The sequence below is a fragment of the Limnohabitans sp. genome (genome assembly GCF_023910625.1).
Taxonomy (GTDB): Bacteria; Pseudomonadota; Gammaproteobacteria; order Burkholderiales; family Burkholderiaceae_C; genus Limnohabitans_A.
The window spans coordinates 446,476-503,536 of the sequence record NZ_JAAVVW010000003.1 but is presented as its reverse complement, the minus strand read 5'-3'; the positions used below and the strand labels follow the sequence as shown (position 1 = coordinate 503,536).

The 57,061-nt window shown below is 58.9% G+C and carries 50 protein-coding genes, 1 tRNA gene and 3 pseudogenes (2 of these 54 running past the window's edge); 23 read left to right on the top strand and 31 right to left on the bottom strand.

The window, feature by feature from the left end:
- Positions 1 to 468, bottom strand: partial view of an IS481 family transposase gene (locus HEQ17_RS05485; RefSeq protein WP_296291804.1) — the start only. The gene continues 519 nt to the left of window position 1, outside the view; only the first 468 of its 987 coding nucleotides appear in the window; it begins with the start codon at positions 466 to 468; its stop codon lies beyond the left edge, outside the window.
- 186 nt (positions 469 to 654) lie between these two features.
- Here HEQ17_RS05485 and HEQ17_RS05480 point away from each other — a divergent pair, with 186 nt between their 5' ends.
- From HEQ17_RS05480 to HEQ17_RS05465, 4 genes are all read left to right on the top strand, one after another.
- Positions 655 to 5,007, top strand: a complete 4,353-nt coding sequence (locus HEQ17_RS05480; RefSeq protein ID WP_296291803.1) for a filamentous hemagglutinin N-terminal domain-containing protein — start codon at positions 655 to 657, stop codon at positions 5,005 to 5,007.
- Entirely contained in the window at positions 4,997 to 6,673 is a 1,677-nt protein-coding gene (locus HEQ17_RS05475) for a ShlB/FhaC/HecB family hemolysin secretion/activation protein (protein WP_296291802.1), read from the top strand. Before HEQ17_RS05480 ends, HEQ17_RS05475 begins: the two co-directional genes overlap by 11 nt.
- 130 nt (positions 6,674 to 6,803) lie before the next feature.
- Entirely contained in the window at positions 6,804 to 7,319 is a 516-nt protein-coding gene (locus HEQ17_RS05470; protein WP_296291801.1) for an antitoxin Xre/MbcA/ParS toxin-binding domain-containing protein, read from the top strand.
- Positions 7,316 to 7,792, top strand: coding sequence for an RES family NAD+ phosphorylase (locus HEQ17_RS05465; protein WP_296291800.1), 477 nt, complete (start codon positions 7,316 to 7,318; stop codon positions 7,790 to 7,792). Before HEQ17_RS05470 ends, HEQ17_RS05465 begins: the two co-directional genes overlap by 4 nt.
- Positions 7,793 to 7,878: 86 nt before the next feature.
- Here HEQ17_RS05465 and HEQ17_RS05460 read toward each other — a convergent pair whose 3' ends face one another.
- Both HEQ17_RS05460 and HEQ17_RS05455 read right to left on the bottom strand, forming a co-directional pair.
- The gene (locus HEQ17_RS05460; protein WP_296293778.1) at positions 7,879 to 8,046 is read right to left on the bottom strand and encodes a hypothetical protein; all 168 of its coding nucleotides are present in this window, start codon (positions 8,044 to 8,046) and stop codon (positions 7,879 to 7,881) included.
- A 104-nt stretch (positions 8,047 to 8,150) separates the two neighbouring features.
- Positions 8,151 to 8,939, bottom strand: a pseudogene (locus HEQ17_RS05455) (IS256 family transposase); the annotation flags it as partial.
- Positions 8,940 to 9,037: 98 nt separating this feature from the next.
- Here HEQ17_RS05455 and HEQ17_RS05450 point away from each other — a divergent pair.
- Entirely contained in the window at positions 9,038 to 9,946 is a 909-nt protein-coding gene (locus tag HEQ17_RS05450; protein ID WP_296291799.1) for an IS481 family transposase, read from the top strand.
- On the opposite strand, the pseudogene HEQ17_RS05445 reads toward HEQ17_RS05450, so the two are convergent.
- Positions 9,941 to 10,366 (bottom strand): annotated as a pseudogene (locus tag HEQ17_RS05445) (transposase); the annotation flags it as partial. The gene HEQ17_RS05450 and the pseudogene HEQ17_RS05445 overlap by 6 nt on opposite strands.
- A 70-nt stretch (positions 10,367 to 10,436) precedes the next feature.
- On the opposite strand from HEQ17_RS05445, the pseudogene HEQ17_RS05440 reads away from it, so the two are divergent.
- Positions 10,437 to 11,093 (top strand): annotated as a pseudogene (locus HEQ17_RS05440) (IS256 family transposase); the annotation flags it as partial.
- Between the two features lie 2 nt (positions 11,094 to 11,095).
- Here HEQ17_RS05440 and HEQ17_RS05435 read toward each other — a convergent pair.
- The 14 genes from HEQ17_RS05435 to HEQ17_RS05370 all read right to left on the bottom strand — a co-directional run bounded on the left by HEQ17_RS05435 (position 11,096) and on the right by HEQ17_RS05370 (position 26,100).
- Positions 11,096 to 11,278 carry a KTSC domain-containing protein gene (locus HEQ17_RS05435; protein ID WP_296293681.1) on the bottom strand — a complete coding sequence of 61 codons (183 nt, stop codon included), beginning with the start codon at positions 11,276 to 11,278 and terminating at the stop codon, positions 11,096 to 11,098.
- Between the two features lie 147 nt (positions 11,279 to 11,425).
- On the bottom strand, positions 11,426 to 11,581 hold the full coding sequence (locus tag HEQ17_RS05430; RefSeq protein WP_296291798.1) for a hypothetical protein: 156 nt from the start codon (positions 11,579 to 11,581) through the stop codon (positions 11,426 to 11,428).
- A 118-nt stretch (positions 11,582 to 11,699) separates the two neighbouring features.
- Positions 11,700 to 14,975, bottom strand: a complete 3,276-nt coding sequence (locus HEQ17_RS05425; protein WP_296291797.1) for a DEAD/DEAH box helicase family protein — start codon at positions 14,973 to 14,975, stop codon at positions 11,700 to 11,702.
- A gap of 2 nt (positions 14,976 to 14,977) precedes the next feature.
- Complete coding sequence (locus HEQ17_RS05420; RefSeq protein ID WP_296291796.1) at positions 14,978 to 16,120, bottom strand: AAA family ATPase; 1,143 nt, start codon at positions 16,118 to 16,120, stop codon at positions 14,978 to 14,980.
- Positions 16,121 to 16,196: 76 nt separating this feature from the next.
- Positions 16,197 to 17,564 (bottom strand): restriction endonuclease subunit S, encoded by a 1,368-nt coding sequence (locus tag HEQ17_RS05415; RefSeq protein ID WP_296291795.1) that lies wholly within the window; start codon positions 17,562 to 17,564, stop codon positions 16,197 to 16,199.
- Entirely contained in the window at positions 17,561 to 17,791 is a 231-nt protein-coding gene (locus HEQ17_RS05410; RefSeq protein WP_296291794.1) for a hypothetical protein, read from the bottom strand. Before HEQ17_RS05410 ends, HEQ17_RS05415 begins: the two co-directional genes overlap by 4 nt.
- Positions 17,788 to 20,136 carry a class I SAM-dependent DNA methyltransferase gene (locus HEQ17_RS05405; protein ID WP_296291793.1) on the bottom strand — a complete coding sequence of 783 codons (2,349 nt, stop codon included), beginning with the start codon at positions 20,134 to 20,136 and terminating at the stop codon, positions 17,788 to 17,790. The genes HEQ17_RS05410 and HEQ17_RS05405 overlap by 4 nt, the downstream gene beginning before the upstream one ends.
- Positions 20,137 to 20,366: 230 nt before the next feature.
- Positions 20,367 to 20,582, bottom strand: a complete 216-nt coding sequence (locus HEQ17_RS05400; RefSeq protein ID WP_296291792.1) for a hypothetical protein — start codon at positions 20,580 to 20,582, stop codon at positions 20,367 to 20,369.
- A 39-nt stretch (positions 20,583 to 20,621) separates the two neighbouring features.
- A protein-coding gene (locus HEQ17_RS05395; protein ID WP_296290864.1) for an IS3 family transposase occupies positions 20,622 to 21,817 on the bottom strand; the annotation gives its coding sequence in 2 pieces (ribosomal slippage) (positions 20,622 to 21,562 and positions 21,562 to 21,817; 1,197 coding nt in all).
- A gap of 61 nt (positions 21,818 to 21,878) precedes the next feature.
- Positions 21,879 to 22,493 carry a hypothetical protein gene (locus tag HEQ17_RS05390; protein WP_296291791.1) on the bottom strand — a complete coding sequence of 205 codons (615 nt, stop codon included), beginning with the start codon at positions 22,491 to 22,493 and terminating at the stop codon, positions 21,879 to 21,881.
- Between the two features lie 246 nt (positions 22,494 to 22,739).
- Entirely contained in the window at positions 22,740 to 23,738 is a 999-nt protein-coding gene (locus tag HEQ17_RS05385) for a cytochrome d ubiquinol oxidase subunit II (RefSeq protein ID WP_296291790.1), read from the bottom strand.
- A gap of 50 nt (positions 23,739 to 23,788) precedes the next feature.
- Positions 23,789 to 25,147 carry a cytochrome ubiquinol oxidase subunit I gene (locus HEQ17_RS05380; protein WP_296293680.1) on the bottom strand — a complete coding sequence of 453 codons (1,359 nt, stop codon included), beginning with the start codon at positions 25,145 to 25,147 and terminating at the stop codon, positions 23,789 to 23,791.
- 24 nt (positions 25,148 to 25,171) lie between these two features.
- Positions 25,172 to 25,768: a GbsR/MarR family transcriptional regulator gene (locus tag HEQ17_RS05375; RefSeq protein ID WP_296291789.1), complete on the bottom strand. Its 597-nt coding sequence runs from the start codon at positions 25,766 to 25,768 to the stop codon at positions 25,172 to 25,174.
- Between the two features lie 164 nt (positions 25,769 to 25,932).
- Positions 25,933 to 26,100, bottom strand: a complete 168-nt coding sequence (locus HEQ17_RS05370) for a hypothetical protein (RefSeq protein ID WP_296291788.1) — start codon at positions 26,098 to 26,100, stop codon at positions 25,933 to 25,935.
- Here HEQ17_RS05370 and HEQ17_RS05365 point away from each other — a divergent pair.
- Positions 26,099 to 26,455 (top strand): type II toxin-antitoxin system RelE/ParE family toxin, encoded by a 357-nt coding sequence (locus tag HEQ17_RS05365; RefSeq protein WP_296291787.1) that lies wholly within the window; start codon positions 26,099 to 26,101, stop codon positions 26,453 to 26,455. The genes HEQ17_RS05370 and HEQ17_RS05365 overlap by 2 nt on opposite strands.
- Entirely contained in the window at positions 26,439 to 26,771 is a 333-nt protein-coding gene (locus HEQ17_RS05360; RefSeq protein ID WP_296291786.1) for an XRE family transcriptional regulator, read from the top strand. The genes HEQ17_RS05365 and HEQ17_RS05360 overlap by 17 nt, the downstream gene beginning before the upstream one ends.
- Positions 26,772 to 26,862: 91 nt before the next feature.
- Here the strand turns inward: HEQ17_RS05360 and lpdA are convergent, their stop codons facing one another.
- The 3 genes from lpdA to aceE all read right to left on the bottom strand — a co-directional run bounded on the left by lpdA (position 26,863) and on the right by aceE (position 33,213).
- Positions 26,863 to 28,746, bottom strand: coding sequence for a dihydrolipoyl dehydrogenase (lpdA, locus tag HEQ17_RS05355; RefSeq protein WP_296291785.1), 1,884 nt, complete (start codon positions 28,744 to 28,746; stop codon positions 26,863 to 26,865).
- Between the two features lie 9 nt (positions 28,747 to 28,755).
- Entirely contained in the window at positions 28,756 to 30,426 is a 1,671-nt protein-coding gene (aceF, locus tag HEQ17_RS05350) for a dihydrolipoyllysine-residue acetyltransferase (protein WP_296291784.1), read from the bottom strand.
- Positions 30,427 to 30,522: 96 nt separating this feature from the next.
- Complete coding sequence (aceE, locus tag HEQ17_RS05345; protein ID WP_296291783.1) at positions 30,523 to 33,213, bottom strand: pyruvate dehydrogenase (acetyl-transferring), homodimeric type; 2,691 nt, start codon at positions 33,211 to 33,213, stop codon at positions 30,523 to 30,525.
- A gap of 187 nt (positions 33,214 to 33,400) precedes the next feature.
- Here aceE and HEQ17_RS05340 point away from each other — a divergent pair, with 187 nt between their 5' ends.
- The 5 genes from HEQ17_RS05340 to HEQ17_RS05320 all read left to right on the top strand — a co-directional run bounded on the left by HEQ17_RS05340 (position 33,401) and on the right by HEQ17_RS05320 (position 40,070).
- Positions 33,401 to 35,935 (top strand): PAS domain-containing sensor histidine kinase, encoded by a 2,535-nt coding sequence (locus HEQ17_RS05340; RefSeq protein WP_296291782.1) that lies wholly within the window; start codon positions 33,401 to 33,403, stop codon positions 35,933 to 35,935.
- Complete coding sequence (locus tag HEQ17_RS05335; protein ID WP_296291781.1) at positions 35,932 to 36,558, top strand: response regulator transcription factor; 627 nt, start codon at positions 35,932 to 35,934, stop codon at positions 36,556 to 36,558. Before HEQ17_RS05340 ends, HEQ17_RS05335 begins: the two co-directional genes overlap by 4 nt.
- 76 nt (positions 36,559 to 36,634) lie before the next feature.
- On the top strand, positions 36,635 to 37,486 hold the full coding sequence (folD, locus tag HEQ17_RS05330) for a bifunctional methylenetetrahydrofolate dehydrogenase/methenyltetrahydrofolate cyclohydrolase FolD (protein ID WP_296291780.1): 852 nt from the start codon (positions 36,635 to 36,637) through the stop codon (positions 37,484 to 37,486).
- A gap of 40 nt (positions 37,487 to 37,526) precedes the next feature.
- Positions 37,527 to 39,566 (top strand): M3 family metallopeptidase, encoded by a 2,040-nt coding sequence (locus HEQ17_RS05325; protein ID WP_296291779.1) that lies wholly within the window; start codon positions 37,527 to 37,529, stop codon positions 39,564 to 39,566.
- Positions 39,567 to 39,620: 54 nt separating this feature from the next.
- Complete coding sequence (locus HEQ17_RS05320) at positions 39,621 to 40,070, top strand: hypothetical protein (protein WP_296291778.1); 450 nt, start codon at positions 39,621 to 39,623, stop codon at positions 40,068 to 40,070.
- 155 nt (positions 40,071 to 40,225) lie between these two features.
- Here the strand turns inward: HEQ17_RS05320 and HEQ17_RS05315 are convergent.
- From HEQ17_RS05315 to HEQ17_RS05305, 3 genes are all read right to left on the bottom strand, one after another.
- Positions 40,226 to 40,302: transfer RNA gene (locus HEQ17_RS05315), tRNA-Val, on the bottom strand.
- Positions 40,303 to 40,364: 62 nt separating this feature from the next.
- On the bottom strand, positions 40,365 to 42,605 hold the full coding sequence (locus tag HEQ17_RS05310) for a bifunctional (p)ppGpp synthetase/guanosine-3',5'-bis(diphosphate) 3'-pyrophosphohydrolase (RefSeq protein WP_296293679.1): 2,241 nt from the start codon (positions 42,603 to 42,605) through the stop codon (positions 40,365 to 40,367).
- Between the two features lie 40 nt (positions 42,606 to 42,645).
- A complete protein-coding gene (locus tag HEQ17_RS05305) occupies positions 42,646 to 43,584 on the bottom strand; it encodes an alpha/beta hydrolase (protein WP_296291777.1) in 939 nt (312 codons plus the stop codon).
- A gap of 103 nt (positions 43,585 to 43,687) precedes the next feature.
- Here HEQ17_RS05305 and HEQ17_RS05300 point away from each other — a divergent pair, with 103 nt between their 5' ends.
- Positions 43,688 to 44,458, top strand: a complete 771-nt coding sequence (locus HEQ17_RS05300; RefSeq protein ID WP_296291776.1) for a 3-hydroxybutyrate dehydrogenase — start codon at positions 43,688 to 43,690, stop codon at positions 44,456 to 44,458.
- 86 nt (positions 44,459 to 44,544) lie between these two features.
- Here HEQ17_RS05300 and ispF read toward each other — a convergent pair whose 3' ends face one another.
- Both ispF and ispD read right to left on the bottom strand, forming a co-directional pair.
- Positions 44,545 to 45,024 (bottom strand): 2-C-methyl-D-erythritol 2,4-cyclodiphosphate synthase, encoded by a 480-nt coding sequence (gene ispF, locus HEQ17_RS05295; protein ID WP_296291775.1) that lies wholly within the window; start codon positions 45,022 to 45,024, stop codon positions 44,545 to 44,547.
- Complete coding sequence (ispD, locus tag HEQ17_RS05290; RefSeq protein WP_296291774.1) at positions 45,021 to 45,746, bottom strand: 2-C-methyl-D-erythritol 4-phosphate cytidylyltransferase; 726 nt, start codon at positions 45,744 to 45,746, stop codon at positions 45,021 to 45,023. Before ispD ends, ispF begins: the two co-directional genes overlap by 4 nt.
- 193 nt (positions 45,747 to 45,939) lie before the next feature.
- Between ispD and mfd the strand changes: the two genes are divergently transcribed.
- The 3 genes from mfd to HEQ17_RS05275 all read left to right on the top strand — a co-directional run bounded on the left by mfd (position 45,940) and on the right by HEQ17_RS05275 (position 50,204).
- The gene (gene mfd / locus HEQ17_RS05285) at positions 45,940 to 49,446 is read left to right on the top strand and encodes a transcription-repair coupling factor (protein WP_296291773.1); all 3,507 of its coding nucleotides are present in this window, start codon (positions 45,940 to 45,942) and stop codon (positions 49,444 to 49,446) included.
- A 117-nt stretch (positions 49,447 to 49,563) separates the two neighbouring features.
- A complete protein-coding gene (locus tag HEQ17_RS05280; RefSeq protein WP_296291772.1) occupies positions 49,564 to 49,899 on the top strand; it encodes a type II toxin-antitoxin system RelE/ParE family toxin in 336 nt (111 codons plus the stop codon).
- An 11-nt stretch (positions 49,900 to 49,910) separates the two neighbouring features.
- Complete coding sequence (locus HEQ17_RS05275) at positions 49,911 to 50,204, top strand: helix-turn-helix domain-containing protein (protein WP_296291771.1); 294 nt, start codon at positions 49,911 to 49,913, stop codon at positions 50,202 to 50,204.
- On the opposite strand, the gene HEQ17_RS05270 is transcribed toward HEQ17_RS05275, so the two are convergent.
- Entirely contained in the window at positions 50,105 to 50,488 is a 384-nt protein-coding gene (locus HEQ17_RS05270) for a hypothetical protein (RefSeq protein WP_296291770.1), read from the bottom strand. The two genes, HEQ17_RS05275 and HEQ17_RS05270, sit on opposite strands and share 100 nt — an antisense overlap.
- 13 nt (positions 50,489 to 50,501) lie before the next feature.
- Positions 50,502 to 50,750 carry an AbrB/MazE/SpoVT family DNA-binding domain-containing protein gene (locus tag HEQ17_RS05265; RefSeq protein WP_296291769.1) on the bottom strand — a complete coding sequence of 83 codons (249 nt, stop codon included), beginning with the start codon at positions 50,748 to 50,750 and terminating at the stop codon, positions 50,502 to 50,504.
- 115 nt (positions 50,751 to 50,865) lie between these two features.
- On the opposite strand from HEQ17_RS05265, the gene HEQ17_RS05260 reads away from it, so the two are divergent.
- From HEQ17_RS05260 to serB, 3 genes are read left to right on the top strand one after another with little or no spacing between them, the layout of a single operon-like run.
- Entirely contained in the window at positions 50,866 to 51,192 is a 327-nt protein-coding gene (locus tag HEQ17_RS05260; RefSeq protein ID WP_296291768.1) for a type II toxin-antitoxin system PrlF family antitoxin, read from the top strand.
- Positions 51,189 to 51,662, top strand: coding sequence for a type II toxin-antitoxin system YhaV family toxin (locus HEQ17_RS05255; protein WP_296291767.1), 474 nt, complete (start codon positions 51,189 to 51,191; stop codon positions 51,660 to 51,662). The genes HEQ17_RS05260 and HEQ17_RS05255 overlap by 4 nt, the downstream gene beginning before the upstream one ends.
- A 25-nt stretch (positions 51,663 to 51,687) precedes the next feature.
- Positions 51,688 to 52,428, top strand: coding sequence for a phosphoserine phosphatase SerB (gene serB / locus HEQ17_RS05250; RefSeq protein ID WP_296291766.1), 741 nt, complete (start codon positions 51,688 to 51,690; stop codon positions 52,426 to 52,428).
- 22 nt (positions 52,429 to 52,450) lie between these two features.
- On the opposite strand, the gene HEQ17_RS05245 is transcribed toward serB, so the two are convergent.
- Genes HEQ17_RS05245 through HEQ17_RS05235 form a run of 3 tightly spaced genes read right to left on the bottom strand, consistent with a single transcriptional unit; the run spans position 52,451 to position 54,731 of the window.
- Positions 52,451 to 52,720 (bottom strand): DUF3820 family protein, encoded by a 270-nt coding sequence (locus HEQ17_RS05245; protein WP_296291765.1) that lies wholly within the window; start codon positions 52,718 to 52,720, stop codon positions 52,451 to 52,453.
- 10 nt (positions 52,721 to 52,730) lie between these two features.
- The gene (locus tag HEQ17_RS05240) at positions 52,731 to 53,531 is read right to left on the bottom strand and encodes an alpha/beta hydrolase (RefSeq protein WP_296291764.1); all 801 of its coding nucleotides are present in this window, start codon (positions 53,529 to 53,531) and stop codon (positions 52,731 to 52,733) included.
- A 3-nt stretch (positions 53,532 to 53,534) separates the two neighbouring features.
- A complete protein-coding gene (locus HEQ17_RS05235; protein WP_296291763.1) occupies positions 53,535 to 54,731 on the bottom strand; it encodes a PLP-dependent aminotransferase family protein in 1,197 nt (398 codons plus the stop codon).
- Positions 54,732 to 54,800: 69 nt separating this feature from the next.
- Between HEQ17_RS05235 and nth the strand changes: the two genes are divergently transcribed.
- The 3 genes from nth to HEQ17_RS05220 form a co-directional block, all read left to right on the top strand.
- Positions 54,801 to 55,433, top strand: a complete 633-nt coding sequence (gene nth, locus HEQ17_RS05230) for an endonuclease III (protein WP_296291762.1) — start codon at positions 54,801 to 54,803, stop codon at positions 55,431 to 55,433.
- 174 nt (positions 55,434 to 55,607) lie between these two features.
- Positions 55,608 to 56,399 (top strand): DUF3348 family protein, encoded by a 792-nt coding sequence (locus HEQ17_RS05225; RefSeq protein WP_296291761.1) that lies wholly within the window; start codon positions 55,608 to 55,610, stop codon positions 56,397 to 56,399.
- Positions 56,396 to 57,061, top strand: partial view of a hypothetical protein gene (locus HEQ17_RS05220; protein ID WP_296291760.1) — the 5' portion only. Its footprint extends 1,494 nt past the window's final position; only the first 666 of its 2,160 coding nucleotides appear in the window; the start codon lies at positions 56,396 to 56,398; its stop codon lies beyond the right edge, outside the window. Before HEQ17_RS05225 ends, HEQ17_RS05220 begins: the two co-directional genes overlap by 4 nt.

Below are 57,061 nucleotides of genomic sequence, written 5' to 3'. Positions count from 1 at the left end.
CAGATAGCGCCTGCTGGTCTCGTCGGGCATCTGGGGCAGGTATTTGACATCGATGTGGATGAACCCCGGCTCATAGCTTTTGAAGGCTTTATGAGGCTCAGTGGGCTCTTTGGGCCTGAGCGCGTTGAGGTTGCCAACGCCGTGGCGACGCAAGCAACGGTCCAGACCCGAGCGTGTGGCCTGGGGGCAAAGAAACTCGCGGGTGACGGCCAACAAATCATCCAGGGGCAACAGCAGCGTCTTTCTGAGTTCGACCACGATCTGTTCTTGCGCCGGTGTGAGCGTGGTTTGAAGCTTGTGCGGGGTGTGGGACGCGTCATGAAAGCTGTCTCGACCCTTCCACTTGTAAACAGTGCCTTCACTCACGCCGAAGCGCAACGCCAAAGTGGCAGCAGTCTCCGTGCTGGCCGCCATCTCCGCACGGGTGGCGGGCGTAGTACGTGCGTTTTTGTGCAAGGCAATCATCATGACAAGGCTCCCGGGTGGACTGCTGAGGTGACGCAAAGATTGTCTATCAACTGCCGCATGACCTCTCTGGCCATGAACAGCGGATACCGTTTTGAGTCAATGCAATCATCCGGGATGCGACAAGAGGCATATGACATATGACATATAGCTTATGTATACTCGTCTCGCTCGAACTGCGGAGAAGTCATGAACCGGACCTATCGTCTCGTCTGGAGCGTTCGCCTTGCTGGCTGGATTGCCGCATCTGAAATTTGCCGTGGGCATGTAAAAGCCTCCAGCACGGTTCGATGCGCAGCAGTTGTCGCCGGGTTGTCACTGGCCTTGAATGCCCTGGCTCTGGCGCCTGGGGAGCTGCCATCGGGTGGCCAGCTCAGTGCAGGGCAGGCACGCATTCAGGCAGCAGGCACAACGATGACGGTTCATCAGGACACCGCCAAAGTGGCCATCGACTGGCAAAGTTTTAACATCGGCAATCAAGCGGCGGTCAGCTTCAACCAACCTGCAGCCAGTGCCATTGCGCTGAACCGCGTCCTGGGACAAGACGCATCCCAAATCATGGGGCGGCTGACGTCCAATGGACAGGTTTTCCTGCTCAACCCCAACGGCGTGTTGTTTGGCAGCACGGCGCAAGTCAATGTTGGCGGCATGGTGGCTTCAACCCTTGGCATGTCCAACGACGACTTGATGGCGGGCAACCACCGCTTCAGCGGCTCCAGCACTGCGGCAGTGACGAATCAGGGCCGCATCACCGCTGGCGACGGCGGTTATGTCGCCTTGCTGGCCACACAGGCAAAAAATGAAGGCGTGATTCAGGCCCGAATGGGCCACGTTGCGCTGGCAGCTGGCAGCGATGTGACCTTGAACCTCAACAACGGCAGCTTGCTGGGCCTGACGGTACACCAGGGTGCGGTCAGCGCGCTGGCGCAAAACAGCCACCTGATTCAAGCTGAAGGGGGCAAGGTACTGATGACAGCGCAAGCCGCTGACCGGCTGGTCAGCGCGGTGGTCAACAACAGCGGCATCATTGAAGCGCGCGGCGTGCGGGCAGAAGATGGCGTGATTCGCCTGGTGGGCGACAGCAGCGCGGGCATCGTGACCAACACGGGCACGCTGAAAGCCGGAACGGTTCAGGGGCAGGCCCGCAGCGTGCTGCAGGCAGGTGCTATTGAAGCCAACAGCGTCAACCTGGGCGCCAGCTACGCCCTGGTGCAAACGCAAGACGCACGCATTCGCGCTGAGGGCGGTGACATCCGGCTGGACGGCGGCCAGCACACGTATTTGTCGGGCACGTTAGACGCAAGCGGCGGCACCAGCACAGCAGCTGGCGGCAACATCACGGTGGCAGGCCCGTCCATCACGCTTTCGGCAGCTTCTTTAGACGCATCAGCTACCAGCGCTGGCGGCACCGCAGGCAGCATCCGCGTTGGCGGCGGGGCGCATGGGCTGGACACCGACATGACCAACGCCCAAACAGTCACCGTCAGCGGGGCCACATCGCTCAGGGCCGACGGCCAGCGCGGGCAAATCGTGGTCTGGTCAGACGACGCGACCCATTACTTTGGCAAGGCCAAGGCCGGTGACCAGGGTTTCATTGAGATTTCATCAAAAGACACCTTAAACCTGGGCGGCACAACCGAGGTCGGCGCGGGCGGGCAGATTTTGTATGACCCCACCAACATCGTCATTGATGCGGTAGCGCCCACATATTTTTACCTTGATTTGGCCGACCCGACGCCAACGGCAGGCGATCAGCATGGAAGCAGCGGCGCAACACAGCTGACCAACGGCAACATGGTGGTGACATCTTCACAGGACAACTTCGGCGCAAGCAAATCGGGCGCAGCATATCTTTATCACGGTACGACAGGCGCACTCATCTCGGCACTCTACGGCAGCACTGCCAACGACCAGGTGGGTAGCGGCGGCATCACCGCCCTGAGCAACGGCAACTATGTGGTGAGCAGCAACCTTTGGGACAACACCGCAACAGCTACTGATGCAGGTGCAGTGACCTGGGGCAGCGGCACGGCGGGCATCAGCGGGGCGGTATCGGCAGCCAACTCCCTGGTGGGCAGCACGGCCAGTGACTCGGTGGGCAGCGGCGGCATCACCGCCCTGAGCAACGGCAACTATGTGGTGCGCAGCTCTAATTGGCGCAACGGCGCAGGTGCAGTGACCTGGGGCAGCGGCACAACGGGCATCAGTGGGGCGGTATCGGCAACCAACTCCCTGGTGGGCAGCAGGACCAGTGACCAGGTGGGCAGCGGCGGCATCACCGCCCTGAGCAACGGCAACTATGTGGTGAGCAGCTCTAGTTGGGGCAACGGCGCAATCGGTAATGCAGGTGCAGTGACCTGGGGCAGCGGCACAACGGGCGTCAGCGGGGCGGTATCGGCAACCAACTCCCTGGTGGGCAGCACGGCCAGTGACTCGGTGGGCAGCGGCGGCATCACCGCCCTGAGCAACGGCAACTATGTGGTGAGCAGCTCTTCTTGGGACAACCGCACAATCGGTAATGCAGGTGCAGTGACCTGGGGCAGTGGCACAGGGGGCACCATAGGGGCGGTATCGGCAACCAACTCCCTGGTGGGCAGCAGGACCAGTGACCAGGTGGGCAGCGGCGGCATCACCGCCCTGACCAACGGCAACTATGTGGTGCGCAGCTCTAATTGGCGCAACGGCCCAGCCACCACCCGTGCAGGTGCAGTGACCTGGGGCAGCGGCACAGCGGGCGTCAGCGGGGTGGTATCGGCAGCCAACTCCCTGGTGGGCAGCAAGGTCGATGACCAGGTGGGCAACGGCGGCATCACCGCCCTGAGCAACGGCAACTATGTGGTGAGCAGCTCTTCTTGGGACAAAGGCCCAATCGCTAATGCAGGTGCAGTGACCTGGGGCAACGGCACAACGGGCATCAGTGGGGCGGTATCGGCAACCAACTCCCTGGTGGGCAGCAAGGACAGTGACCAGGTGGGCGGCGGCGGCATCACCGCCCTGAGCAACGGCAACTATGTGGTGCGCAGCTCTAATTGGGCACAGGGCGTCGGAGTGTTTAATCTAGGTGCAGTGACCTGGGGCAACGGCACAGGGGGCGTCAGCGGGGAGGTATCGGCAACCAACTCCCTGGTGGGCAGCACGGCCGAAGACCGCGTGGGGAACGACGGCATCACCGCCCTGAGCAACGGCAATTATGTGGTGCGCAGCTCTAATTGGCGCAACGGCGAAAACGCTAATGCAGGTGCAGTGACCTGGGGCAGCGGCACGGCGGGCATCAGTGGGGCGGTATCGGCAACCAACTCCCTGGTGGGCAGCACGGCCGAAGACCGCGTGGGGAACGACGGCATCACCGCCCTGAGCAACGGCAATTATGTGGTGCGCAGCAGACTTTGGAACAACGGCGCAGCCACCCGTGCAGGTGCAGTGACCTGGGGCAACGGCACAGGGGGCACCATGGGGGCGGTCTCGGCAACCAACTCCCTGGTGGGCAGCAAGGTCGATGACCAGGTGGGCGGCGTCGGCAGCGGCGGCATCACCGCCCTGAGCAACGGCAACTATGTGGTGCGCAGCTCTTCTTGGGACAACACCGCAGCAGCTGCTGCTGATGCAGGTGCAGTGACCTGGGGCAGCGGCACGGCGGGCATCAGCGGGGCGGTATCGGCAGCCAACTCCCTGGTGGGCAGCAAGAGAGATGACAATGTGGGCAGCGGCGGCATCACCGCCCTGAGCAACGGCAACTATGTGGTGAGCAGCTCTGCTTGGGGCAACGGCACAAACGCTAATGCAGGTGCAGTGACCTGGGGCAGCGGCACGGCGGGCGTCAGTGGGGTGGTATCGGCAGCCAACTCCCTGGTGGGCAGCAGGGCCAATGACCAGGTGGGCAGCGGCGGCATCACCGCCCTGACCAACGGCAACTATGTGGTGCGCAGCCCGAACTTTGACGGCCAGCGCGGGGCTGTCTGGTTGGTGGCGGACCCGGCCAGTGCTGCTGAGATGATCAATGCCAGCAGCGGCACAGCCAACGTCAACCCAGCCTTGCTGGCAAACGCTGCAGGGGCAGGCACCACCGTCACGCTGCAGGCCACCAACGACATCACCGTCAACTCCGCCGTCAATGTGGCAGGCAAGCTGAACTTGCTGGCGGGTAACCGCATGACGCTCAATGCCGGTGGCACCATCACCTCTACTGCGCCCGGCGATGCCCTTGTGCTGTCGGGCAACACCTTTGTCAACAACGCAGGCAGCAACGCACTGACTGCTGCCAATGGCCGCTGGCTGGTGTATTCAAACGCACCAGCGGGCAACACCTTTGGCGGCCTGGCATCTGGCAACAACGCGGTGTGGAACGCAACCCACGCGGGCAACGCGCCAGCAACCATTGCCAGCGGCAACCGCTATGTGTTTGCGCAACAACCTACAGTCGCCATCACAGCCAATGCACAAACCAAGGTGTACGACGGCTGGGTGGCCAGGCAACTTAACTCATGCAATGCAGATGAGGTTGTCGGTCGCGCTGCACAAGAACCGACCGCCGATGATTGCTGATCGATTGGCCACAGGGCTGCTGGCGACAACCCTCGTGCTTGCAGCCTGGTATGCATGCGCACCGGCAGCCGCCCAGACCCGACCCGACGCTGGGCAGGTGCTGCGCGAAAACCAGCCCCTGCCCGTGCCGCCCGCACAGCCAACAGCGCCGGTGCTGCGTGTGGACGAGCAACCCACAGCCAACGTCAACAGTGACATACGGTTTGAGGTCACCCGGGTGTCGATCACTGGCAATGCCGCTTTTACCGCGGAGCAGCTAGCCACGGTGGTCAGCGATTTGCCAGGCCCCAACCGCAGCCTGGATGACCTGGAGGCAGCCGCCCTGCGTATCAGCCGCTACTACCGGCAACGCGGCTATACGGTGGCGCGCGGCTTTGTGCCCGCGCAAGACATTCGCGGCGGCGTGGCAACCCTTGGCGTGATGGAAGGTACGCTGGGCAAAAAAATGCTGGACGACAAGTCTGGCCTGCCGCCCGAGCAGGTGCAATCCATCGTCGATGCCCTGCCTGCGGGCCAACCGATACGTACCGAGGCCACCAACCGCGCACTGCTGCTGCTTGGCCAGCTACCCGGCGCGGGCAAGGTGGACGGCCAGTTAAGGCCCGGCGACATTTTGGGCAGCTCGGACTTGCTGATCACGGTGGCACCCGGCAAGGCGGTAGAAGGCGGCGTGAGCCTGGACAATGTGGGTAACCGCTTTACGGGCGCAACCCGTTTGTCGGGCCAATTGGCGCTGAACAACCGCTTTGGTTTGGCGGATCGCCTGAGCCTTCGCGCCACCACCAGCAACGAGGGCCTGCTGCTTGGCCGCGCGGCTTGGGACGCGGCGGTGGGCAGTGACGGGTTGCGCTTGGGGGTGTTTGCCAGCACCGCAAGCTACAAGCTGGCGCAAGAGTTTGCATCGCTTCAGGCTAGCGGCAGAGCCAGTACCGCAGCTGTTTATGCAACCTACCCGCTGCTACTGGCCACCGACGCAAGCGTGCGCGTGGGCGGTAGTTTAGAAAAACGCCAGATCCGCGACAACATCGATGCCATCGCTTCGTCTGTCAGAAAGAGCGCCAACGCGTTGGTGCTAGATCTGTCGGGTGAGCGACAAGACGCCTGGGGCGGCGGCGGGCTGACGACATGGCGCATCAACCCAACGCTGGGTCGTTTGTCAATTGACAGCCCGGCGGCGTTGGCTGCAGACGGTTTGTCAGCCCGCACGGCGGGAGGCTTTGTCAAATGGTCTGCCAATATTGCACGCAAGCAGCGACTTGCGCCTGATTTCAGTGTGTATGGCTCCGTGTCGGCCCAGGGCGCCAGCAAGAACCTGGACTCGTCAGAAAAATTTGTCTTGGGCGGGATCAATGGCATACGCGCTTACCCGCTGGGCGAGGCGGCGGGCGACCAAGGCTGGCAAGCCAGCCTGGAACTGCGCTACGCCTTGATGTCTGCCTGGCAGGGGTCGCTGTTTTACGACGCGGGTGGTGTGGACATCAACCGCCAGTCTTTTATTGCGGGCAATAACCAACGCCGACTTTCAGGCTATGGCGTTGGGCTGACAGCGGTGTTTGACGCTTTCAGCGTGAGCGCCACCCTGGCCTGGCGCGGCAGCAGCGCAGCACCAACCTCTGACCGGGACAAGTCGCCCCGTTTGTGGGTGCAGGGGAACTATCGCTTCTAGCTGTCGCATCCCGGATGAGCGCCAATCGCGCGAACAAGCAGACCTGACAACCTGATCCTTGGGCTCCCAAAGCCCTCTCGGCGAACTTCAAATTGTTGCAATTGCTTCACCATCATGATGTAATTGCACCATGAAATCATCAACCCTCTCAACCAACACCACAAGTCGACGCGCTGCTCTTTCGACCCTTTGGGCCTTGCTGGATGCTCCTGAACAAGACGATTCGCCACAAGCGACCACACGCGTGATGGTGGGCACACGTCTGGCCAGCCTTTCCAGCGCTGGGGCCTGCAAGCTCCTCAAGCGCGGCATTTCCAGTCAAGCCATTGGGCCGCTGGGCGATTATCTGGGGCTAGGTAAAGGGGTGATTGCGGAGTATCTTGATCTGGACCGCAGCACCGCCAACCGCCGAGCTGCCAAAGGGCAACTGTTGCCCATCCATTCGGCTGAAAGCGTCTTGCGTTTACTGGAACTTGGGCAAATGGCCACCGACACCTTTGAGACGGAAGACGAAGCCTCAGCTTGGCTGCGCCGCCCTCACCCCATGCTGGATGGCGATAGCCCTCTGGAGTTGGCCAAAACCAGTTACGGTGCACAGCGCGTGAAAGACATCCTGATTGCCATCCGATACGGCGGTGTCGTTTGACCACGGTCTGGCGAATTGGATTTTGCGAAAACCCCTCACTGCCCTCCTCCGCCATTCTTGCCAATCTGGGTTTCGGGTGGACCTTGGGCAATGGCCGCTGGCATGTCAAAGGTGCGCAGCAAGTGGTCTATGCAGCGTCTAACCGTGCGCTGTGTCAGCTCGAAAAACGCGTTCACAGCAACGGTGCCCATCCGAAAAACCAAGCCTTGATGCAACTGCAAATTCCAGATGACAGCCTCCTTATGGCCGCAAATCATTTAGGTCTGCCCGCCGACTGGCAAAGCAACGAGGCAGCAACGCAAGGGTTTGGTTTGGACTGGCTTGAATCCATGATCAGCCTGGGGCTCTGGGTGCCCTCCTTCATCGAACCGTCAGAGATGAATCTGTTGATCAACCCAGCGCACCCCGATTACCGCAGGATATTGCTCAAAATTGAGCGCTATCCTTTTAAGTTTGACCCCCGCTTGTTTTAATGGGTCAGTCCAAAGCACAAGAAGAATAAGTTCAAAGCCGCCAACCCTCGCGGGTTGACGGCTTCTTTATTTGCAGCGCGAAGCGTTTACCTCTTGCCCGGCGGCAAGTCCGTGCAGCTGCCGTGCACCACTTCTGCCGCCATGCCGATGGGATCAAACAGCGTGGGGTGTGGGTGAATGATTTTGCCGATGTCCACCGCGTCTGCGCCCATTTCGATGGCCAGAGCGATCTCGCCAAGTGGGCAAAACCACACTGGTGCGTCAGGCGCTGGAGCACTTGCAACGGGACGCTCAAGACAAGCCAAGCACGAGTCCCAAAGCCGAGGGTGTACGGCATTTTGTGTAAACGGGGCTGAGATCAGTCATTGGGCATCCTGCCTTCGAACTGAATGGTAAACCGGGTCAATGCGGCTTTCCAATCTCTGAGCGGCATCGTCCACTTCTTGCTGATGTTGTTCAGCGCCAGGTAGAACAATTTCAGCAATGCCTCATCGCTGGGGAACGAGCCCCGGCTCTTGGTCACCTTGCGCAGACTCATGTTCACCGACTCGATGGCGTTGGTCGTGTAAATGATCCGCCGAATCTCTGGAGGATATTCAAAGAACGGCACGATCCGCTCCCAGTTGCTGCACCACGATTTCACAATGGTCGGGTAGTCAGCGCCCCATTTTTCTTCGAATTCCTGCAGCCGCAGCACGGCATCATCCGCAGTTGCGCTGCTGTAGATGGTCTTCAGGTCTGCGGCCACCACTTTGCGCATCTTCCAGCTCACATAGTTCAGGCTGTGGCGCACCATGTGCACCAGACACAGCTGCACCGCCGTTTGCGGATATACAGCCTCTATTGCCTCGGGAAAGCCCTTCAAGCCATCCACGCAGGCGATGAAGATGTCAGCCACGCCCCGGTTCTTGAGCTCCGTGACCACCTGCAGCCAGAACTTGGCCCCTTCGGTCTGGGCAATCCACAGCCCCAGGATTTCCTTCTCGCCAGCCATGTTGATGCCCAAGGCCAGATATACGGCCTTGTTGCGCACCACGCCTGAGTCACGGGTTTTGACGTGGATGCAGTCCAGGTAAACGATCGGGTACAGCGCATCCAGTGGACGCGCCTGCCAAGCCTTGACCTCGTCCATGACGGCATCCGTAACGACTCAAAACGGTATCCGCTGTTCATGGCCAGAGAGGTCATGCGGCAGTTGATAGACAATCTTTGCGTCACCTCAGCAGTCCACCCGGGAGCCTTGTCATGATGATAGCCTTGCACAAAAACGCACGTACTACGCCCGCCACCCGTGCGGAGATGGCGGCCAGCACGGAGACTGCTGCCACTTTGGCGTTGCGCTTCGGCGTGAGTGAAGGCACTGTTTACAAGTGGAAGGGTCGAGACAGCTTTCATGACGCGTCCCACACCCCGCACAAGCTTCAAACCACGCTCACACCGGCGCAAGAACAGATCGTGGTCGAACTCAGAAAGACGCTGCTGTTGCCCCTGGATGATCTGCTGGCCGTCACCCGCGAGTTTCTTTGCCCCCAGGCCACACGCTCGGGTCTGGACCGTTGCTTGCGTCGCCACGGCGTTGGCAACCTCAACGCGCTCAGGCCCAAAGAGCCCACTGAGCCTCATAAAGCCTTCAAAAGCTATGAGCCGGGGTTCATCCACATCGATGTCAAATACCTGCCCCAGATGCCCGACGAGACCAGCAGGCGCTATCTGTTTGTGGCCATCGACCGCGCCACACGCTGGGTGTTTGTGCAGATCAAGAGCCACAAGACGGCAGCGGCAGCCCGAGCGTTTCTCAATGCCCTGCACAAGGCGTGCCCGATCAAGATGCAGAAAATTCTGACCGACAACGGCAAGGAGTTCACTGACAGGTTGTTTGCCAGCCGTGAGCGCCAGGCCACGGGCAACCATGAGTTTGATCAACTGTGCCAAGCCTTGAACATTGAACACCGCCTGACCAAACCACGCACGCCGCGCACCAATGGCATGGTCGAGCGCTTCAACGGGCGTATCGCTGACGTGCTCAAGACACACCGATTCACCAGCGGTGAAGATTTGGAGCAAACGCTCATGCGTTACGTGGCTCTGTACAACCATCAGTTACCCCAGTCAGCGCTTAAAAGCAAAACACCGATGAGGGCCATGAAACGATGAGATCAGCGTGGGCGACACCTCGGTGCCATACATTTCCTGGAGATGCCCCTGAATCTCACGTACCGTCATGCCTCGGGCATACAGGGACAAAATCTTGTCATCAAAACCCGTCCAGCGCGTCTGGTGCTTGGGCACGATCTGCGGCTCAAAGCTGGCGTGGCGATCACGGGGGATATCAATGGGCAGCTCGCCAAAGTCGCCTTTGAGGGTCTTTTTGCTTTTGCCGTTGCGGGCATTGCCAGCGGTATTGGCCACGCTGGCATTCTTGGTGTGACCCAAGTGCTCGGTCATCTCGGCTTCCAAAGCGCGCTCCACAAGGCGCTTGGTCAGCTGCTTGAGCAGGCCGTTCTCGCCGATGAGGTCTTCAGGTTTTTTATAGCCAGCGAGCAGCTGGTCGATCAATTCGTTGCTGACGGTCATGGTTCATCTTTCTGGATGTTCGGCAGTTTCCTGCCATTTGACCGTTTACACAAAATTTAGGACACCCTCATATCTGGCCTTGGGCATCAACATGGCGGGCGAGAAGGAAATCCTGGGGCTGTGGATTGCCCAGACCGAAGGGGCCAAGTTCTGGCTGCAGGTGGTCACGGAGCTCAAGAACCGGGGCGTGGCTGACATCTTCATCGCCTGCGTGGATGGCTTGAAGGGCTTTCCCGAGGCAATAGAGGCTGTATATCCGCAAACGGCGGTGCAGCTGTGTCTGGTGCACATGGTGCGCCACAGCCTGAACTATGTGAGCTGGAAGATGCGCAAAGTGGTGGCCGCAGACCTGAAGACCATCTACAGCAGCGCAACTGCGGATGATGCCGTGCTGCGGCTGCAGGAATTCGAAGAAAAATGGGGCGCTGACTACCCGACCATTGTGAAATCGTGGTGCAGCAACTGGGAGCGGATCGTGCCGTTCTTTGAATATCCTCCAGAGATTCGGCGGATCATTTACACGACCAACGCCATCGAGTCGGTGAACATGAGTCTGCGCAAGGTGACCAAGAGCCGGGGCTCGTTCCCCAGCGATGAGGCATTGCTGAAATTGTTCTACCTGGCGCTGAACAACATCAGCAAGAAGTGGACGATGCCGCTCAGAGATTGGAAAGCCGCATTGACCCGGTTTACCATTCAGTTCGAAGGCAGGATGCCCAATGACTGATCTCAGCCCCGTTTACACAAAATGCCGTACACCCTCTTGGACGAAGCACGGAGGAATCCCTCAAAGATGTGCTTTGGGACTCGACAAAAGTCGTATGTGTGCCCTTGTTGAAAAGTAATCTTCATTCGCATGCTGTTTTCGTCATATCCGATAGCCACGATAGCTGCTGAATTAACCCGAATCATTTCCATGTGAGCTCCCTGTTTGTCTAATCAGCAATGTGTTTTCCAATTGAGCGAATAAAGCTGCGTAGTGCTCTATGCCTGCAACCTCTTCCCAAATCCACTGCCCTCACTTGTCGTGACCCTGGATGGGCCGCTCCGGTGGATCGGTCAGATTTTGAAGGTGTTCGCAATTTGCGCCCCATACAGCGCAGCCAGGCCCACATCCAGCATGACGCGCAAGCCGCGAATCATCTGGATAGGGCTCTCAATGCGAGGCAGCTTTAACGTGTTGCAAGTGAAAATATATGAGAAAAAAGTTTGCACAAGCATATTCTGAATTTGGCCCCAAAAACCTCAGCTCAGCACAAATTTGAATTTTTAAAGACATGTCGGGCTGGCCTTCGCCCTGGTCCACCAAGGCCAGTTAAAGCTTCATCTGGCCTCAACGCCCCCCACCCTGCCCCTGCACCAGCAGATCAAACACAATCCGCGCAAAGTTGGCGGCTTTGCTGGGGTCGGCCAGTAGCTGCATCATCTGGTTCTGGTGGGCCTCGCTGCTGTCAAGGATGGCGTCGTCAATGGCCTTCGAGAAGTCACCCAGCAGGGCCTGCTCGGCTGAGTTGTTTTCGATCTGCTTCATCACCAAGATGTTCTCGCCCACCTTGTCGCGGATCGTGTAGGCGTAGTTCACCATGTCCTTGTCGGTGAGCTGGTCGGTCACAAACACCTCATTCAGGCGGTTGATGATCTGCGACAAAAACTCTTCCTTCTTGTCCTGCGGCTTGGCCGTTCCCAGTCCTTCGCCCGGCTCCAGCTTGTGGTTCTGGCTATTTTCTTGAAGTACCAAATCTTGCTGGCGCATCTTGGCCACGCGGTAGTGGCTGAGCACCACATTGCCCAGGTCGATGTCGTCTTCGTCCAGCAAGGTTTCGCGCAGCATGGGCCGCAGGTTGCGGGCGTACAGGCTGAGCTTTTCCAGATCGGTGTCGTCGTAATCCACGATCTGCGACATGAACTCATAAAAGCGCACAAAGGTGCCCAGGTCTTTCTTGAAGATTTCGAGCGCGTCTTTTTCCTTCTGGCATTCCTTCAGGCTTTTCTCCGCATTGGCGATCAGCACTGCATCGCCCGTCTTCAGGGTGCGCTCAAACATCTCCTTGGCTAGTCTGAAAGCCTCTACCGCCGATTTGTAGCGCAACTGCCAGCGTTGCACCGCCGGCTTGCAGATGTTGGCAATCGCCGCGTTGCTCTTGTTCTTCACATAAAACGCGGTGCAGAACTGCTCCACTTCCTGCCAAGTAAAAATGCCAGCGGCACGCAGCTTGTCTTGCAGCGCAAAGATCAGGTTCGGGTCTGACACATCCAGCAGCTCAGCCGTCTGGAAATACGGCTGAAACGCTTCCAGAATCTCATCCGGCTCATTGAAGAAGTCCAACACAAAGGTGCCCGTCTCGGCCTTGTTCGGGTAAGTGCGGTTCAGGCGCGACAGCGTTTGCACGCACTCCACCCCGGCCAGCTTCTTGTCCACATACATGGCGCACAGCTTGGGTTGGTCAAACCCGGTCTGGAATTTGTTGGCGACGATCATCACCTGGTAGTCGTCCGAATCAAAAGCCTTGCGCATATCGCGGCCCTTGAGGTTCGGGTTCATATTGCTTTCGGTGAACTTCTCGCCGATCAGGCCCGCCGTGATCTCACCTGCCGAACTCGGGTCTTTGTCGGTGAACAGCACCTCACCCGAAAACGCCACCATGGCGCGAATCTTCTGGTAGCCCTTGTCTGCGATGTACTTGTCAAAACACTGCTTGTAGCGCACCGCCTCCTTGCGCGAGCTGGTGACCACCATGGCCTTGGCCTGCCCACCCAGCAAGCCCATCACGTTGTCCTTGAAGTGCTCCACGATCACCATCACCTTCTGGGCAATGTTGTGGTCGTGCAGGCGCACCCATTGGTTCAGCTTCACCTTGGCCCGCTTGCTTTCCACTTCCGCGTCGGCATCTTGCACCTTCAGGGCCAGCTTGTAGGCCACCTTGTAGTTGGTGTAGTTCTTCAGCACATCAAGGATGAAGCCCTCCTCAATCGCCTGGCGCATGCTGTACACATGAAACGCCGCTGGCTTGTTGGTGCTTGAGGCCACCTCGTCCGGGCGCGGCACGCGGCCAAACAGTTCCAGCGTCTTGGGCTTGGGCGTGGCGGTAAAGGCAAAGTAGCTCAGGTTGCCAGATGCGCGGCGCGCAGCCACCGTGGCCGCAATGATGTCGTCGCTGTCCAGCTCCTCAGCATCGTCCCCTGCTTCCTTCATCAGCACCTCTTTGAGCTGCCGCGCCGTCGAGCCGCTTTGCGACGAATGCGCCTCGTCGGCAATGATGGCGTAGCAGCGCTCCTTCAAGCTCACGCTGTTTTCAATCGCCTTCAGCACATGGGGAAAGGTCTGAATGGTGACGATGATGATGGGCTGGGCCGACTCCAATGCGCCCGCCAGCTTCTCGGACTTGGAGCCGTCGCCTTCCTTGTTGTTGATGCGCCCCACCACGCCATCGGTGTGCTCAAACTGGTAGATCGTGTCTTGCAACTGCGCGTCCAGCACAGTGCGATCGGTCACCACAATGACCGAGTCAAATTGCTTTTTGCCATCGGCCTTGTACAGCGACGAGAGCTGATGCGCCACCCAGGCAATCGAGTTGGACTTGCCCGAACCCGCGCTGTGCTGAATCAGGTACTTCTGCCCCGGCCCCTCGCTGCGCGCCGCTGCGAGCAGCTTGCCCACCACGTCCCACTGGTGGTAGCGCGGAAAGATCAGGCTTTCCTTCTTGTACTTGCGGCCTTCCCAGTCTTCCTTGTCCTCAATCTGCAGGTGCACAAAGCGGGCCAGGATGTTGAGCAGGTTGTCCGGCAGCAGCACCTCATTCCACAGGTAATCCGTGGCGTAGCGGTTGATGTCATACGGCACAGCATTGCCCGCGCCGCCGTCGTGTGTGCCTTTGTTAAAGGGCAGAAAGTAGGTGCCCTCCCCCTCCAGCCGTGTGGCCATGTGCACCTCGTACTGGCTCACTGCAAAGTGCACCAGCGCACCGCGCTTGAAGGTCAGCAGCGGCTCCGCTTTTTTGGCCACCGGGTCGACAGGCAGGCGCGTGGTCTTGTATTGCCGAATGGCGCGGTCCACCGCCTGCTTAAATTCGCTTTTCAGCTCCAGCGTGGCCACCGGCACGCCATTCACAAACAACACCAGGTCAATACGCCACGCCTTAGCCTTGGTTCCTGTCTCAAGCAGGTGAGCGTCAGTCGCCCAAGGGCTGTAGACCAGCTCCGGCACCACACGCAGGCGGTTTTGGGCGTAGCGGGCCAGTGTGTCAGGGTTCAGGTCGTGCTCGGGCTTGAACTGGCACAGCGACAATCGCGCATTGCGGTCGCGCAGCTCGTGGCGCAGCACGCCCAGCGTGCCAAAGGTGCGGCTGTCTTTGTGCGTGGCATTAGGGTCGGCCTTGCCCAGTTGCGCGGCAACCAGTTGCAAAAACTTCTGCTCCGCATCCTTGGGGTGGTTGGCGCAAAACTTTTGCCACTGCGCGTCTTGAGTCTCTTGCACAAAGCCGAGCGCGTCTTCGGGGTACAGGGCCAATTCGCGGTCGTACTTGTCTGGCGAGCCGAGCAACCAGCCGTTGGCCACCAGTTGGCGAATGATGTCGTCTTGAAAGATGCGTTCGGTGGCTTGGTCGCTCATGCTTATCCTTGCATTTTGGTTTTGTACCAACCGGCCATGCTTTCGTCCTCAAGTGCATAGTCCCCATAGGCCGCCCGCCAGACCAACCCCTTTTCACGCAATGTGTCCAGCGCAGCCTGAACCGATGGAACCGATACTTTTTCTTGCTGCACCAAGTTGGCATAAGCGCGCATCGAGGCCTCGGAGAAAGGAACGTAATTTTTGCCCTGCGCGATGATGGTCTCCAGCACCGCCCGCTGAATGTCTGGCAACCCCGCGAACTCGCTTTCCATCGCGCCCCACATTCTTTCCTTGATTTCTTCAGCACCATTCTTCAGCGCCTCGCCAAGATGCTGTGCGCCCGCATCCAGGGCAATGTCACCGACGATACTGCGCAGCATCTCAGGACGGTGCCCCACCAGCTTGAAGGCTTCAAAAACCTCCTCGTAGGTAAATTGGTTGTCATCCGCCAGCAAGGGGTTCACAAAGTCCGTATAAGCGTCGGTGAAGTCCTTGGTCAGCAAGGGGAAACGCGTCACTTGGGAGCCAAAAAAAGGCTGGGTGCGTTTCAGCACCAGGTGGGCCAATTTGTCGCGGTTAGAACCCGTTAAAACAATAAACAGGCCTTGCTGCCCACTGCCTTGGTTCAAGTGATCGCGTGCCGCCTTGAGCGCAAACATGGCATCCACCCCGGCCTGGGTTGAGAGCGCATGCTGTGCTTCGTCAATGACGATGGCGACGGGTGCCTTCCCGGCTTCAACCAATGCCTCCAGCGCATCCGCCAGCGTCAGTCCCGTTGGCAGTTCTAGCGAATCGAGGTTGAGGCTCAGGGCACCGAACACATTCACTTTTTCCAGCCCGCTCGCCTTGGCCATCTTGGCGATGACGCCCGCAAAAGTGCTGATTTTCGCTTTCACGGCGCTGGTAATGAGTAAGGCCGGGTCTTTGGATTTGTCTGCCCAAAGGTCCACATAGATCGTGGTCCAGCCACGCTTTTGCATGGCGGGCAGCATGTCTTCACGCAAGAAAGTGCTTTTCCCCGTGCGTCTTGGCGCTGCCAGGAACAAGCCGGAGCGGCTGTCCGCCAAGCCGTGACCCCCAAGGCTTTCGCAATAACTGTCCGCCAGACTTGGACGGTGGAACGTAAAAGGCTTGATCGCACTCATCTTGGACTCCGACTTATGGCAACTTATGGAGAAAAGTATAACTTATGATTTTCGGCATAAGTTTGGATAAGTTGGCTCAACATTCGACGCTGACCTCCTCTTGGGCGGCGGCGGGTTGCCAATCGCGTACGTCGATCTTGCCGGTGACGGCGGCGGAGATCAGGGCGGTGCGGCGTTCTTGCATGAGCTCTATTTGTCCCTGAGCTTGGAGAATGATTTTGTCGAACTTAGCGCTTTTTTCTTGCAAAGATTGGGCGATTTCGATTGCTTCTGATAGCGGAGGCCTGGTTATTGAGAGGTTCTCGATAACCTTCATTCCAATGTTCTGCTGTGTTCCGAAGCTCCAGCTGATTGCGACTGCATCCGCAAAGTTTCTTGAACGCATAAAGTTCAAAACAAAATACGGATAGCTCAACTCATTGCATCTAATGGCAGCGAGTGGTGACCAAATATTGAAGACATCATCAGTTTCGACAATAGCTGTCACACCTGTTGTCGCACCTGACTTGACCATATAAATGTCGAATTTTTTTGGTGAATACTTCTTCGAATAACGTTGATTGTCTGCATCAGAAATGTGCGCGCGAATTTTTTCGAAATCAATTCGACCGGACGAAACAGCTTCTGCGGACACAAAGGGGATACCGGTATCAAAGAACTCGGGCGTTTCGTGTGGACCGTCGGTTATCGGTGTTGAAACAATGTGCTTGATTGCATGCACATCCCAATGTGCAGGGACTTCACCCAGCCACTCCACGCCGGAGTCTTTCATCGGGGCGTTGGGGTTGAGGCCTTTGGTGACGGCGTGGCTGATGACGGCTTGGCGCTTTTCTTTGAGCAACTCAATCAGCCGCTGCTGCTTCTCGATCAATGCATCAATCTTCGCCGTTTCGTGGTCGAGGAAATCGGCAATGGACTTCTGTTCTTCTTTATTTGGAATCGGACAACCGATATCACCCAACAACTCTAAATTTAGGCCATCTCGAAGGTCACCTCCGGCCATGTTTCTGATGTTCTGGTAGTTTGAGTACAACCACCAGAATAAATAACGTGAACTCTGTAAGTCATGAGGAACGATGGCACCCATAGACTGATTGCACGTCGCATCTATTGCAAGCTGTGCAATCATCCCCTTGGTTTTGCCTTGCCCAGCAAGTGCCATCACTAGTGCGTTTTTAGGAATCCATTTCGCGCTGCTGTTCTTGTAAGCTGCTTCTGTAATGTAGGTTGATACTTCCGAAATCAAACCTTGATTTACTTCGCCAGAATTAATCCAAGGCACTGAACCATTTTCCCAATACTCTTCGATGGCCTTAGATGGCGTTCCTCCAGCATATAGTTTTGCGATCCAACGAAGATGTACAGCATCCCAGTGCTTGGGTGTTCTATCTGCCCATTCGACTCTTGAGTTTTCGTACTCTGGATAAGCCTTATACCGACTCATTCCGCATCCCCCTTACCCTCGTTCGCCAAATAGAACTCATGCAGTTTGGCCTGCAGCAGCTTCTTTTCGGGCAACTGGGTTTGGCAGCTGACTCTTACTGCATCGGGGTGAGTTGGTCGCACCAGTGGCGAGACTTTTGGCAATTCTCTCGACAGTGTTGAGAGTTTTCGAAATGGTGTCACCGGTGGTGACACCAATTGCGGGGAGGGATAAGCCAGGCAGCTCATGAATGCACCTCGCGCAGCAGCGCCATGATCTCGGCGCTCACGGCATCCAGATCGGAGTCAATTTCTGCCAATGGCCGTGGCGGCTGGTATTGGTAGAAGTGGCGGTTAAACGGAATCTCGTAGCCGACGATGCCGATCTCGCCATCTTTGGCGTCTCGCTTGCTGGCGTCTATCCACGCGTCCGCAACATGCGGCTGCACTTCGGCGATGAAGTAGGCCTCCACGCTGGCGCTCACGGTGCGGCTGGGGTCTAGCGCCACGTTTTCAAAGTCGCGCAGCTCGCCATCGGCTTGGTATTCGATGATTTCTTTGTTCACGTCGAACAGGCCATACAGTGGCTTGGCTTTGCCTTTGTGAACCTTCTTGATCACCTTTGCGGCGGCGGTGTTCTTCCAGCTCACGGCATCGGCGATCTGCTTTTTCTCTTTGGCGTCCAGCACGAATTTGTCACCATGGCCTGCCCGCTTGCTGGCGGCTTTGATGGCTTCGTCATAGCCATTGAAGTCGTCGCACTGCACTGAGCCTATAGCGCCCTGCAAGACGCGGGCTTTGAGCAGCACGGCCTTTTGTGCCAGCCAGGTGCTGGCATCAAGCAGGTCTTTGATCTGCTTTTCTTTGAGGTCGGCAAAGTGGCTTTTGAGGTAGGCGCGGATTTCGACGGCGTAGTCGTCAAGCTGGCCGTAGAGCTCGCAATCTGCCGCATCTTGCCAGTGGTCCTGACCATACTCGGTGTAGATCCACTGCATGGCCGCATTCAGGGTGCCGGACTCAAAGCGCAGGTTGGCGATGCGTTCATCGCTGAACTGCCACGACAAACGCAGTGGCCGTTCGATGGTGATGCGGCGGTAGCCAAACTCATGCGTGGCAAAAATTTTGCTGGCGAAGGTTTTGACGGCTTCGGGCTTGGGGGTGAGCTTGGAGTTGGTGGCTTGGCGGCCACGGTTGCTTTTGACTTCGGCCGGTTTGTCGAGTGCCTGCGCTTGGACCACCTCAAACTTGCCAAAGCAGCGGGTGATGGTGGCGATGTCACCCTCGTCCATGACATGGCGCTTGCTGCCCAGCGATTTGCGCATCTTGCCGCAGAGGTTGACGCCGTTGATGAGCTGCACCCGGCCCTTGCGCTCGGCAGGCTTTTTGTTCGACAGCACCCACACATAAGTGGCAATGCCGGTGTTGTAGAACATGTCGGTGGGCAGTGCGACGATGGCCTCTAACAGATCGCTCTCCAGAATATGGCGGCGAATTTCGGATTCGCCCGAAGCTGCGCCGCCGGTGAACAGCGGCGAGCCATTGAGGATGATGCCGATGCGAGAGCCACCTTCCTTCACATCACGCAGCTTGCTGATGAGGTGGAGCAAAAACAGCAGCGAGCCGTCAGACACACGCGGCAGGCCAGGGCCAAAGCGGCCATCAAAGCCTTTGAGGGTGTGTTCGTCGGCAATGTCGCCTTCGATCTTTTTCCAGTCCACACCAAAGGGCGGATTGGAGAGCATGTAGTCGAACTTGCTGGCGTAAAGGTGGTCGTTGGAGAGCGTGTTGCCGAGCTTGATGTTGCTGACTCCCTGCCCCTTGATGAGCATGTCGGCCTTGCAGATGGCGTAGCTCTCAGGGTTCAGCTCCTGACCAAAGGCACGCATGGCGGCTTGGGGGTTCAGCTCGTGCACATATTCCATGCCCGCCGACAGAAAGCCGCCGGTGCCCGCTGTCGGGTCGTAAATGGTGCGGATGATGCCGGGCTTGGTGAGGGCTTCGTCATCTTCCATGAACACCAGCGAGGTGGTGAGGCGCACGATGTCGCGCGGGGTGAAGTGTTCGCCAGCCGTTTCGTTCGAGCTTTCGGCAAACTTGCGGATCAGCTCTTCAAACACCAGGCCCATTTCGTAGTTGGATACGGCTTTGGGGTGCAGGTCCATGGTGCGGACTTTTTGCACCATCTTGTAGAGCAGGTTGGCGTCGTTCAGCAGGCCAATGAATTCGGTGAACTTGAAGTGGTCAAAAATCTCGCGGGCGTCTTTGGAAAAGCACTGAATGTAGCGTTCCAGATTGGCCTTGATGCCCGACTCGCCCAAGGTGCTCAGGTCCATGGGCGAGGTGTTGAAAAAGCTTAAGCCCCCGGTTGTACGCAGCAGCAGCTTTTCCTTGGCCTCTTCGGCAATGGCCATCTTCTCCACCTTGGCGGCTTCGGCCAGCACAGCAGACTTGCTGCTTTCCAACACACATTCCAGACGGCGCAGCAGGGCAAAAGGTAGGATGACGCGGCCGTATTGGCTCTGTTTGAAGTCACCGCGCAGCAGGTCGGCCAGCGCCCACAGATCGGCGGCGAGGTTGTTGGTTTCTTGGGTCATTTTTTACGAATGAGGGGTTGGAGTTTCAACCTGATAGTCCACAAGTATTACACGGGGTTGAGGGTGAATTGGCCAAGCCATGCGCTGGCCTGCATAGAAAAAAGCCGCCATGCCGATGCTATCGTCCTGCGTTGTTTATGGGTGAATTGATTGCTCCAACTGCGCTAATCTTGCATCTTCGGGAAAAGTTGGCTGTAGGGTAGTTTGCGGCGATAAAACCGCACAATGGATCAATGTTGGTAGCGAGCATCGAGCATAAAACGGTCCTTCAGCAAAGGGTGATTTCCAATATAGGCCCAAACTGCTTGATCTTCTTGGATGGACTCGTGACCGTAGACTGAATCCAAAGCGGCGATGATATCGATCACCAACCGGTTTTTGCATAGCGCTTGGATGTGTTTATTTGCATCCTTGCGTTCTTTTTGCAGCTGTGCAATGAGAAGCAATGAACCTGCCCCTGTTTGACGTACCTCTTAGCCGCTTTATTATGCGGCCTTCAATCGCTGTGCCGCGTCCCAGCGTTTCTCAAACTGCATCGGACTGACGTAGCCCAACGTGGAGTGCAACCGCCGGTGGTTGTAGAACGTCAGCCAGTCAATCACCTCATCCATCGCCTGTCTGCGGGTTGCAAACCTCTGCCCGTATAGCCTGCCCACTTTGAGTCGGCCCCACAGACTCTCCGTGGGTGCGTTGTCCCAGCAGTTTCCCTTGCGACTCATGGAGCTTCTCATCTTGTAACCCGCCAGCGTGCCCTGGAACTCATGCCCGCAGTATTGGCTGCCTCGGTCCGAATGGAAGATCAGGCCTGGCGCTGGCTGACGCCGGAACCATGCCATCTTTAACGCGTCTGTCACCAGGCTGCTTTGCATGTGCGGCTGCATGCTCCATCCCACCACCTGGCGGCTGAACAGGTCAATGATAGCTGCCAGGTACAACCAACCCTCGTCCGTGGCGATGTAGGTGATGTCGCCCGTCCAGACCTGGTTGGGCGCTGTCGGGGTGAAGTTGCGTTTGACCAGGTCAGGCGCAATGGGCAGATGGTGTTTGCTATCCGTGGTAACGACAAACTTGCGTTTGCACCTGGCACGGATGCCGTGCAACTGCATCAAGCGGCGTACCCGCTCTTTGCCGACCCGATGCCCACGCGCCACCAATTCCTTCCACATCTTGGGCCAGCCGTATTCCCCTTTGACTTCTGCATGGATGGCGCGCATGTGCGCCAATAGTGCTTCGTCGCTCATGCGTTTGTGAGCACCGGGCTTACTGGGTTTGGGGAACTTCTTGCGTCGGCCATGTTCAAAGTAGCCGCTGGTGCTCACGCCAAGCACTTCGCAGGCCAAGGAGATGGGCCAATGGGCTTTGTTGCTGGCTATCCAGGCGTACTTCACAGTGATTCCCGAGCGAAGTACGCCGTGGCTTTTTTTAGGATGTCGCGCTCCATGGTCACGCGGGCCAATTGCGCTCTAAGGCGGGCCAGCTCCATTTGCTCCGCACTGACAGGCTTATCCCCCGCGCCTTTAAGTTGGCCCTTGGCACTGAGCTTGACCCAGTTGTCCAAGCTTGCTTTGGGGATGCCCAACACTTTGGCTGTGACCGATACCGCCTGTCCGCCTTTGACCAGCCTGACCGCCTCCATCTTGAATTCCAGCGTGTACTTGGCCCGTTTTCTCGTTTCACTCATTTCGTTCTCCTTGAACTGATTTTTAACCATCCGCTAAGCAGTACGTTTTTCGGGGGCAAGGTCACAATGCCGGACGCCACCAGTCATACGCAAAATCTACATGGCTGACTATCGATTTTGAAGACTGCCGCTGCGCAAGCATTGAAAAGAAGTTCATCATGTCATCTAGTTTCAAGCGATCATGCCTCTCCAGGTACTCAAATGCTTGTTCATCGACGGCCGCTTGCTTTTCAGGGTCAAGCTCGCAGAGGGTTTGACGTACGGCGTCAGTGCTGGGATAAGGCAGCTGCTCAACTGCAAAAAGCTTACTTGCAACATATTCGCCATAGTCTCTGTTTCTGATTGCGGCAATCAAAACTCTGTAAGCGGCATTTTTAGTGGCTTGGAACTCTGCACTGGTCAATATTTGGAACATTTCCAAGATTGATCGCTCAACAGCCTCAAGTCGGGCCTGAGAAGCTTGCTGCGCCTGGAAAATCAAGGTAATGATCACACCGCCGAACGCGAGCGCCGTAAACAACACATTGAGAACGTTGTAGCTGGAGTTGAGCGGTTCCTTAAACGTGTTCTCCGGCAAGGACAAGGCAAGCGGATATGTGGCGCCCCAAATGACCAAGATACACAAAATGACCAGCAACGCTGCACTGACCGGGGTGAGTTTGGGGAAGAGTTTCATGCGAGTCAAAAAATATGAGAACTTCCGAATAGTAAATCTAATTGAATGAATTCGGGTGAAGCACAGGATTTGGTGCATCACAAGACTTAGGCTAGCGTCTAATCGCCAAGAAAAAAGCCGCCACTCCTCTCAGGTTGGCGGCTTCTTTATTTGCAGCGCGAAGCGTTTACTTCTTGCCAGGCGGCAAGTCCGTGCAACTACCATGCGCCACTTTTACCGCCATGCCGATGCTTTCGCCCAGCATTTTCAGCCGTACTTGAGCGCAGTCGCCTTGCCCCAAAACACGCGGTACATGAACACCGTGTAAGCGATGATCACCGGCAGCGTGATCGCCACACCGACAAAAATCACATTCAGCGACGCGGTGCTGATGGCGGCTTCCCACACCGTCATGCGGCCGATCACGATGTCCGGGAAGATGCTGTAGGCCAAGCCGAAGAAGGCCAGGACAAAAATCAACACGGTATTGGCAAACACCAACCAGCCATACCCCGCGCTCACCAAGTTCGCACGCGTGAGCACCCAGCGCATGGCAAAGAACGCCAGGGCGCACATGAGGGGGACCGGCAGCAGGGCAAACACCTGCGGCACCCCAAACCATTTCTCCAGAACGCCCTCTTTCACCAGCGGCGTGGCCGCCGATATGGCCAGCAAGGCAGCCGCCATGGGCCACAGCACGCGCTTGGCCCAGCGCACGGCTTTTTGCTGCAGATCGCCTTCGGTTTTCATGATCAACCAGCCCGAACCCAGCAGCACATAAGCGGCGGGCAAAGTGATGGCGATGCCCAGGCTAAACGCCCAGCCCAGCGGCCCATTGGCAAAACCGGTGATGTAACTGCCCAGCATCCAACCCTGCGATGCACTGGCCATGAGCGAGCCGGCGAAAAACGCGCGGTTCCAGAACGACTTGTACTTCAGCGGTGCTTTCACCCGGAAGTCAAACGCCACACCGCGCAGGATCAACCCGATCAGCATCACCGCCACGGGCAGGTACAGCGCTTGCAGCACCAGACCATGGGCCATCGGAAAGGCGACCAACAACACGCCCACGCCCAACACCAGCCAGGTCTCGTTGGCGTCCCAAAAGGGGCCGATGCTGGCGATCATGGTGTCCTTCTCGGCGTCGGTCGCTTGCAAGAGCAGCAAGCCAACGCCCAAGTCGTAACCATCCAAAATCACATAAGCCAGCAGGGACAGCCCCATCACGGCCAAGAAAAACAGTGGCAGAAATTCAGCCCAAGTCATGGTCGCCTTTCAAATTCATTTTCAAAAACACATCAGCTGGGAGTGGTGCATCACACCCCGGCTTTGCCCAACAAGGCACCCGAGGGTGCTTCCAGTCTGTGTTCTTTGGGGTTCTCAGCCATGTACTTCAACACGCCGACATAAGTCACCAACAGCAAGCCGTAGACCACCAAGTAGGCGGTTAAGGTGAGTGCAATGTAGGGCGGCGGCAAAGTGGTGGCGGCTTCGCTGGTGCGCATGAAGCCATGCACCAAGAAGGGCTGGCGACCGATCTCGGTCACGTACCAGCCCGCCAGCGTAGCGACCCAGCCGGAGAACGCCATACCCGAGAGCACCCACAACAAGGGCTTGGGCAGTGTCACTTCTGGCTGACGGCGCTGAAGCCACAAGCGCCAAGCGGTAAAGCCAGCCACCAACAGCATCAGCGAACCCACACCCACCATCACCCGAAAGGCATAAAACACCGGTGCCACGGGTGGGTGCACACCTTCAAATTCATTGATGCCTTTGACTTCACCGTCCAACTCGTGGGTCAGGATCAAGCTGGCCACTTTGGGGATCTTCACCGCATAGTGGGTGGTGCGTGCTTCTTGGTCGGGAATGCCAAACAGCGTCAGCGGTGCGCCGCGCTCGGTTTCCCAGATGCCTTCCATGGCCGCGACCTTGGCCGGCTGGTGCTCCAGTGTGTTGAGGCCGTGCATGTCGCCCACGAGGAACTGCAGAGGCATCACGCAAGCAGCAGTGAAAACGGCCGCACGCATGGCTTTGTGGGTGCCCCGCGTGGCGCTGCCTTTGATCAGTTGCCAAGCGCACAGACCCGCGATCAAGAACGACGCGGTCAGCGCCGAGGCGAGCAATTTGTGCGCGAAACGGTAAGGGAACGAGGGGTTAAACACCACCGCCAACCAATCGGTGGGGATGAATTGGCCGTTGACGATTTCAAAACCTGCCGGGGTGTGCATCCAGGAGTTCAAGCTCAGGATCCAAAAGGCCGACATGGTGGTGCCAAACGCCACCAGAAAAGTGGCCACCAGGTGCACCCGCTCGCTCACCCTGCCACGACCAAACAGCATGATGCCCAAGAAGCTGGCCTCCAGGAAAAACGCTGTCAGCACCTCATAACCGAGCAGCGGCCCAGAAATATTGCCCGTGCGCTCCATGAAGCCTGGCCAATTGGTGCCGAACTGGAAGCTCATCACAATGCCCGAGACCACGCCCAGGGCAAAGGTCAGCGCGAACACCTTGGTCCAGAAATAGTAAGCCTCTTCCCAGGCCACATCACGGGTGCGGGCGAAGCGCAAGCGGAAGAACAACAAGAACCAGCACAGCGCGATGGTGATGGTGGGGAACAGGATGTGAAAGCTGATGTTCGCAGCAAACTGGATGCGCGAGAGGATGAGTGCGTCGATGTCCATAGTGGCTTTCTTTGGGGGTCAAGCGCTGTCGCGTGTTTGGCTGATGGCCGGTGCTTTGTTGCCGCGACCGGTCAAGCGGTCTTTGAATTCAAGCACCTTGGTCACCGTGGCGCCCATGCCCATGAGCTGCATGGCGGTTTCGGGCGCGAGTTTTTGCACGTCATCAAACCAGGTCATGAGGCGGTCAATCAGGTCGTGCATTTCGCGCATGCGCTGCTGGGCATGGCGCTCAGCGTCGGTGCTGGGCGTCTCGAGCAAGGCGGTTCTCAGCATGGACAGCGTGGGCTCGATTTCACGGCGGCGGCGCTCTTCGGCCAGCACCCGAAAGATTTCCCACACGTCGGCGGGCGCCTCAAAGTACTCGCGCCGGTCGCCCGCTTGGTGGCGCAACCGCACCAAGCGCCAAGCCTGCAGCTCTTTGAGGCCCATGCTGACGTTGGAGCGCGAGAACGCCAGCGCTTCGGCAATCTCATCGGCATTCAAGGCCTGCGGCGAGACATAAAGTAGCGCGTAAATTTGGCCCACGGTGCGGTTGATGCCCCACTTGCTGCCCATTTCACCGAAATGCGCGATGAACTCGCGGTTGAGGGGGGGAATTTGATCTGAGATGGCCATGGTGCGATTCTAGCCCCGCCTTTTGAATTTTCAGAAAAGACAGAAATATCAGGAACGAATGCAGGGTTATCCCGCATCGTTGGGCATTGCTAGCCCAGTGAAAAGCCCCGGACAGTTTCCCGTCCGGGGCTTTGGTGCGGTCAGCGCGTCAGCGTCGAGGTCAGTTACTTCTTGCTAGGCGGCAAGTCCGTGCAACTACCATGCGCCACTTCTACCGCCATGCCGATGGGATCAAACAGCGTGGGGTGTGGGTGGATCGTTTTGCCGATGCGCACGGCGTTGGCGCTCACGTGAATGTCAAAAAAGTACTTTTTAAGGTACACTACAACCATGTCGACGAGCAGAAAAACCCCTGCAATTTTCTACCGTTCTGCCTCTGGCAGCGAACCTGTTCGCGAATGGCTGAAGACTTTGGACAAAGCAGATCGCCAAACCGTCGGTGAAGACATTGCCTATGTCCAATACAAATGGCCCATAGGCAAACCACGAGTCGATCACTTGCGAGGGCCGATCTGGGAAGTGCGCAGCAAGATCGGCAACCGCATCGCACGCGTGCTTTTTGCGGTGGAGGAGTCCGAAATGATTTTGCTGCATGCCTTTGTCAAGAAGACCCAGCAAACCAACCCCGCCGATATTGAACTGGCGACCAAACGCTTGAAGGAGTGGCTCAATGGCCAAAGCAACTAAAGTCAATCCCCACACGGGCAGCAGTTTTGATGACTTCCTCAAAGAGGACGGCATTTATGAAGAAGTGCAGGCCCGTGCGCTCAAACGCGCACTGGCCGAGCAACTGAACGACGCCATGCAAAGCGGCAAGCTCAGCAAAGTGAATATGGCACAACGCATGTCCACCAGCCGCTCCCAATTGGACCGCGTGCTGGACCCGAGCAACCTGTCCATTCAGCTCGACACCCTGGTCAAAGCAGCCAGCGCAGTGGGCAGAACGGTCGAAATTAGACTCAAGCGCGAGACCAAACGAACACGGGTCACCACGACACAGTGAAAGTCAAAGCCAAGTATGCGCCACCCGCTAAAAAGCCCGAACCGTTGCCGGTTCGGGCTTTTGCTTTTGTGTGGCTATCGACTCAGTGCGTTTACTTCTTGCCAGGCGGCAAGTCGGTGCAGCTACCGTGCGCCACTTCCGCCGCCATGCCGATGCTTTCGCCCAGCGTGGGGTGTGGGTGGATGGTTTTGCCGATGTCTACAGCGTCTGCGCCCATCTCAATCGCCAAAGCGATCTCGCCAATCATGTCGCCCGCATGCGTGCCCACCATGCCGCCGCCCAAGATCTTGCCGTGGCCCCCATTCGCATGCACCTCGGGCGAATCGTCAAACAGCAGTTTGGTCACGCCTTCGTCGCGGCCGTTGGCAATGGCGCGGCCCGAAGCCGACCAAGGGAACAAGCCCTTTTTCACCTTGATGCCTTGCGCTTTGGCTTGGTCTTCGGTCAAGCCCACCCAGGCCACTTCGGGGTCGGTGTAGGCCACGCTGGGGATGACGCGGGCGTTGAACGCAGCGGCAGCGAGTTCTTTGTTGCCTTGCAGTTCGCCCGCAATCACTTCGGCCGCCACGTGTGCTTCGTGCACCGCCTTGTGCGCCAACATGGGCTGGCCCACGATGTCGCCAATGGCAAAGATGTGCGGCACGTTGGTGCGCATTTGAATGTCGACGTTGATGAAACCGCGGTCGGTGACAGCGACACCAGCTTTTTCAGCAGCGAGTTTTTTGCCATTGGGCGTGCGGCCCACGGCTTGCAACACGAGGTCGTACACCTGTGGCGCGGGGGCCGCAACGCTTGCGTTGCTTCCGTTCTCGCCGGGTTCGGCGCTCTCGAACGTGACTTCAATGCCTTCGGGCAAGGCGCGTGCGGACACGGTCTTGGTCTTGAGCAGCTGCAAGTCAAAGCGCTTGGCGTTCATCTTTTGCCAGACTTTGACCAGGTCGCGGTCAGCGCCTTGCATGAGGCCGTCCATCATTTCCACCACGTCCAGGCGTGCGCCCAGCGTGCTGTACACCGTGCCCATCTCTAGGCCGATGATGCCGCCGCCCAAAATCAGCATGCGCTTAGGAACACTCTGGAGTTCCAAAGCGCCGGTGCTGTCCACAACCCGAGGGTCGTTGGGCATAAAAGGCAAACGCACGGCTTGTGAACCTGCAGCGATGATGGCCTTCTTGAAGGCGATCACTTTTTTGCTGCCGTTTTGTTCTTGCGCGGTGCCAGTGGTCTCGGACACCTCGAGGTGGTTGGCGCCCACGAATTGGCCCAAGCCGCGCAAGGTCGTGACCTTGCGCATTTTGGCCATGGCAGCCAAACCGCCGGTGAGTTTACCGATGACTTTTTCTTTGTGGCCGCGCAGCTTGTCGATGTTGACCACCGGCTTGCCAAAGTCCACGCCCAGATCGGCCATGTGGCTGACTTCGTCCATCACCGCTGCGACGTGCAGCAAAGCTTTGGATGGAATGCAACCCACGTTCAAACACACGCCGCCCAAGGTGGCGTAGCGCTCGACGATGACGACGTTCAAGCCGAGGTCAGCGGCGCGAAAGGCAGCCGAGTAACCGCCGGGGCCACCGCCCAACACGAGCACGTCGCACTCAATGTCGGCCGAGCCGCCAAAGGATGAGGCGGTGGGTGCAGGGGCTGATGTAACAGGCGCAGCTGCAGCGGGTGTTGCTGCAGCTGGAGCCGCTGAAGATGCAGCAGCTGGTGCAGCAGCGGCAGCCGGGGCCGACGCAGCGCCCTCGCCTTCCAGCACCAACACCACCGAGCCTTGTTTGACCTTGTCGCCGAGCTTGACCTTGAGTTCCTTGACCACACCACCGTGGCTACAAGGAATTTCCATGGAGGCCTTGTCGCTCTCCACGGTGATCAAACTTTGGTCAGATTTGACGGTGTCGCCCACCTTGACCATCAACTCGATCACGGTGACTTCGTCGAAGTCGCCAATGTCGGGAACTTGAATATCTATCAGTGCCATAACAAGTCCTTAGAGCAACACGCGACGGAAGTCGCTGAGGATTTGACCCAGGAACGCGTTGAAGCGTGCCGCTGCGGCGCCGTCGATGACGCGGTGGTCCCATGTCAAAGACAGGGGCAGCATCAGGCGGGGCACAAACTGCTTGCCGTCCCACACGGGTTCCATGGTGCTCTTGCAGACACCCAAAATGGCCACTTCGGGCGCGTTGATGATGGGTGTGAAGTACTTGCCACCAATGCCGCCAAGGCTGGAGATGGTGAAGGTTGCGCCGGACATTTCTGCCGGGCTGAGTTTGCCTTCTCGCGCCTTCTTGGCCAGCTCGCCCATTTCCTGGCTGATCTGCAGCACGCCTTTTTTGTCGCAATCGCGGATGACTGGGACCATCAAACCATTGGGCGTGTCAGCGGCAAAGCCGATGTGCCAGTAGTTTTTGTAGACGATGGCATCACCATCTAACGAACTGTTGAACTCGGGGTATTTCTTGAGCGCGGCCACGCAAGCCTTGATCAAGAACGCCAGCATGGTGACCTTAACGCTTGCGTTAATTCCAGATTTCGCCGACTTTTCGTTCTCTAGGTTGGTGGAGACGCGGAAGGCTTCAAGGTCGGTGATGTCGGCATCGTCGTGGTTGGTGACGGCCGGGATCATGATGGCGTTGCGGAGCAAGTTGGCACCGCTGATCTTCTTGATGCGGCCCATCTCCTTGCGCTCAATCGGGCCGAACTTGGCAAAGTCCACCTTGGGCCAGGGGATCAGGCCCAAAGCTGCGCCGTCACCGCCCGAAGCTGCAGGGGCTTTGGCCGCTTGCGCCTTGGTTTGTGCAGCACCCGACATGACGGCTTGGGTGAAGGCTTGCACGTCGGCCTCGGTGATTCGGCCTTTGAGGCCAGAGCCTTTGACTTCTGCGAGCGGCACACCCAGCTCGCGGGCGAACTTGCGCACCGAGGGCGACGCGTGGGGCAAACCCAGCGTGTTGCCACCGGGGGCGTGGGCAGGCGCTGCCACTGCAGCCACAGCTGCAGCCACTGGGATGGGCGCTGCAGCGGGTGCCGAGACCACAGCCGCAGAAGCTGCTGGGGCAGCAGCAGCCGCCGCCACAGGCGCGGCAGCCGCCACGGTGCCTTCCAAAATGGCCAGCAGGTCACCGATGTTGACCGTGTCGCCCACTTTGACTTTGAGCTCTTTGAGCACGCCCGCGTGTGAGGACGGGATTTCCATCGAAGCCTTGTCGGACTCGACGGTGATGAGCGATTGCTCGACCTTGATGTTGTCGCCGGGCTTGACCATGACTTCGATGACGGCCACGTCTTTGAAATCACCAATGTCAGGCACATGCACTTGCACAGGGCCTGATGCAGCAGGCGCTAAGGCAGCCGCAGGTGCAGCCACAGGCGCAGGGGCTGCTGCGGCGACAGGTGCAGCAGCCGGTGCAGCAGACTCACCAGCAGCTTCCACCACCAACACGACCGAGCCTTGTTTGACCTTGTCACCCAGCGCCACGCGCATTTCCTTGACCACGCCCGCCGTGCTCGAAGGGATTTCCATCGAGGCTTTGTCAGACTCCACCGTGATCAGCGATTGCTCGGCTTTCACCGTGTCGCCCACTTTGACCATCAACTCAATGACCGTCACTTCATCGAAATCCCCGATGTCCGGGACTTGAACTTCTACCAATGCCATATATGTCTCACTTTCCTGATGAGTGAATCTTGTAGCTTCGACATCACATCGCTGCGCGATATGAGTCTTCGCTGAAAAATGAATCCCGTTTTCCGCTTACGCGTAAAGAGGATTCACTTTTTCGGTGTTGATGCCGTACTTTTTGATCGCCTCAGCCACTTGGCTGACGGGCACTGCGCCGTCCTCGCTGAGCGCTTTGAGCGCGGCCACGACGATGTAGTGGCGGTTCACCTCGAAGTGCTCGCGCAGCTTGCTGCGGAAGTCAGAGCGGCCAAAGCCGTCGGTGCCCAGCACTTTGTAGGTGCGGTCTTTTGGAATGAACGGACGGATCTGCTCGGCATAGGCCTTCATGTAATCGGTCGATGCGACCACGGGGCCGCTGTGCTTGGCCAGCTGTTGGCCCACGAACGACACTCGGGGTGTTTCCAGCGGGTGCAACATGTTGTGGCGCTCAGCGTCTTGGCCGTCGCGGGTCAGCTCGTTGAAGCTTGGGCAGCTCCACACGTCGGCCTGAATGCCCCAGTCGGTGGCCAGCAGGGTTTGCGCGGCAATCGATTCGCGCAAGATAGTGCCCGAGCCCAGCAGTTGCACGCGTTTTTCGCCCGCGCCGGAGGTGCCGCTCGAAACTGCTCCAGGCTTGCACAAATACATGCCCTTGATGATCTGCTCTTCGGTGCCGGGCGTCAGACCTGGCATGGCGTAGTTTTCGTTGAGCAGGGTGATGTAATAAAACACGTTGTCTTGCTTTTCGACCATGCGCTTCAAGCCGTGGTGCAGGATGACACCGACTTCGTGTGCGAAGGTCGGGTCATAAGACACACAGTTGGGGATGGTGTTGGCCATGATGTGGCTGTGACCGTCTTCGTGCTGCAGGCCTTCGCCATTCAAAGTGGTGCGGCCCGAAGTACCGCCCAGCAAGAAGCCGCGCGCTTGCATGTCGCCCGCAGCCCAGGCCAAATCGCCAATGCGCTGAAAGCCGAACATCGAGTAATACACATAGAACGGCACCATGATGCGGTTGCTGGAGCTGTAGCTGGTGGCGGCCGCGATCCAGCTGGACATGCCGCCGGCTTCGTTGATGCCTTCTTGCAGAATTTGACCGGCTTTGTCTTCCTTGTAGTACATGACCTGGTCTTTGTCGACCGGGGTGTACTGCTGGCCTGCAGGGTTGTAAATACCGATCTGGCGGAACAGGCCTTCCATGCCGAATGTGCGGGCTTCGTCCACCAGAATCGGCACCACGCGTGGGCCCAATGCTTGGTCTCTCAGCAGTTGCGTCAAGAAGCGCACATAGGCTTGGGTGGTGGAGATTTCACGGCCTTCGGCGGTGGGCTCCATCACGGCTTTGAAGGTGTCGAGCGAAGGCACGGTGAAGCTCTCTTCGGCCTTGGCGCGGCGCTTGGGCAAGTAGCCACCCAATGCTTGGCGGCGCTCATGCAGGTAACGCATCTCTGGCGTGTCGTCAGCGGGCTTGTAAAAAGGAATGTTGGCCAGCTCGCTGTCCGGGATCGGGATGTTGAAGCGGTCGCGCATGTACTTGATGTCGTCGTCCGTGAGCTTCTTGGTCTGGTGAACGGTGTTTTTGCCCTCACCCGCCTTGCCCATGCCAAAGCCCTTGACGGTTTTGATCAGCAACACGGTGGGCTGCCCCTTGGTATTGACCGCTTGGTGGTAAGCGGCATAGACTTTTTGGGGGTCATGACCGCCACGCTTGAGGTTCCAGATGTCGTTGTCCGTCAGGTGCGCCACCATCTCCAGCGTGCGCGGGTCGCGGCCAAAGAAATGCTTGCGCACATAAGCGCCGTCGTTGGCCTTGAAGGCCTGGTAATCACCGTCCAAGGTTTCCATCATCAGCTTGCGCAGCGCGCCATCTTTGTCGCGAGCCAGCAGGCTGTCCCACTCGCTGCCCCAGAGCAGCTTGATGACGTTCCAGCCGGAGCCACGGAACTCGCCTTCAAGCTCTTGCACGATCTTGCCGTTGCCGCGCACCGGACCGTCCAGGCGCTGCAAGTTGCAGTTGACGACAAAAATCAGGTTGTCCAGGTTCTCGCGAGCGGCCAAACCAATTGCGCCCAATGATTCGACTTCGTCCATCTCGCCGTCACCACAGAACACCCAGACCTTGCGGTTTTCGGTGTTGGCAATGCCACGGGCGTGCAGGTACTTCAAAAATCGCGCTTGGTAGATGGCCATCAATGGGCCCAAGCCCATCGACACGGTGGGGAACTGCCAAAACTCGGGCATCAGCTTGGGGTGTGGGTAGCTCGACAGGCCTTTGCCGTCCACTTCCTGGCGGAAGTTGAGCAACTGCTCTTCGGTCAGGCGGCCTTCGAGGTAAGCGCGGGCATACACGCCGGGCGACACGTGGCCCTGGATGTAGAGACAGTCACCACCGTGGTTTTCGTTCTCGGCATGCCAAAAATGGTTGAAACCGGCACCAAACATGTGGGCCAGCGAGGCGAATGAGCCGATGTGACCGCCCAAATCGCCGCCATCAGCGGGGTTGTGGCGGTTGGCCTTAACCACCATGGCCATGGCGTTCCAGCGCATGTAGGCGCGCAGGCGCTCTTCGATCTCGATGTTGCCGGGGCAACGGGCCTCTTCGTTGGGCTCAATGGTGTTGACGTAACCGGTCGTGGCCGAAAACGGCAAATCGATGCTGTTCTGGCGGGCTTCTTCCAGCAGCTCTTCCAGTAAAAAGTGGGCGCGCTCTGGACCCGCTTTTTCGATCACGGCGGACAAGGCGTCCATCCATTCGCGGGTTTCTTGGCTGTCCATATCTTTCATCGATGATTGTGGTGTTGCCGATGTCATGCTTGTTTCCTGTGCATCATGGTCATTGAAGAGTCTTGAATTTTTACACAATTTTCTTCTTATTTCAAATTATGCAGATTAATTTTGCATTGCAAAATATTGAAAGACATCAAGCCCAATTTGACAACAATAAGCGGGGGGTGTCCTCTAAACTCAGACCATGGCATTGAACAAAACATCTTCGGTTGTCGGAAAAGTCAGCCCTGTGACCTGGTGGCTGTCGTGGTGGCGTCGTCAATCGCCCAACAGGCAAGACAGGTTTGCCAACTTGGCGCCGGTGGCGGCGGTGGTGTTGTTTCTGGCCGCCATTGCCAGTGCATTTTGGTATCTGCGGATCGAAGAGGTTGAGCGTGAGCAGGAGGCCATTAAGCGAGATGTGGAATACGCCCAACAACGGTTGAGGTTGCGTTTGCTCGAGCGTCAAGAGCAAGTCATGCGCCTGGCACGCGACATCTCAAATCGTGAAATCAGGGTGGATCAATTCCTGATCCGCTCAGAATCTTTGGTGCAACAGTACCCCGAGTTCTTGTCCTTGACCTGGATCGATGACAAAAGACGAGTTGTGGCCACACAAAACACCTCCAGCCTTTCACAAAGTCAGCAGTGGCGCAGCGGAAGCATCGTCAAGCTGGGAGAAACCGAGACACTCTTGAGCTTGGCAAGAGACTTGATGCAGCCCATTTACGGAAAAGTCAAGGTCGAGGCTGACAGGGATTCATTCATGAACGTGTTGCAGCTGCATACCCCGCTCAGCAACGACCAGGGACGATTCAATGGCGTGGTGCTAGCCGAATACAGCATGGAAGGACTGTTACGTTATGGCATCCCCACCGAGGTTTTGGCCAAATACGCTGTGGCACTTCATGATGGAGATGGAAACATGCTGGCGGGTCAATCGATCACCTCGCGCACTGCGGTATGGTCTTTGCTGCCTGGCAGCGATAAACCGCACAACGATTATCAAATCCCTGTTTCACCCGTTGGCAACGACTTGGTCCTGCGAGCCCAAACTTGGCGAACATCTCAGGGTTTGGTGGGCAGTGGCTTGTTCTGGCTGGTGAGTGTGCTCAGCGTGATGACCGCCTGGATGCTGATCGCCAATTGGCGACACACCCGCAGACGCTTGCAGGCACAAAAGGCCTTGGTGGAAGAAACCAATTTCCGACGCGCCATGGAAAACTCCATGCTGACCGGCATGCGAGCGCTCGATCTTCGTGGGCGCATCACCTATGTCAACCCCGCCTTTTGCCAAATGACCGGCTGGAATGAATCCGAATTGGTGGGTGCGGTGGCACCGTTTCCGTATTGGCCCGAACAAGATCAGGAATTGCTGATGCGACGCCTCGAAGAGGAGATCAGTGGCCAACACTCGGCGGGCGGCTTTCAGGTCAGGGTCAAGCGCAAAAATGGACAATTGTTCGAGGCTCGCATGTATGTTTCCCCTTTGATTGATGCCACAGGCAAACAGACCGGCTGGATGACATCCATGACCGACATCACCGAACCCAACCGGATTCGAGAACAGTTGGCCGGCGCTCATGAGCGCTTCACCATCGTGCTGGAGGCCCTGGACGCCTCGGTGTCAGTGGCACCTTTGGGCAGCGAAGAGCTGCTGTTTGCGAACAAACTGTACCGTTTGTGGTTTGGCCAAAACACGCAAGGTCATCTTCGACTGGTGCAGCAAGCGGGCGAGGCCTACAACGGCGAAAAGGTTTCGGACGATGTGGACGACATGGCTGGATTACCCACCGTGGGCCTGACTCAGGCCGGTTCAGAAAACGCAGAAATTTTTGTACCCGAACTCGAAAAATGGCTGGAAGTGCGCTCTCGTTACATCAATTGGGCAGACGGACGGCTGGCCCAAATGGTGATTGCCAGCGACATCACACCGCGCCGCCAGGCTGAAGAATTGGCCGCAAAACAAGCCGAACGCGCCCAAACTGCCAGCCGGTTGATCACCATGGGCGAAATGGCTTCAAGCGTGGCACATGAACTGAATCAACCCCTCACCGCCATCAGCAACTATTGCAGCGGCATGATTTCGAGGATTCAAAGCAAACAAGTCAAAGAAGAGGACTTGCTCTGGGCGCTCGAAAAAACCAATCACCAAGCGCAGAGAGCGGGACAAATCATTTTTCGCATTCGAAGCTTTGTCAAACGCAGTGAACCCAATCGGACCTTGTCCGATGTATCTGCCATGGTCAGTGAATCGCTGGAGCTGGCTGAAATCGAACTGCGAAGAAGGCATGTGCGCTTGACACACCATGTGGCGGCGCGACTGCCCAAGCTTTGGGTGGACCCCATCCTGATTGAGCAAGTCCTGGTGAATTTGATGAAAAATGCGGTCGAGTCGATTGAAAACGCCAATCGCCCCCCCGACAAACGACAAGTCGAATTGCGGATCTTGCCCAAACACATCGAGAACCAGTCTGTTGTGGAGTTCTCGGTGATGGACACCGGAGCAGGCCTGCCGCCAGGAGCCATGGAACGGGTCTATGAGGCCTTTTTCTCGACCAAGGTGGAAGGCATGGGAATTGGCCTGAATTTGTGCAGAAGTATTGTCGAATCACACCAAGGGCGGATCACAGCCGAGAACCTCTACAATTCCGGTCAGGTGACAGGATGTCGTTTCTCTTTCTGGATACCGGTCGAAACCGCCTTGACCACACCCAAAGCCACTGAGGTAAATGAATGAGTTTGATCCCCAAAAAAGGCACTGTATACGTTGTTGACGATGATGAAGCGGTGCGAGATTCACTGCAATGGTTGCTCGAAGGCAAGGATTACCGGGTGCGTTGCTTTGACAGTGCCGAGTCCTTCATCAGCCGCTACGACCCACGTGAAGTGGCCTGCCTGATCGCCGACATCCGCATGGGCGGCATGACCGGTCTGGAATTGCAAGACCGCCTGATCGAGCGCAAATCGCCCCTGCCCATCGTGTTCATCACTGGCCATGGCGACGTGCCCATGGCGGTCACGACCATGAAAAAAGGGGCGATGGACTTCATCCAGAAACCTTTCAAGGAAGAAGAATTGCTGGGCCTGGTCGAGCGAATGCTGGACGAAGCCCGTGAGGCGTTTGCGGGTTACCAGCAAGCGGTCAGCCGGGATGCCCTGCTGTCCAAGCTGACAGGCCGCGAAGCTCAGGTGCTCGAACGCATCGTCGCCGGTCGCCTGAACAAACAGATCGCCGACGATCTGGGCATCAGCATCAAGACGGTGGAAGCGCACCGCGCCAACATCATGGAAAAGCTCAACGCCAACACCGTGGCCGATTTGCTCAAGATCGCGCTCGGGCAAACCGCCCCAAAAGCCTGATCCCCACAAGCCCTTTGAAACGCCCGCATCAGTCGGGCGTTTTGCATTTTCTCTCTGACTTTTCTATTTCTAAAAAATGACAGCCCAACTCATCGACGGCAACCAGCTCTCAAAACAACTGCGCACCGAAGTCGCCGCCCGGGCCCAAGCCCTCAAGGCCAAGGGTGTGACGCCCGGTCTGGCCGTGGTGCTGGTGGGGGACAACCCGGCCAGCCAGGTTTATGTGCGCAACAAGGTCAAGGCCTGCGAAGACAGCGGCCTGCACTCGGTGCTGGAGAAGTACGAAGCCACCATGACCGTAGCCGACCTGCTGGCCCGGGTTGAAGCCCTGAACATGGACCCCAGCATCCACGGCATCCTGGTGCAACTGCCCTTGCCCGCACACATCGATGCCCAAAAAGTCATCGAAGCCATCAGCCCCGCCAAAGACGTGGACGGCTTTCACATCGCCAGCGCCGGGGCCTTGATGACCGGCATGCCCGGTTTCTGGCCCTGCACGCCTTACGGCTGCATGAAAATGCTCGAAAGCATTGGCTACGACCTGCGCGGCAAACACGCCGTGGTCATTGGCCGCAGCAACATTGTGGGCAAACCCATGGCGCTGATGCTCTTGCAACAAAACGCCACCGTGACGATTTGCCACAGCGCCTCCCCCGACCTGAAGGCCATGACCTTGCAAGCCGATGTGATCGTGGCCGCCGTGGGCAAACGCAACGTGCTCACGGCCGACATGGTCAAGCCCGGCGCGGTGGTGCTGGACGTGGGCATGAACCGCAATGACGCAGGCAAACTGTGTGGCGACGTGGACTTTGAAGGCGTGAAACAAGTCGCCAGCCACATCACCCCCGTGCCCGGCGGCGTCGGCCCCATGACCATCACCATGCTGCTGGTCAACACCCTTGAAGCTGCCGAGCGCGCCACCAAGTGATACAAAGCATTGATAGACTGAACCGACTTCTGGAAGCCTCATGACCAACCCCTTGCTCGACACTTCTGGCCTGCCCCTGTTTGACCGCATCGCCCCCGATCATGTGGCCCCGGCCTTGGACGAACTGCTGAGCGCCGCCGAAAAGGCGCTGGACACCGTGACCGCCACCGACTTTCCAGCCGACTGGAAAGCCATCGCCAGCACCTTGGACGTGAGCACCGAGCGACTGGGCATGGCCTGGGGCGTCGTCTCACACCTCAACAGCGTGGCCGACACCCCCGAGTTGCGCGCCGCCTACAACGCCGCCCTGCCCCGCGTGACCGAGTTCTGGACGCGCCTGGGCAGCGACGAGCGTCTGTATGCCAAATACAAAGCCATTGACGCCGCCAGCCTCAACACCGAACAAACGCAAGCCCGCAAAAACGCCCTGCGCGGCTTTGTGCTGGGCGGTGCCGAGCTGCAGGGCACAGCCAAAGAGCGCTACGCCGCCATCCAGGAACGGCTGGCCGAGATCACTCAAAAGTTCAGCGAAAACACTTTGGACGCCACCGACAAATTTGCGCTGTACGTGAGCACAGAACAGCTCCAAGGCGTGCCCGCCGACGTGGTTCAGGCCACCCGCGACGCCGCTCAAAAAGAAGGCCAAGAAGGCCACCGCCTGTCGCTCAAAATGCCGGTGTACCTGCCCGTGATGCAGTTCGCCGACAACACGGCCTTGCGCGAACAACTCTACAAAGCCTATGTGACTCGAGCCTCAGACCAGGCCCCAGAAGACTTCAAGCATTTCGACAACACCCCCTTGATACAAGAAATTTTGGCGCTGCGTCAAGAAGAATCACGTCTGCTGGGTTTTGACAACTACGCCCAAGTCTCGGTGGTGCCCAAAATGGCCGAGTCCCCCGAAAAAGTCACCAGTTTCTTGCGTGACCTGGCGGTCAAAGCCCGCCCCTTTGCCGAAAAAGACTTGGCCGATCTGCGCGAATTTGCCAGCAATGCATTGGGCTTGAACGGCCCGCTGAACGCCTGGGACGTGCCTTATTTGAGCGAAAAACTCAAGGAAGCGCGCTACAGCTTCAGCGAACAAGAGGTCAAGCAATACTTCACCGCCCCCAAAGTGCTGGCTGGGCTGTTCAAGATCATCGAAACCCTGTTCGAAGTCAACATCCGCGCCGACCAAGCGCCGGTCTGGCACCCCGCCGTGGGCTTTTACCGCATCGAGCGCGAAGGCCAACTGGTGGGCCAGTTCTACCTCGACCCCCCAGCCCGCGCCGGCAAGCGCGGCGGTGCCTGGATGGACGATGTGCGCGGCCGCTGGCAGCGCCCCGACACCGGCGTGCTGCAAACGCCCGTGGCGCACCTGGTGTGCAACTTTGCCGAAGGCGTGAACGGCCAGCCTGCCTTGCTCACGCACGACGACGTGATCACCCTCTTCCACGAGTTTGGCCACGGCCTGCACCACATGCTGACGCAGGTGAACGAGCGTGACGTCTCGGGCATCAGCGGCGTCGAGTGGGATGCGGTCGAGCTGCCCAGCCAGTTCATGGAAAATTTCTGCTGGGAATGGTCGGTGCTGCGCCACATGACGGCCCATGTGGAAACCGGCGAGCCCCTGCCGCGCGCCCTGTTCGACAAGATGCTGGCCGCCAAAAACTTCCAAAGCGGCTTGCAAACCCTGCGCCAGATCGAGTTTTCGCTGTTCGACATGCTGGTGCATTCAGAACACGACCCGGCGCAAGACTTCATGCCGCTCTTGCAACAGGTTCGCGACGAAGTCGCCGTCATGCGCCCACCCGCCTTCAACCGCATGGCCCACACCTTCAGCCACATTTTTGCAGGCGGTTACGCTGCGGGTTATTACAGCTACAAATGGGCCGAGGTACTGAGCGCCGATGCCTACGCCGCCTTTGAAGAAACCGCCGCCTCCGACGGCACGCCCAGCGTGGAAACCGGACGCCTGTACCGCCAAGCCATTTTGGAGGCTGGCGGCAGCCGCCCAGCGCTGGAGTCGTTCAAGGCCTTCCGGGGCCGCGAGCCGAGCCTGGATGCGCTGCTGCGGCATCAAGGCATGGTGACGGCCTGAAAATCAGGCCCTTGCTCACGGCTTTATCATGTCCAAATTTTGGGGATTTACATCATGCGCAAAACCAAACAAATCTTAGCCTTGGCATTGGCCGCCTGTGTTGTGCTTGCGCATGCGGCTGACTACGGCCCTTCAGAGTCGGCGTCATCTTGGCAAGCTCAAGCCCAAAAAGAAATCAAGGCCAACAGTTATTCAGCCGCCATCAGTACGCTGGAGGCAGCCAACCAAAGCAACTCAGCCGATTGGAATAATCTGCTGGGCTATGCACAGCGCAAAAAATCCCCCCCAGATTTGGCCGCAGCCGAGCGCTTTTATATAGCAGCGCTCAAGATTGATGCCAAACACAGGGGCGCTTTGGAGTACTACGGCGAACTCTTTCTCATGAAGAACGACCTTGCAGGCGCCGAACAGATGTTGGCGCGCTTGGACAAAGCCTGTGTTTTCTCTTGCGAAGAATTTAGAGATTTGAAAGAGGCCATCGCGCGCTTCAAAAGCAAAAAATAGCGGACTGCCGGAACTGAAGAACACCAGTCATTGAGGGTGTTTCATTGGAGTTCCAATGACATTGCAAGTTCGCGGACAGTGCAGGTTTTGATGGACGATTGGGCAAAAAAAAGCACCGAGCGTTTCCGCCAAGTACTTGATTTCCCTACCGAATTTGGTAGGCGCGACTAGATTCGAACTAGCGACCCCCACCATGTCAAGGTGGTGCTCTAACCAACTGAGCTACGCGCCTGCTAAGGCGCAAATTATAGCGTCAAAAACCCGATTTTGAGCCGACTTTTCGAGATCCCGAGATCAGCGCCTGCGGGCAGCCCTGACGCCTTTGACCCCACGAACAATGACCAAGACCCGGTTCAAACTCACTGCATCACCGATTTCCACAGTGAAGGTCATCCAGGCCGTGCCTTTGACAGACTGGGTTTGCACGCCGATCACATTCATTTTTTCCTTGGTAAAGACTTCGGATATATCGCGCAGCAGACCTTGCCGGTCGATGGCCTCAACCGACACATCAACCGGATAGACCGAGCCTTCCGAAGCTTTGCCCTCACCCCAGCGTACCTCAATCACGCGCTCGGCATGGCGCGAGGCCAGTTCGCGGAAGTTGCTGCAATCTTGTCGGTGGATACTCACGCCCTTGCCGCGTGTGACAAAGCCGCCAATCGCATCGGGGGGCGCGGGTTTGCAGCAACGCGACAACTGCGTGAGCAATGAATCCACCCCCACCACCAGCACACCGGAGGGCGACTTGCGAGCAAGCGCTGCGCTGAACTTCTTTTGAAAATACTCGGCGGGCTCCAGCGCAGGCTCGGGGGGGTTGAGCAAGACCTCAATGTTGCGCAGCGAATACTCGTCCTTGCCCACCACCTCAAACAAGCCGTCAGCTGACTTGAAGCCCAGCTGGCTGGCCAAATCGTCCAACCGGATCGCGGTGCGGCCCAGGCGCTGCAAGGATTTCTCAACCGCTTCGCGGCCCCGGGCGATGGTTTCTGCGCTGACTTGTGCGTTGAACCAGGCCCGCACCTTGGCCCGTGCTCGGGGACTGGCCAAATAACCCAAATCGGGATTGAGCCAGTCGCGCGAAGGTCCACCCTCTTTGATCGCAGTGATCTCCACGGTCTGACCATTGGCCAGTGACGTGTTCAGCGGCACCATGGCACCATCTACCTTGGCACCCCGACAGCGGTGGCCCAAGAGGGTGTGCACCGTGTAGGCAAAGTCGATCGGTGTGGCGCCTTGCGGCAACTCGACCACAGCCGCATCGGGAGTCAGTACATAGATGCGGTCATCGAACAAGCCTTTGCCCTGCGCCTTTTCTTGCGCCGCACCTGACAGGTCACGCTCCCAGGCGAGCAATTGGCGCAGCACGGCAATCTTGGTGTCGTAATCGCTGTCAGCGGACACCCCGCTGTATCCCTTGGAGCCGGCCTCTTTGTAAGCCCAGTGCGCCGCCACACCGTGTTCGGCATGTTCGTGCATGGCCTGGGTACGAATTTGCACCTCGATCGGGCCACCATCGGCATCTCGCACTACAGTGTGCAGCGACTGGTAGCCATTGGCTTTGGGCTTGGCGATGTAGTCGTCAAACTCAGTCACGATGGGGGTGAACTGCTCATGCACCCAACTGAGCACCTGGTAACAGTCGGCCACATCGGGCACCACCACACGCAGGGCACGCAGGTCAAATACACGGTCAAAGCTGAGCGACTTGCCACGCATCTTGCGCACGATGCTGTAGATGTGTTTTGGCCGCCCCTCGACGGTGGCCGCTATGCCTTGGTTGGCCAGCGCCAATTGCAGGCTTTCGCGCAGGGCCAGCATGTGGCTCTCGCGCTCGGTGCGTTTTTCGTCCAACAGCCGGGCAATGTCCCTGTAGGTATCGGGCTCCAGAAAGCGGAAGGACAAGTCCTCCACCTCCCACTTGATTTGCCAGATGCCCAAGCGGTTGGCCAGAGGCGCAAACACCTGCAGGGACTCGCTGGCCAACGCGGCTGGCACCGGCAATTTGCTGGCCGCGAAATGACGCAATGTTTGCAAACGCGAGGCCAGGCGCAGCATCACCACACGCAGGTCGCGGCTGAAGGCCAGCAACATCTTGCGTACATTTTCGGCCTGTAACAGGGGGTTGAGCTGAGAGTTGTCGGTATGGAGGTACTGGTTTTCCGAGGCGCGCGACAGCCGCTGCACATGAACCAGTTGGTTGGTTTGAATGGCCAATTGCGCCAAATGGGGCCCGAAGGTCTTGGCCATGGCCTCCTCGGGTTTGTTCAGATGCGGGCAGGCATACACCAAATAACTGGCCGCTTGCATGGCCAGCGAGCCGCCAATGTCGGCCAAGATCGCGGCCACGGCATCCGCATGCTGCAAGATGTTCTCGCCCGTGTCCAGGGCTTCTCCGGCAATCAATGGCACGGCAAAGGCACGGGCCTTGGCCAGGGTCTCGGCCTGCTGTTCCTTTTCGGCCACATCGGCGGTGGCCACTACCACAGGGGGCAAAAGCTTGGGGCGCGCGTACAAGCGCCCGGCGGGCGACATCGGGCTTGCGGGGTGGCTGGAGCTGGGGCTGACCATCGGCTCACACATCCAGCAAAAAGCGCGACACTGCAGCAGTCTGGTCATCGCCTGTCAAGGTGGGCGCGTGGCCAAAACCGGGCCAGGTCTGCAGCAGCGCACGGGGCCCGCGCACGGTCATGGCTGTGGCCGTTTCCGGGGTCAGCAGGTCCGAGTCCTCGCCGCGAATCAGCAAGGTTTGAGCCCGAATCTGGTCGTACAAGGCCCACAGCGCGGCCTCACCAGCGCTGGCGATTTCGGGCGTCATGGCACGCAAGTTGACACCGATCGCCGGGTCGTAATGCAAAGTCAAGGCTCCGTCGGGGCCGGGGCGCGTCATGTGCTTCGACATTTCACGCCACAGTGCTGCCGGCACCGGCCCAAAGCCTTGCGACAGCAGCCGCAAAACAGCTGCGACTTCATCCAGATTGCGGTATTGGCCAAATTGCCCCACATAGGCTTGCATGCGTTGCACCGAACTCCAGTTGATGACCGGACCCACCTCGTTGAGCACGAGACGGCGAATGGGCACAGGCAAAGGCAATCCAGGTTGTCCCGCCAACGCCATGCCGATCAAGCCCCCCATGCTGGTGCCGACCCAATCGAGCACTTGCATGGGCTTGTGCGCTCCCAAACCGGCTTGGACTTGCGCCAACATGGCCAACATGTCAGCGGCGTACTGCGGCAACTGGTAGGCATCGGGCGTACTCAACCAATCGCTGCGACCGCGCCCCACCACATCGGGGCAAATGACTTGCAGCCCCTGCGGGCGCTGCAATAGCAAAGCCTGCGCCAGACGGTCAAAGTCTCGGCCTTGGCGGGTCAACCCGTGTACACAAACCACCACATGGGCGGCCCCCGCATCGCCCCAACGCCAATAGGCCATGCGGTGATGGCCCTCGGGGTGGGGGCAATCCACAAATTCAAGCTGGGGTTGAGCGAAATCAGGCGACAAAGTGGACATGGCAATGAGTGACAATCAGCAGGAACTGGCGCTTCCAACCAACTTGGGCAGCACCATAATGGAGTTTTGAACATCCTAATTCATCTTTCGGAGTCTCCTCATCATGTTGCAAGGTAAAACAGCGTTGGTCACGGGTTCAACCAGCGGAATCGGTCTGGGCATCGCCAAGGCTTTGGCCAGGCAAGGCGTCAACGTTGTTCTCAATGGTTTTGGCGATGCCGAAGGCCCCAAGACCGAAATTGCTGCCTTGGGCGTGAAGGTGGCTTACCACGGTGCCGACATGAGCAAAGCCAGCGAAATTGAGGCCATGATGAAGTTCGCCGCAGACACCTTTGGCCAAGTTGATATTTTGGTCAACAACGCCGGTATCCAGCATGTGGCCAAAATCGAAGACTTTCCCACCGAGCGCTGGGACGCCATCATTGCCATCAACCTCAGCAGCGCCTTCCACGCCACCCGCATGGCGCTGCCTGCCATGAAGGCCGCCAACTGGGGCCGCATCATCAACGTGGCCTCCATCCACGGACTGGTCGGCTCGGCAGAAAAATCGGCCTATGTTGCGGCCAAGCATGGCGTGGTGGGCCTGACCAAGGTCACCGCACTGGAAAACGCCACCACCGGCGTGACCTGCAACGCCATTTGCCCCGGCTGGGTGCTCACGCCCTTGGTGCAAAAACAGGTGGACGCCAAAGCAGCCGCTATGGGCTTGTCCAACGAAGAAGCCAAAAAAGTCCTGTTACAAGAAAAAGAACCCTCGATGCAGTTCACCACACCTGAAGAGCTGGGCGATTTGGCGGTGTTCTTTTGCTCGGCTGCGGGCAACAACGTGCGCGGGGTCGCCTGGAACATGGATGGCGGATGGACCGCTCAATGAAAGAAGCACTGAAAAAGTCTGCCGCTGCTTTTTTTGGGGCGATGCGGCTGGAACACCGGCCACGGGTTCTGGCTCGGGTTTAGCCATCACGCCTGCTTCAACAAAGCGACAGCCCGCGCCTCGATGCTTTGGCCCATGCCCACCGGCCCCAGCTTTTCTGCGGTCTTGGCCTTCACATTCACCTGATCTGCCTGCACGCCCAACGCCCGCGCCACGCCCGCGTTGATGGCCGCCATGTGCGGGGCCAGTTTGGGCGCTTGCGCCACGATGGTGCTGTCCACGTTCACCAGCTCCCAACCTTGCGCGCGCACGCGGCGCATGGCCTCGGCCAGCAACACCGATGAATCGGCTCCCCTGAACTGCGCATCCGTGTCCGGAAAATGCCGCCCAATGTCGCCCAAGCCCGCCGCCCCCAGCACCGCATCGGTGATGGCGTGCAGCAGCACATCGGCGTCTGAGTGGCCCAACAGGCCCGACGTGTGGGGGATCTCCACCCCCCCAAAAATCAACTTGCGCCCTGGCACCAGGGCATGCACGTCCCAGCCTTCTCCCACGCGGATGTTCATGTTCGGCCTTTCAAAACCGCCTCGGCAAACGCGAAGTCGGCCGGGTAAGTGACTTTCAAATTTTGGGCCGAGCCGGGCACCAGACGTGGCGAGAGGCCCTGGCGCTCCATGGCACTGGACTCATCGGTGATGCCTTCAAAGCCGTTGACGGCGGCCTCTGCCAAGGCGGCATGCAAAGCCCCGAGGCGAAACATTTGCGGCGTTTGGGCCAACCATTTGTCTTCGCGGGGCACTGTGCGGGCCACGCGGGCGTTCCGGCCGTCCAAGGTGTGCGCCTTGAGGGTGTCGGGCAGCGGCAACGCCAACAGGCCGCCCACTGGGTCATCCTGACAGGCCGTCATCAAGGCCGACACCGCTTCGGGTGTGATCAGGCAACGCGCTGCGTCGTGCACCAGCACCCAATCTTGAGCGGCTTCGCCCGCGTGCAACATGGCGCTCAGGCCGTTGAAAACGCTCTCGGCGCGGGTTGCGCCGCCACAGGGCGCGCGCCTGAAATGCTCGGGCCAGCCCGATGTGGGCCAGGCAAATTCATCGCCTGGTGACACCACCAGCCAGCCACTGGCCAGTTGTGGCACTTGCGCCAGGGCCTGCACGGTGTGCATGACCATGGGTTGGCCCGCCACAGATTGGTATTGCTTCGGGACAGCGGTGCCCGCGCGGCTGCCCGTGCCGGCGCAGGGCACCAGGGCATGAAAACGGGGGGTGTCTGGGGTGATCGGCATGGGATTGAATTGTAGGTGGCGAGCAGGACAGCAGAGCATGGATCGTCCCAACCCGCCATCAAGGACATCGCCTTGTGCTAAGGCCTTGCCCGTTTGGCCCTCCTACAATCGAAGCGTTTGACCACTTGCTCACCCCCCTCCATCCCGGCGGGGGGTGTTTTGCTTTTTCTTTTCGCCTTTGCCCATCGCCACCATGCAACTGCCCAGCCTCATCACCGGCAAACGTTTCACCCTGCCCCGCCCCGTGGGATCGGCCGATGCCGTGTTGCTGGCCCAGCTGGCCGAGCGCGAAAAAAAGGCGGGCAAGCTCACCGCCATCGTCACCGCCGACGCGGCCGACGCCCAGCGCCTGCTGGACGAGTTGGTGTTTTTCGCCCCGAACCTGCGCTGCGTGATGTTCCCCGACTGGGAAACCCTGCCCTACGACAGCTTCTCGCCACACCAAGACCTGATCAGCGAGCGCCTGGCCACGCTGTGGCGCATCAAACAGCGCAACCACTCCGAGAGCGCCGACGTGGTGCTGGTGCCCGCCACCACCGCGCTGTATCGGCTGGCTCCACCCTCTTTTTTGGCGGGCTACACCTTCGAGTTCAAGGTCAAACAAAAGCTCGACGAAGCCCAGCTCAAGGCCCAGCTCACGCTGGCGGGTTATTCGCATGTGAGCCAGGTGGTCAGCCCCGGTGAATACGCGGTGCGCGGTGGTTTGATCGATTTGTTCCCCATGGGCTCACCGGTGCCTTACCGGGTGGATTTGTTTGACGACGAAATCGACTCCATCCGCACCTTTGACCCCGACAGCCAGCGCAGCTTGTACCCCGTGCCCGAAGTGCGCCTGCTGCCCGGGCGCGAGTTCCCGATGGACGAGGCGGCCCGAGCGCGATTCAGGAGCCGCTGGCGCGAACTGCTGGAAGGCGACCCGACCAAAAGCCGCATCTACAAAGACATGGGCAACGGCGTGGCCACGGCGGGCATCGAGTACTACCTGCCGCTGTTCTTTGAAGAAACCGCCACCGTATTTGACTACCTGGGCGCGGGCCCCCATGCAACTCAAGCCAATGCGGCCACCGTGGTCCTGCATGGTGATCTGGAGCCCGCATTCCAGCGCTTTTGGCAAGACACCAAAGACCGCTACCGCCTGGTGCAGGGCGACCCCGAGCGGCCGGTGCTGCCGCCCGACACCCTGTTTTTGAGCGCCGAGCAGTTCTACACGCTGACCAACGGCCATGCCCAGTTGGCACTGCGAACCGGCACCGACGACGTTGAGAACAACGCCCTGGCCCAGCCCCTGCCCGATCTGACGGTGATGCGCGGTGCCGAAGACCCTCTGGCCCGGTTGCAAGCGCACATCCACAGCAGCAAAACCCGCGTGCTGATCCTGGCCGAAAGCGATGGCCGCCGCGAAAGCCTGCTTGACTTTGTGCGTTCCAGCGGCCTCACGCCACCGGTCTTCGACAGCCTTGAAGATTTTTTGACCAGCGACGAAAAAGTCGGCATGGCCACGGCGGCCTTGGTCAGCGGTTTTCACTGGTTTGAGCACGGCATGGACCTGGTCACCGAAACCGAACTCTTTGCCGCAGGGGCCACCACCCGCCGCCGCAAAAAGCAAGAACAGGTCAGCGACGTCGAAGCGCTGATCAAAGACCTGAGCGAGCTGAACGTGGGCGACCCGGTGGTGCACAGCCAGCACGGCATTGGCCGTTACCGGGGTCTGGTCAACATGGACATGGGCCAAAAAAACGAGGACGGCACGCCCGCCCTGCAAGAGTTTTTGCACCTCGAATACGCGGGCGATGCCACGCTGTATGTGCCGGTGAGCCAGTTGCAGTTGATTGGCCGCTACACGGGCGTGAGCGCCGACGAAGCGCCTTTGCACAAGCTGGGCTCGGGCCAGTGGGAAAAAGCCAAACGCCGCGCCGCCGAGCAGGTGCGCGACTCGGCCGCCGAGTTGCTCAATATCTACGCCCGCCGCGCTGCACGCGAGGGCCACCCTTTCCGCTACAGCCCACAGGATTACGAAACCTTTGCCAACGATTTCGGCTTTGAAGAAACCGCCGACCAGAAGGCAGCCATCCACTGCGTCATCCAAGACATGATCAGCCCTCGCCCCATGGACCGCTTGGTGTGCGGCGATGTGGGTTTTGGCAAGACCGAAGTGGCGCTGCGCGCCGCTTTTGTGGCGGTGACCGGCGGCAAACAAGTGGCGATTCTGGCCCCCACCACCCTGCTGGCCGAGCAGCATTACCAAACCCTCAAAGACCGCTTTGCCAAATGGCCCGTCAAGGTAGCCGAGGTCTCGCGCTTCAGGTCGGGCAAGGAAGTCACCGCCGCCCTCAAAGGCATTGCCGATGGCACAGTGGACATTGTGGTCGGCACACACAAGCTGCTGAGCGAATCCACCAAGTTCCATGACCTGGGCCTGCTCATCATCGACGAAGAACACCGCTTTGGCGTGCGCCACAAAGAGGCCATGAAGGCCCTGCGGGCCGAAGTCGACGTGCTCACGCTCACCGCCACGCCCATCCCCCGCACCATGGGCATGGCTTTGGAGGGCCTGCGCGATTTGAGCGTGATCGCCACCGCGCCCCAGCGCCGCCTGGCCATCAAGACCTTTGTGCGCAACGAGGGCACGGGCGTGATCCGCGAGGCGGTGCTGCGCGAACTCAAGCGCGGCGGGCAGTGCTACTTTTTGCACAACGAGGTCGAGACCATCGAAAACCGCCGTCAAAAGCTTGAAGAAATCCTGCCCGAAGCCCGCATCGCCGTGGCCCACGGCCAGATGCCCGAGCGCGAGCTGGAGCGTGTGATGCGCGACTTTGTGGCCCAGCGTTACAACATCTTGCTGTGCTCGACCATCATCGAGACCGGCATCGACGTGCCCACGGCCAACACCATCGTGATTTCACGCGCCGACAAATTCGGCCTGGCCCAGCTGCACCAACTGCGCGGGCGCGTGGGCCGCTCACACCACCAGGCCTATGCCTATTTGATGGTGCCCGAGATCGAGGGCCTGACCAAACAAGCCGCCCAGCGGCTCGACGCCATCCAGCAAATGGAAGAACTGGGCAGCGGCTTTTATCTGGCCATGCACGACCTGGAGATCCGTGGCGCGGGCGAAGTGCTGGGCGAAAACCAGAGCGGCAACATGCTCGAAGTGGGTTTTCAGCTGTACAACGAGATGCTGTCCGAAGCCGTGCGCTGCTTGAAAATGGGCAAAGAACCCGATTTGCTCAGTCCCCTGTCGGTCACCACCGACATCAACCTGCACGCCCCCGCCCTGCTGCCGGGCGACTACTGCGGCGACGTGCACCTGCGCTTGTCGTTCTACAAAAAGCTGGCCACCGCCAAAACCAGCAACCAGATCGACGCCTTGCTCGAAGAACTGGTGGACCGCTTTGGCAAACTGCCCCCGCAAGCCCAAACCCTGGTGGATGTGCACCGCCTGCGCGTGCTGACCCAGCCCTATGGCGTCATCAAGGTCGATGCCGCCCCCGGCGTCATCCAGATCACCTTCAAGCCCAACCCGCCCATAGACCCCATGGCCATCATCGGCTTGATCCAAAAGAACAAACACATCAAGCTGGCGGGCAACGACAAAATCCGCATCGAACGCGAACTGCCCGACCCCAAGGCACGGGCGCAGATGGTGCGGGATGTGCTCAGGAGTTTGGGGACGCCGAAGACAGAAACATCGATGGCATAGTCAATCGCTAAAACATGTTGAAGCTTGGCACAAAGGGCATGCTGATGGATTTGCCGTTAACAAACCGAGCAACCGGAACGGCTCCAAAAAATAATCCAATGGATTAGAATATCCGTCATGCTGACCATCGCAGAGCTGCCCGAATACATCCGTCGCGCTGAAAAACTGCTGAGTACATCTGAGCGCCCGGACATCATCAACTACTTGGCGGCGCACCCCAAAGCAGGTGACTTGATGGAGGGCACGGGTGGCATCCGCAAACTGCGCTGGGGACGAGGCGCACAAGGCAAATCGGGTGGGGTTCGCGTCATTTATTACGTTCACAGCGAACGGATGCCGCTCTACCTACTGACCCTGTTTGCCAAAAACGAGCGTGCCAACATCAGCAAAGCCCATCGCAATGAGCTGGCCGGTCTGACCGAATTACTGGTGCAACTTTGGATAGAGAACTGAAAGGAAAAAACATGACAAACGCATTCAACAGCATTAAACAAGGCCTGATTGAGGCTGTCGCTCACGCCAAAACCAAAGACAACAAAGCAGCTGGCGTCAAGCTCTACCAACCTCATGCGGTTGATGTGTGTCGCCTGCGCCAACGCCTGAGTCTGACGCAAGAGCAATTTGCCGCCCGTTTTGGTTTTTCGGTCGCCACCCTCCGTCATTGGGAACGTGGGGATCGTTCACCCAGCGGGGCCTCACTGGTGTTGCTGAATGTCATAGACCGCAATCCAGCTGCAGTGCTGCAAGCCTTGCAATGAGCGCAACGGACACTTGCTTGCTTGGTTTCAGTTGCGCAAGTTGCTGATCGGCCCGCCAAAAACAGCGCGGGCTTGGGCGTGTCGATCACCGGGATTTGCAAGTCGGCCAGCGTGGCGTCCAGCGCTTCCACGGTGCTGAAGGTCAGCGACAGTTCGGCGTAGATCACGGGGTTGATGACCAGGCGGTGGATTTGCGCTTGGGCGCGCAGTTGCGCAATGGACCAGTCGGCCCAAGTGGGATCGTTTTCAAGCACGTCCACCAGGACGTTGGTGTCGACCAGCATGTGGCGTATCGGCTCAGCAGCGCAGCAAGGCCATCAGGTCTTGCGTTTTCCAAGCCACATCGGCCTTGCCACGGGCGGCTTCAAAGCGGTCGGGCTGGAGCTTGGCCTTGCGGGTGGCCTTGCCGCTGTCGGCTTTGTGCAGCACCACTTCGCCGTTGCGGTTCACGGCAAAGTCAATCGAGGTGCCGGGGGTCAAACCCATGGCGTCGCGAATAGGCTTGGGGATGGTGACCTGGCCTTTGACTGTGAGGGTGGTGCTCATGCAACCTCCAGAAAATTCTTACCGGATTCTATCTGGCTAATACGGTTCAGATTCAGACACACTGCACGGGCAATGCAATTGCATTACCATTTTGGCTTCCTCCTTGGAGCCGCCCATGCCTGCCCTGATCGCCGCCGAATCCACCCTGACCGACCGTTACCAGACCACGGTGCCCGATGCCGTGCGCAAGGCGCTCAACTTGGGCAAGCGCGACAAGCTGCGCTACACCGTGCAGCCCGATGGCCATGTGCTGTTGACCCGCGCAGCAGATACCGACACCGACCCGGCGCTCGGTGCGTTTTTGAGCTTTTTGGCCAGCGACATGACCCAGCACCCTGAGCGCCTGCAAGGGCTGGACCCTGCGCTGCTGCAGCGCGTGCAGGCGTTGACGGCGGGCGTGGCTGTTGACCTGGATGCGCCGCTGTTGGCAGACGATGAATGAGCCAGACCACCCAAGCCCTGGTGGTGAACGGCTGGACAGTCTTTGCCCATCCGCTGTGGGTGACGCAGTTGCAGGCTTTGACGGCGCAGGTCGAGGCACTCCAAACCAAAGACCCAGAGAGCGACACCCGCAAGAAAGCGACCAAGCGGCTGGCCGCCATCTGGCAGCTGGCGTTTGAGGTGATTCCACAAGACCCCGCCCGCCCCGAATACCGGCAGGGCAACACCCTGGGCGATGCCCACCGGCATTGGTTTCGGGCCAAGTTCTTTCAACAGTCCCGGCTGTTTTTTCGCTTCCATGCGGCCAGCCGCATCATTGTGTTGGTGTGGGTGAATGACGAGGACTCGCGCCGTGCCTACGAATACGCGGACGATGCCTACCGCGTGTTTCGCAAAATGCTGGACAGCGGATACCCACCGGGCGATTGGGATGAACTGTTGACACAGGCTGCTGTGTGGCCCAAAACGTGATGGCCCAGCCCCGATAATGTCGGCTATGACCACCGCCACCTCCGCCCCCAACCCCTCCCCCACCGAGTTTGCCCCCGGCCTTGCCATTCAGGGCTTCACCGCCCCACTCTCGCTGTCACAGTTCAAGCTGATCGCGTTTGACATGGACTCCACGCTCATCAGCATCGAGTGCATCGACGAGATCGCAGATGCCGTGGGCCGCAAGGCCGAGGTGGCCGCCATCACCGAAGCGGCCATGCGCGGCGAGATCTCCGACTACAAAGACAGCCTGCGCCGCCGCCTGGCCCTGCTCAAGGGCGTCACGCTGGCCGACATGGAGCGCGTTGACACCGAGCGCCTGAAGATCAACCCCGGCGCTGCCGAGCTGATATCGGCCTGCCAAAAAGCGGGCATGAAGGTGCTGCTGGTCTCGGGCGGTTTCACTTTTTTTGCCGACCGGGTCAAAGCGCGTCTGAACATCGACTTTGCCCGGTCCAACCGGCTGGAGATCGCGGGCGGCACACTCACGGGGGGCCTGGTCATGCAAAGCTGGGGGGACATTTGCGACGGCGCAGAAAAACGCCGCACCTTGATCGAAGTGGCCAGCCTGCTGGGCATCGAGCCGCACGAGTGCATCGCCGTGGGCGATGGTGCCAACGACCTGCCCATGATGGGCGCCGCCGGTTTGTCGGTGGCCTACCACGCCAAGCCCAAGGTGCGCGAGCAGGCGATGGTCGCCATTCAGCAAGGCGGACTGGATCGATTGCTGGAAGTCGTCAAACCCTGAATGACTCCTGTAGGTTGGAGATTCAGCTCCGACTTTCAGGGCATGGACCAAGTGAGAAGTCGGAACTGAAGCCGCAGACCTGGTTGTTGCGCAAGGGTTTGAGCAAATCGCTCAAGCCGTTGTGGTCGATCTCTTGCATCAAGCGCAATAGCTGCCCGACCTCGCCTTTGGGGAAACCCTCACGCGCAAACCAGTTCAGGTAATTGCCGGGCAAATCGGCGATCAACATGCCTTTGTGTTTGCCAAAGGGCATGGGCGTATTGACCAGTTTCATCAGGTCTTCGGGTTTCATGCGCAGGCCCTCAAGGCTCGCCCCACAGCCAAGCACGCACCCTGGCATGAAACGCCTCGGGCCGCGAAACCATGACCCAATGCCCACAGGGCAAGCCCTGCACGACGCTGCCGGGGGTGGATGCAACCTTCTCCAACCATTGGACCGAATGGAACATGAAAGGCTTGCGCTCGCCGTAGACAAACAGCAGCGGCTGGGGCAACTGAATTTGTGCCGCTCGCTTAAAGCCGCCTGCCGTGCTGAACCACTGCATGGCATAGGGGTAATTCATCTTGTGGGTGATCGAGGCTGGGTCCGTGGGGCAGCGCAGCCAGCGGGCCATGGCGCGGGTCATGCGGGTGCCCAAGTTGCCGCCCAGCTTCCAGGCCAAGGCCAGCCACACTTGGTAGCCCATGACGGACAGCTTTTCTTTCAAACCCCATTCGCGCAGCAGGGCACCCGAGTTGTGGTCCCCCACATCCACCGCCACCACACGGGCCACGCGCTCTGGGTGGCGCATGGCCAATTCGTAGCCAAACACGCAGCCCCAGTCGTGCAGTATGAGCGTCACGGGCTGGTCGGGGCTGATGCGGTCCACGATCTGACGCAAGAGCTGGCACATGTCGTCCAAGCTGGTGGCGGCAGGGCCCGTCTCAAAGCCAGGCAGTGTCAGGCGGGCACAGCTGGCACGGTCTTGCAGTGCGGCCACGGTGCCGTCCCACAGGGCGCGGGTGTCGGGCCAGCCATGCAGCATGAGGATGACTTCGTCGCCCTGCCCTTGCAGCCAGACTTCGGTGCCGTTGACGGTGATGCACCGCTCCTGCTTGTCCATGGTTTACAAAGCCTTGGCCAGGCGCGCAACGCCTTCGAGGATCTTGTCTTCGCCCACGGTGGCAAAGCTCAAACGGAAGGTGGCGTGGTCGGGGTGGGCGCAGAAGAACGGTGTGCCCGGCACAAAGGCGACGCCTTGCGCGATGGCGCTTTTGGCGAACACATTGCCATCATTGACCTTGCCGCCCGCACCTGTGAGGCGCGCCCAAACAAACAAGCCGCCTTGCGGCTGCACAAACTCGACCGCATCGCCCAACTCACGGCGCAGCGCGTTGCCCATGGTTTGGGCGCGCTGGGCATACACGCTGCGCACTTTGTCGAGCGTGGCGGGCATGCGGCCCGCCAAAAGGTATTGCGCGGCGGTGGCCTGAGCAAAGGTGCTGGTGTGCGCATCGCTGAACTGTTTGCACATGGTGGCGCGGGTCAGCAACTCGGGCGGTGCCACCATCCAGCCCACACGCAGGCCGGGCGACAACACCTTGGACAGCGAGCCGCAATGCACCAACAGCTCGCGGCTGCCGGGCACGGATGCGCTCATGGCCAGCAGGCTGGGCGGCGGGGCTTCGCCAAAGTACAAATCACCATACGGGTCGTCTTCGACGATCAGGGTCTGGTGTTTGACCGCCATCTCCAAAATTTGCTTGCGACGCTCGGCGCTCAGCAAGGCACCGCTGGGGTTGCCAAAGGTGGGGATCACGTACACAAACTTGGGTTTGTGCTCGGCGATCAGCTTTTCCAGCTCATCGGTCTTCACGCCGTGGCCGTCCACCGGGGCGCTGATGAGTTCGGCCCCATACAGGCGAAAGCATTGGATGGTGGCCAAAAAAGTCGGGCCTTCCACGATCACCTTGTCACCGGGACTGATCATGGTTTTGCCGATCAAATCCAGACCTTGCTGGCTGCCGGTGGTCACGATCAGCTGGTCTGCGGTCACGTCATGGGCACCCTTTTGGGCCATGACGTGGGCCAGTTGCTCGCGCAGCGGACCAAAGCCTTCGGTCGCGCCATACTGCAGGGCCGCGCCGGGGTCTTGGCTCAGCGCGGCGTTGCTGGCTTCGCGGATGCCGTCCACGTCAAACATGGCGCTGTCGGGAAAGCCGCCCGCAAAGCTGATGATGCCGGGCTTGCCCAAGAGCTTGAACAGCTCGCGGATGGCGGAGGTTTCGACGTTGTTCAGGCGGTCGGCAAATTGCAATGGCATGGTGGTGTATCTTTCCGGGTTGAATTGGTCCTCATTTTGCCAACATCCACATCCCCAGTTCCAACCGCCATGACGCCCGCCCAGATCGAATCTTTTTTTGCCACCCTGCAAGCGGCCAACCCCATGCCCGTGACGGAGCTGGAATACACCAGCGTGTTCGAGCTGCTGGCCGCTGTGCTGCTGTCGGCCCAGGCCACCGACGTGGGCGTGAACAAGGCCACACGCAAACTGTTTCCGGTGGCGGGCACGCCGCAAAAGATCCTGGCGCTGGGCCTCGCAGGACTGGAGGACCACATCAAGACCATTGGCCTGTTCCGCAGCAAGGCCAAACACCTGATGGAGACCTGCCGCATTTTGGTGGAACAACACGGCGGCCAAGTGCCCCGCACCCGTGAAGCGCTGGAGGCCCTGCCCGGCGTGGGCCGCAAAACCGCCAATGTGGTGCTCAACTCTGCTTTTGGTGAGCCCACCATGGCGGTGGACACGCACATTTTTCGCCTGGGCAACCGCACGGGCTTGGCCCCGGGCAAAACGCCTTTGGCGGTAGAGCTCAAGTTGCTCCAACGCATTCCAACCCAGTATGTGGTGGATGCCCACCACTGGTTGATCCTGCACGGGCGCTATGTGTGCCAGGCCCGTAAACCGCTTTGCGGGCAATGTGCGGTGGCGACGTTTTGCGATTTCAAACCCAAAACGGCTTGACTGCTTGGTCATTTGCATTCTGCGGCATTTTTTGGGCGCCAAGGTGTACCCTCGCGGGCGGGTAAAATTTGCCGTTCTGTCCGCTACGGGCAGCCCCTGATGGTCGGCATCGACCGCCCTTGCCTCAAGAGCCTGCGGCTTTGATGGCCTGTCCAACCCAAAACCGAATCGCCCATGACGCGAGCCCAGCCGCGTACCCACTTCAACAGCTCCCGCCTGACGCGCTTTTTGACCGAAAACGCTCTGCTTGACGCCGCCCCGGCCAGGGACGATGTGGGACAAAAACTGGCCGACTGGCTGAACTTTCGCCAGGCCATTGCCTTGCACGCTGTGCTGCACCCAGAACAGCAGAGCCCAGCTGCGCTCGTGTCACAGCGGCGGGCAGCGCCCGTCAACGCCGACACACTGACCCGGCATGTGAACCAGGTACGCAGCCAACTGGAGCAATCCATCGCGCAAGGCGCGCGCCCCGGCTCGGGCCTGACACGCATCGACATGCCTACACCCGAGCTGGATGAGCCGATCGAGCCCAAAACCGCTTTTGAGCCCTACCGTCGGTTTTATGCCGCACACCAGCGGCAAATGGAAACGAGCCTGCGCACCCTGCGCATCCAAGTGAGGGGGCAGTTGGCCCAAAGCACCCCGGCGCTGCAACAACTTGCGGCACTCGATGCAGCCTTTGACAGCATTCTGGGCGTACGCGAGGACCTGTTGCTGGGCAAAGTGGCCAAGCTGCACGAAAAGCGCTTTGCCCAAGCGCTGAAACACCACCTCAAGTCGCTCGCAGAACCCGAAAAACCATCCGTTTCAGGCCCCCGGGCAACCACAACCGTGACCCCCGGCATCTGGCTGATGCCACTGCAACAAGCCATGCGCAGCGCGCTGATGGCCGAACTGGACACCAGGCTCCAGCCTACGCTGGGCCTGCTGGAAGCCTTTCAACAAGAACACACCACCTCACCATGAAACGCTCTTCATTTCTGCTGTCCTTTGCTCTGGGCCTGTTGGCGATTGTCTGGGTCATGACTGCCGTGGCCAGTTCTCACCCATTGGTGTTGGCAATGGCCACCCTGATCGGCGCGGTGTATGTTTTTGGCGCAATCGAGTTGCACCAATACCGCACCACCACCAGCGCCTTGAAACAGGCGCTGGACAACACGCCGGGAGAGTTGGTGCAACTGAACGACTGGTTGATCACGCTTCCAGCAGGCCTGCAAAACCCGGTGCGCCAGCGCATCAACGGCGAACGCCTTGCTTTGCCCGGCCCCACCTTCACGCCTTATCTGGTGGGCCTGCTGGTCATGCTGGGCATGCTGGGCACATTTTTGGGCATGGTGGTCACGCTCAATGGTGCGGTGTTTGCCCTGGAGGGCTCCAGCAACGTGGCTGGCATCCGGGCCGCGTTTTCCGAGCCCATCAAAGGCTTGGGCCTGGCATTTGGAACCTCGGTGGCGGGCGTGGCCACCTCGGCCATGCTGGGCCTGATGAACCATTTGGCGCGCCGCGAACGGACTCAGGCCTCGCATACCCTGGACACCCTGATTGCCACCCGGCTGCGCCGGTTTTCATTAGTGCACCAGCGCCAGGAAAGCTTCGTCACCCTGCAACAACAAGCCCAAGCCCTTCCC

Coding starts and splice junctions, on each gene's coding strand:
- HEQ17_RS05480 (WP_296291803.1), top strand. CDS start 655: ATGAACCGGACCTATCGTCTCGTCTGGAGCGTTCGCCTTGCTGGCTGG.
- HEQ17_RS05475 (WP_296291802.1), top strand. CDS start 4,997: ATGATTGCTGATCGATTGGCCACAGGGCTGCTGGCGACAACCCTCGTG.
- HEQ17_RS05470 (WP_296291801.1), top strand. CDS start 6,804: ATGAAATCATCAACCCTCTCAACCAACACCACAAGTCGACGCGCTGCT.
- HEQ17_RS05450 (WP_296291799.1), top strand. CDS start 9,038: ATGATGATAGCCTTGCACAAAAACGCACGTACTACGCCCGCCACCCGT.
- HEQ17_RS05435 (WP_296293681.1), bottom strand. CDS start 11,278: ATGATTCGGGTTAATTCAGCAGCTATCGTGGCTATCGGATATGACGAA.
- HEQ17_RS05425 (WP_296291797.1), bottom strand. CDS start 14,975: ATGAGCGACCAAGCCACCGAACGCATCTTTCAAGACGACATCATTCGC.
- HEQ17_RS05420 (WP_296291796.1), bottom strand. CDS start 16,120: ATGAGTGCGATCAAGCCTTTTACGTTCCACCGTCCAAGTCTGGCGGAC.
- HEQ17_RS05415 (WP_296291795.1), bottom strand. CDS start 17,564: ATGAGTCGGTATAAGGCTTATCCAGAGTACGAAAACTCAAGAGTCGAA.
- HEQ17_RS05410 (WP_296291794.1), bottom strand. CDS start 17,791: ATGAGCTGCCTGGCTTATCCCTCCCCGCAATTGGTGTCACCACCGGTG.
- HEQ17_RS05405 (WP_296291793.1), bottom strand. CDS start 20,136: ATGACCCAAGAAACCAACAACCTCGCCGCCGATCTGTGGGCGCTGGCC.
- HEQ17_RS05390 (WP_296291791.1), bottom strand. CDS start 22,493: ATGAAACTCTTCCCCAAACTCACCCCGGTCAGTGCAGCGTTGCTGGTC.
- HEQ17_RS05385 (WP_296291790.1), bottom strand. CDS start 23,738: ATGACTTGGGCTGAATTTCTGCCACTGTTTTTCTTGGCCGTGATGGGG.
- HEQ17_RS05375 (WP_296291789.1), bottom strand. CDS start 25,768: ATGGCCATCTCAGATCAAATTCCCCCCCTCAACCGCGAGTTCATCGCG.
- HEQ17_RS05365 (WP_296291787.1), top strand. CDS start 26,099: ATGTCGACGAGCAGAAAAACCCCTGCAATTTTCTACCGTTCTGCCTCT.
- HEQ17_RS05370 (WP_296291788.1), bottom strand. CDS start 26,100: ATGGTTGTAGTGTACCTTAAAAAGTACTTTTTTGACATTCACGTGAGC.
- HEQ17_RS05360 (WP_296291786.1), top strand. CDS start 26,439: ATGGCCAAAGCAACTAAAGTCAATCCCCACACGGGCAGCAGTTTTGAT.
- lpdA (WP_296291785.1), bottom strand. CDS start 28,746: ATGGCACTGATAGATATTCAAGTTCCCGACATTGGCGACTTCGACGAA.
- aceF (WP_296291784.1), bottom strand. CDS start 30,426: ATGGCATTGGTAGAAGTTCAAGTCCCGGACATCGGGGATTTCGATGAA.
- aceE (WP_296291783.1), bottom strand. CDS start 33,213: ATGAAAGATATGGACAGCCAAGAAACCCGCGAATGGATGGACGCCTTG.
- HEQ17_RS05340 (WP_296291782.1), top strand. CDS start 33,401: ATGGCATTGAACAAAACATCTTCGGTTGTCGGAAAAGTCAGCCCTGTG.
- HEQ17_RS05335 (WP_296291781.1), top strand. CDS start 35,932: ATGAGTTTGATCCCCAAAAAAGGCACTGTATACGTTGTTGACGATGAT.
- folD (WP_296291780.1), top strand. CDS start 36,635: ATGACAGCCCAACTCATCGACGGCAACCAGCTCTCAAAACAACTGCGC.
- HEQ17_RS05325 (WP_296291779.1), top strand. CDS start 37,527: ATGACCAACCCCTTGCTCGACACTTCTGGCCTGCCCCTGTTTGACCGC.
- HEQ17_RS05320 (WP_296291778.1), top strand. CDS start 39,621: ATGCGCAAAACCAAACAAATCTTAGCCTTGGCATTGGCCGCCTGTGTT.
- HEQ17_RS05310 (WP_296293679.1), bottom strand. CDS start 42,605: ATGTCGCCCGCCGGGCGCTTGTACGCGCGCCCCAAGCTTTTGCCCCCT.
- HEQ17_RS05305 (WP_296291777.1), bottom strand. CDS start 43,584: ATGTCCACTTTGTCGCCTGATTTCGCTCAACCCCAGCTTGAATTTGTG.
- HEQ17_RS05300 (WP_296291776.1), top strand. CDS start 43,688: ATGTTGCAAGGTAAAACAGCGTTGGTCACGGGTTCAACCAGCGGAATC.
- ispF (WP_296291775.1), bottom strand. CDS start 45,024: ATGAACATCCGCGTGGGAGAAGGCTGGGACGTGCATGCCCTGGTGCCA.
- ispD (WP_296291774.1), bottom strand. CDS start 45,746: ATGCCGATCACCCCAGACACCCCCCGTTTTCATGCCCTGGTGCCCTGC.
- mfd (WP_296291773.1), top strand. CDS start 45,940: ATGCAACTGCCCAGCCTCATCACCGGCAAACGTTTCACCCTGCCCCGC.
- HEQ17_RS05280 (WP_296291772.1), top strand. CDS start 49,564: ATGCTGACCATCGCAGAGCTGCCCGAATACATCCGTCGCGCTGAAAAA.
- HEQ17_RS05275 (WP_296291771.1), top strand. CDS start 49,911: ATGACAAACGCATTCAACAGCATTAAACAAGGCCTGATTGAGGCTGTC.
- HEQ17_RS05270 (WP_296291770.1), bottom strand. CDS start 50,488: ATGCTGGTCGACACCAACGTCCTGGTGGACGTGCTTGAAAACGATCCC.
- HEQ17_RS05265 (WP_296291769.1), bottom strand. CDS start 50,750: ATGAGCACCACCCTCACAGTCAAAGGCCAGGTCACCATCCCCAAGCCT.
- HEQ17_RS05260 (WP_296291768.1), top strand. CDS start 50,866: ATGCCTGCCCTGATCGCCGCCGAATCCACCCTGACCGACCGTTACCAG.
- HEQ17_RS05255 (WP_296291767.1), top strand. CDS start 51,189: ATGAGCCAGACCACCCAAGCCCTGGTGGTGAACGGCTGGACAGTCTTT.
- serB (WP_296291766.1), top strand. CDS start 51,688: ATGACCACCGCCACCTCCGCCCCCAACCCCTCCCCCACCGAGTTTGCC.
- HEQ17_RS05245 (WP_296291765.1), bottom strand. CDS start 52,720: ATGAAACCCGAAGACCTGATGAAACTGGTCAATACGCCCATGCCCTTT.
- HEQ17_RS05240 (WP_296291764.1), bottom strand. CDS start 53,531: ATGGACAAGCAGGAGCGGTGCATCACCGTCAACGGCACCGAAGTCTGG.
- HEQ17_RS05235 (WP_296291763.1), bottom strand. CDS start 54,731: ATGCCATTGCAATTTGCCGACCGCCTGAACAACGTCGAAACCTCCGCC.
- nth (WP_296291762.1), top strand. CDS start 54,801: ATGACGCCCGCCCAGATCGAATCTTTTTTTGCCACCCTGCAAGCGGCC.
- HEQ17_RS05225 (WP_296291761.1), top strand. CDS start 55,608: ATGACGCGAGCCCAGCCGCGTACCCACTTCAACAGCTCCCGCCTGACG.